Origin of the sequence: Pseudomonas urethralis (genome assembly GCF_021602465.1) — a bacterium.
GTDB lineage: Bacteria > Pseudomonadota > Gammaproteobacteria > Pseudomonadales > Pseudomonadaceae > Aquipseudomonas > Aquipseudomonas vlassakiae.
The window spans coordinates 1-57671 of sequence record NZ_BQIJ01000004.1 but is presented as its reverse complement, the minus strand read 5'-3'; the positions used below and the strand labels follow the sequence as shown (position 1 = coordinate 57671).

Annotated in this window: 45 protein-coding genes and 5 pseudogenes (1 of these 50 running past the window's edge); 24 read left to right on the top strand and 26 right to left on the bottom strand. The window is 55.5% G+C overall.

Going from position 1 to position 57671, the window contains the following annotated elements; genetic code table 11:
- Positions 1 to 347 carry the 3' end of an ATP-binding response regulator gene (locus L6D64_RS07885; RefSeq protein ID WP_176506238.1) on the top strand. Its footprint begins 1315 nt before the window's first position, so only the last 347 of its 1662 coding nucleotides appear in the window; its start codon lies beyond the left edge, outside the window; the stop codon is at positions 345 to 347.
- Here L6D64_RS07885 and L6D64_RS07880 read toward each other — a convergent pair.
- The 3 genes from L6D64_RS07880 to L6D64_RS07870 all read right to left on the bottom strand — a co-directional run bounded on the left by L6D64_RS07880 (position 334) and on the right by L6D64_RS07870 (position 2253).
- Positions 334 to 633, bottom strand: coding sequence for a hypothetical protein (locus L6D64_RS07880; RefSeq protein WP_054884491.1), 300 nt, complete (start codon positions 631 to 633; stop codon positions 334 to 336). The genes L6D64_RS07885 and L6D64_RS07880 overlap by 14 nt on opposite strands.
- Before the next feature lie 133 nt (positions 634 to 766).
- On the bottom strand, positions 767 to 1561 hold the full coding sequence (locus L6D64_RS07875; RefSeq protein ID WP_176506237.1) for an ABC transporter permease: 795 nt from the start codon (positions 1559 to 1561) through the stop codon (positions 767 to 769).
- A complete protein-coding gene (locus L6D64_RS07870; protein ID WP_219824744.1) occupies positions 1558 to 2253 on the bottom strand; it encodes an ABC transporter ATP-binding protein in 696 nt (231 codons plus the stop codon). Before L6D64_RS07870 ends, L6D64_RS07875 begins: the two co-directional genes overlap by 4 nt.
- A 200-nt stretch (positions 2254 to 2453) precedes the next feature.
- Here L6D64_RS07870 and L6D64_RS07865 point away from each other — a divergent pair, with 200 nt between their 5' ends.
- Complete coding sequence (locus tag L6D64_RS07865; protein WP_176506236.1) at positions 2454 to 2708, top strand: hypothetical protein; 255 nt, start codon at positions 2454 to 2456, stop codon at positions 2706 to 2708.
- Between the two features lie 3 nt (positions 2709 to 2711).
- Here the strand turns inward: L6D64_RS07865 and L6D64_RS07860 are convergent.
- The 11 genes and pseudogenes from L6D64_RS07860 to L6D64_RS07810 all read right to left on the bottom strand — a co-directional run bounded on the left by L6D64_RS07860 (position 2712) and on the right by L6D64_RS07810 (position 15813).
- A pseudogene (locus L6D64_RS07860) lies at positions 2712 to 4297 on the bottom strand (ArnT family glycosyltransferase).
- Between the two features lie 5 nt (positions 4298 to 4302).
- Positions 4303 to 5676 carry a UDP-glucose dehydrogenase family protein gene (locus L6D64_RS07855; protein ID WP_176506235.1) on the bottom strand — a complete coding sequence of 458 codons (1374 nt, stop codon included), beginning with the start codon at positions 5674 to 5676 and terminating at the stop codon, positions 4303 to 4305.
- Positions 5673 to 6086 carry a 4-amino-4-deoxy-L-arabinose-phosphoundecaprenol flippase subunit ArnF gene (arnF, locus tag L6D64_RS07850; protein WP_176506234.1) on the bottom strand — a complete coding sequence of 138 codons (414 nt, stop codon included), beginning with the start codon at positions 6084 to 6086 and terminating at the stop codon, positions 5673 to 5675. The genes L6D64_RS07855 and arnF overlap by 4 nt, the downstream gene beginning before the upstream one ends.
- Positions 6083 to 6427 carry a 4-amino-4-deoxy-L-arabinose-phosphoundecaprenol flippase subunit ArnE gene (gene arnE, locus L6D64_RS07845; RefSeq protein WP_176506233.1) on the bottom strand — a complete coding sequence of 115 codons (345 nt, stop codon included), beginning with the start codon at positions 6425 to 6427 and terminating at the stop codon, positions 6083 to 6085. The genes arnF and arnE overlap by 4 nt, the downstream gene beginning before the upstream one ends.
- Entirely contained in the window at positions 6424 to 8073 is a 1650-nt protein-coding gene (gene arnT / locus L6D64_RS07840) for a lipid IV(A) 4-amino-4-deoxy-L-arabinosyltransferase (RefSeq protein WP_176506232.1), read from the bottom strand. The genes arnE and arnT overlap by 4 nt, the downstream gene beginning before the upstream one ends.
- Positions 8070 to 8954, bottom strand: coding sequence for a 4-deoxy-4-formamido-L-arabinose-phosphoundecaprenol deformylase (arnD, locus tag L6D64_RS07835; protein WP_176506231.1), 885 nt, complete (start codon positions 8952 to 8954; stop codon positions 8070 to 8072). Before arnD ends, arnT begins: the two co-directional genes overlap by 4 nt.
- Complete coding sequence (gene arnA, locus L6D64_RS07830) at positions 8954 to 10960, bottom strand: bifunctional UDP-4-amino-4-deoxy-L-arabinose formyltransferase/UDP-glucuronic acid oxidase ArnA (RefSeq protein WP_176506230.1); 2007 nt, start codon at positions 10958 to 10960, stop codon at positions 8954 to 8956. The genes arnD and arnA overlap by 1 nt, the downstream gene beginning before the upstream one ends.
- Complete coding sequence (gene arnC, locus L6D64_RS07825; RefSeq protein ID WP_176506229.1) at positions 10957 to 11979, bottom strand: undecaprenyl-phosphate 4-deoxy-4-formamido-L-arabinose transferase; 1023 nt, start codon at positions 11977 to 11979, stop codon at positions 10957 to 10959. The genes arnA and arnC overlap by 4 nt, the downstream gene beginning before the upstream one ends.
- Positions 11976 to 13124: a UDP-4-amino-4-deoxy-L-arabinose aminotransferase gene (gene arnB, locus L6D64_RS07820; protein ID WP_176506228.1), complete on the bottom strand. Its 1149-nt coding sequence runs from the start codon at positions 13122 to 13124 to the stop codon at positions 11976 to 11978. The genes arnC and arnB overlap by 4 nt, the downstream gene beginning before the upstream one ends.
- A gap of 405 nt (positions 13125 to 13529) precedes the next feature.
- Positions 13530 to 15044: an ArnT family glycosyltransferase gene (locus L6D64_RS07815; protein ID WP_176506227.1), complete on the bottom strand. Its 1515-nt coding sequence runs from the start codon at positions 15042 to 15044 to the stop codon at positions 13530 to 13532.
- Positions 15045 to 15201: 157 nt separating this feature from the next.
- Complete coding sequence (locus tag L6D64_RS07810) at positions 15202 to 15813, bottom strand: class I SAM-dependent DNA methyltransferase (protein ID WP_176506226.1); 612 nt, start codon at positions 15811 to 15813, stop codon at positions 15202 to 15204.
- Between the two features lie 435 nt (positions 15814 to 16248).
- Here L6D64_RS07810 and L6D64_RS07805 point away from each other — a divergent pair, with 435 nt between their 5' ends.
- The 4 genes from L6D64_RS07805 to L6D64_RS07790 all read left to right on the top strand — a co-directional run bounded on the left by L6D64_RS07805 (position 16249) and on the right by L6D64_RS07790 (position 21438).
- Positions 16249 to 16938: a hypothetical protein gene (locus L6D64_RS07805; protein ID WP_176506225.1), complete on the top strand. Its 690-nt coding sequence runs from the start codon at positions 16249 to 16251 to the stop codon at positions 16936 to 16938.
- On the top strand, positions 16935 to 18935 hold the full coding sequence (locus L6D64_RS07800; protein ID WP_176506224.1) for a hypothetical protein: 2001 nt from the start codon (positions 16935 to 16937) through the stop codon (positions 18933 to 18935). Before L6D64_RS07805 ends, L6D64_RS07800 begins: the two co-directional genes overlap by 4 nt.
- Before the next feature lie 8 nt (positions 18936 to 18943).
- Entirely contained in the window at positions 18944 to 19933 is a 990-nt protein-coding gene (locus L6D64_RS07795) for an ATP-binding protein (RefSeq protein WP_176506223.1), read from the top strand.
- Between the two features lie 341 nt (positions 19934 to 20274).
- On the top strand, positions 20275 to 21438 hold the full coding sequence (locus L6D64_RS07790) for a hypothetical protein (RefSeq protein WP_176506222.1): 1164 nt from the start codon (positions 20275 to 20277) through the stop codon (positions 21436 to 21438).
- Here the strand turns inward: L6D64_RS07790 and L6D64_RS07785 are convergent.
- Positions 21410 to 21889, bottom strand: a complete 480-nt coding sequence (locus L6D64_RS07785; protein WP_176506221.1) for a transcriptional regulator — start codon at positions 21887 to 21889, stop codon at positions 21410 to 21412. The two genes, L6D64_RS07790 and L6D64_RS07785, sit on opposite strands and share 29 nt — an antisense overlap.
- Positions 21890 to 22090: 201 nt before the next feature.
- On the opposite strand from L6D64_RS07785, the gene L6D64_RS07780 reads away from it, so the two are divergent.
- On the top strand, positions 22091 to 22822 hold the full coding sequence (locus L6D64_RS07780; protein WP_176506220.1) for a metallophosphoesterase: 732 nt from the start codon (positions 22091 to 22093) through the stop codon (positions 22820 to 22822).
- A 241-nt stretch (positions 22823 to 23063) separates the two neighbouring features.
- Positions 23064 to 23462 (top strand): DUF6957 family protein, encoded by a 399-nt coding sequence (locus L6D64_RS07775; RefSeq protein ID WP_176506219.1) that lies wholly within the window; start codon positions 23064 to 23066, stop codon positions 23460 to 23462.
- 1060 nt (positions 23463 to 24522) lie between these two features.
- Here L6D64_RS07775 and L6D64_RS07770 read toward each other — a convergent pair.
- The gene (locus tag L6D64_RS07770) at positions 24523 to 25311 is read right to left on the bottom strand and encodes a hypothetical protein (protein WP_176506218.1); all 789 of its coding nucleotides are present in this window, start codon (positions 25309 to 25311) and stop codon (positions 24523 to 24525) included.
- Between the two features lie 181 nt (positions 25312 to 25492).
- Between L6D64_RS07770 and L6D64_RS07765 the strand changes: the two genes are divergently transcribed.
- From L6D64_RS07765 to L6D64_RS07750, 4 genes are all read left to right on the top strand, one after another.
- The gene (locus L6D64_RS07765; protein WP_308809880.1) at positions 25493 to 25702 is read left to right on the top strand and encodes a hypothetical protein; all 210 of its coding nucleotides are present in this window, start codon (positions 25493 to 25495) and stop codon (positions 25700 to 25702) included.
- Between the two features lie 98 nt (positions 25703 to 25800).
- The gene (locus L6D64_RS07760) at positions 25801 to 25968 is read left to right on the top strand and encodes a hypothetical protein (RefSeq protein WP_236192383.1); all 168 of its coding nucleotides are present in this window, start codon (positions 25801 to 25803) and stop codon (positions 25966 to 25968) included.
- Between the two features lie 146 nt (positions 25969 to 26114).
- Positions 26115 to 27674, top strand: a complete 1560-nt coding sequence (locus L6D64_RS07755) for an AAA family ATPase (RefSeq protein ID WP_176506216.1) — start codon at positions 26115 to 26117, stop codon at positions 27672 to 27674.
- Between the two features lie 5 nt (positions 27675 to 27679).
- A complete protein-coding gene (locus L6D64_RS07750) occupies positions 27680 to 28528 on the top strand; it encodes an HNH endonuclease (RefSeq protein ID WP_236192381.1) in 849 nt (282 codons plus the stop codon).
- 249 nt (positions 28529 to 28777) lie between these two features.
- Here L6D64_RS07750 and L6D64_RS07745 read toward each other — a convergent pair whose 3' ends face one another.
- Complete coding sequence (locus L6D64_RS07745) at positions 28778 to 29665, bottom strand: helix-turn-helix transcriptional regulator (protein ID WP_443096545.1); 888 nt, start codon at positions 29663 to 29665, stop codon at positions 28778 to 28780.
- Positions 29666 to 29799: 134 nt separating this feature from the next.
- On the opposite strand from L6D64_RS07745, the gene L6D64_RS07740 reads away from it, so the two are divergent.
- The 10 genes and pseudogenes from L6D64_RS07740 to L6D64_RS07690 all read left to right on the top strand — a co-directional run bounded on the left by L6D64_RS07740 (position 29800) and on the right by L6D64_RS07690 (position 41874).
- Positions 29800 to 31278, top strand: a complete 1479-nt coding sequence (locus L6D64_RS07740; RefSeq protein WP_176506213.1) for a hypothetical protein — start codon at positions 29800 to 29802, stop codon at positions 31276 to 31278.
- On the top strand, positions 31265 to 31990 hold the full coding sequence (locus tag L6D64_RS07735) for a hypothetical protein (RefSeq protein ID WP_236192374.1): 726 nt from the start codon (positions 31265 to 31267) through the stop codon (positions 31988 to 31990). The genes L6D64_RS07740 and L6D64_RS07735 overlap by 14 nt, the downstream gene beginning before the upstream one ends.
- Before the next feature lie 63 nt (positions 31991 to 32053).
- Complete coding sequence (locus L6D64_RS07730) at positions 32054 to 36316, top strand: coiled-coil domain-containing protein (protein ID WP_176506212.1); 4263 nt, start codon at positions 32054 to 32056, stop codon at positions 36314 to 36316.
- Positions 36317 to 36318: 2 nt separating this feature from the next.
- Complete coding sequence (locus tag L6D64_RS07725) at positions 36319 to 37302, top strand: Wadjet anti-phage system protein JetD domain-containing protein (RefSeq protein ID WP_236192372.1); 984 nt, start codon at positions 36319 to 36321, stop codon at positions 37300 to 37302.
- A gap of 124 nt (positions 37303 to 37426) precedes the next feature.
- On the top strand, positions 37427 to 37786 hold the full coding sequence (locus tag L6D64_RS07720; protein WP_176506211.1) for a hypothetical protein: 360 nt from the start codon (positions 37427 to 37429) through the stop codon (positions 37784 to 37786).
- Between the two features lie 81 nt (positions 37787 to 37867).
- Positions 37868 to 38457 (top strand): annotated as a pseudogene (locus L6D64_RS28440) (NAD(P)-dependent oxidoreductase).
- Positions 38458 to 38723: 266 nt separating this feature from the next.
- Positions 38724 to 39116, top strand: coding sequence for a carboxymuconolactone decarboxylase family protein (locus L6D64_RS07705; protein ID WP_176506210.1), 393 nt, complete (start codon positions 38724 to 38726; stop codon positions 39114 to 39116).
- Positions 39117 to 39292: 176 nt separating this feature from the next.
- Positions 39293 to 39889 carry an anti-phage protein KwaA gene (gene kwaA, locus L6D64_RS07700; protein ID WP_176506209.1) on the top strand — a complete coding sequence of 199 codons (597 nt, stop codon included), beginning with the start codon at positions 39293 to 39295 and terminating at the stop codon, positions 39887 to 39889.
- A gap of 2 nt (positions 39890 to 39891) precedes the next feature.
- Positions 39892 to 40863, top strand: coding sequence for a Kiwa anti-phage protein KwaB-like domain-containing protein (locus tag L6D64_RS07695; RefSeq protein WP_176506208.1), 972 nt, complete (start codon positions 39892 to 39894; stop codon positions 40861 to 40863).
- Positions 40864 to 40965: 102 nt separating this feature from the next.
- Positions 40966 to 41874, top strand: a complete 909-nt coding sequence (locus L6D64_RS07690; protein WP_176506207.1) for a hypothetical protein — start codon at positions 40966 to 40968, stop codon at positions 41872 to 41874.
- A gap of 343 nt (positions 41875 to 42217) precedes the next feature.
- Here L6D64_RS07690 and L6D64_RS07685 read toward each other — a convergent pair whose 3' ends face one another.
- The 6 genes and pseudogenes from L6D64_RS07685 to L6D64_RS07660 all read right to left on the bottom strand — a co-directional run bounded on the left by L6D64_RS07685 (position 42218) and on the right by L6D64_RS07660 (position 50873).
- Positions 42218 to 43321 (bottom strand): DUF6602 domain-containing protein, encoded by a 1104-nt coding sequence (locus L6D64_RS07685; protein WP_176506206.1) that lies wholly within the window; start codon positions 43319 to 43321, stop codon positions 42218 to 42220.
- A 233-nt stretch (positions 43322 to 43554) separates the two neighbouring features.
- Positions 43555 to 44253: pseudogene (locus tag L6D64_RS07680) on the bottom strand (NAD(P)/FAD-dependent oxidoreductase); the annotation flags it as partial.
- 49 nt (positions 44254 to 44302) lie between these two features.
- Positions 44303 to 45833, bottom strand: a pseudogene (tnpC, locus tag L6D64_RS07675) (IS66 family transposase).
- An 18-nt stretch (positions 45834 to 45851) separates the two neighbouring features.
- On the bottom strand, positions 45852 to 46211 hold the full coding sequence (gene tnpB, locus L6D64_RS07670) for an IS66 family insertion sequence element accessory protein TnpB (RefSeq protein WP_236192366.1): 360 nt from the start codon (positions 46209 to 46211) through the stop codon (positions 45852 to 45854).
- 86 nt (positions 46212 to 46297) lie between these two features.
- Positions 46298 to 46917 (bottom strand): annotated as a pseudogene (locus L6D64_RS07665) (NAD(P)/FAD-dependent oxidoreductase); the annotation flags it as partial.
- 218 nt (positions 46918 to 47135) lie between these two features.
- Positions 47136 to 50873 carry a hypothetical protein gene (locus L6D64_RS07660; RefSeq protein ID WP_176506204.1) on the bottom strand — a complete coding sequence of 1246 codons (3738 nt, stop codon included), beginning with the start codon at positions 50871 to 50873 and terminating at the stop codon, positions 47136 to 47138.
- 326 nt (positions 50874 to 51199) lie between these two features.
- Here L6D64_RS07660 and L6D64_RS07655 point away from each other — a divergent pair, with 326 nt between their 5' ends.
- Positions 51200 to 53776, top strand: coding sequence for an AAA family ATPase (locus L6D64_RS07655; RefSeq protein WP_176506203.1), 2577 nt, complete (start codon positions 51200 to 51202; stop codon positions 53774 to 53776).
- Between the two features lie 53 nt (positions 53777 to 53829).
- Here L6D64_RS07655 and L6D64_RS07650 read toward each other — a convergent pair whose 3' ends face one another.
- On the bottom strand, positions 53830 to 54249 hold the full coding sequence (locus tag L6D64_RS07650) for a helix-turn-helix domain-containing protein (protein WP_176506202.1): 420 nt from the start codon (positions 54247 to 54249) through the stop codon (positions 53830 to 53832).
- 409 nt (positions 54250 to 54658) lie between these two features.
- The gene (locus L6D64_RS07645) at positions 54659 to 55606 is read right to left on the bottom strand and encodes a tyrosine-type recombinase/integrase (protein ID WP_176506201.1); all 948 of its coding nucleotides are present in this window, start codon (positions 55604 to 55606) and stop codon (positions 54659 to 54661) included.
- 179 nt (positions 55607 to 55785) lie between these two features.
- On the opposite strand from L6D64_RS07645, the gene L6D64_RS07640 reads away from it, so the two are divergent.
- The gene (locus tag L6D64_RS07640) at positions 55786 to 56787 is read left to right on the top strand and encodes a DNA-binding protein (RefSeq protein WP_176506200.1); all 1002 of its coding nucleotides are present in this window, start codon (positions 55786 to 55788) and stop codon (positions 56785 to 56787) included.
- Positions 56788 to 56854: 67 nt separating this feature from the next.
- Here L6D64_RS07640 and L6D64_RS07635 read toward each other — a convergent pair whose 3' ends face one another.
- Positions 56855 to 57079, bottom strand: coding sequence for a helix-turn-helix domain-containing protein (locus L6D64_RS07635; RefSeq protein ID WP_176506199.1), 225 nt, complete (start codon positions 57077 to 57079; stop codon positions 56855 to 56857).
- Between the last annotated feature and the right edge of the window lie 592 nt (positions 57080 to 57671).

Below are 57671 nucleotides of genomic sequence, written 5' to 3'. Positions count from 1 at the left end.
TGCTGCAGCGCTGGGGCTGCGAAGTTGAAGCGCATGGTTCCCCCTTGGGGCTGGTCAGCGAATGTGACGTGATCGTTGCCGACTACGACCTGGGCCAGGAGGCCACCGGCGTCGATTGCATCGAGCGTTTGCGCGCTCAGCGGGGCTGGGAGGTGCCGGCGTTGATCATGACCGGGCATGATCTGGAGAAGATCCAGGCAATCGTCCAGGGGCGCAATATCGCGCTGTTGTCCAAGCCGGTGCGCCCGGCGGAGTTGCGTGCAGCCCTGCGGGAACTGCGCGAGGTGCCGGCGGCGCCGGGAACAGAGGGCGGCGCCGAGGGCAGAGGCGGCATCACTGCAGGATGATTGCCTGGCCTTCCTTCAGGCAGGACGGGGTCGGCTCATACAGGCCCATGCTGCCCACGGCGACGATGGCGCCGCTGGGCATCTGGCAGTTGTACTCGCCTTTGGCGGTGGTGGCGGTGTAGTAGGTGATGGTGCTGTCGCTACGGACGTTGGCGACCTTGCTGACCGGGGTATTGAGAGCGAACTCGGCGCGTTCCTTGAGGGTCTGCTCGGAGGGTTTGATGGTCTGGCAACCGGCGACGGTGAACAGGACGGCGGCGCTCAGCAGGAGCTTGGCGGGTTTCATGAGGGTGGGCTTCCTTGGCGTGGGTGTGGCGAATGGCCGGACTATAGCGCCGAGAAGCGGGCAGGGCATTAGGGCGGATGTACGAGGTGGCCATGTGCCTTTATTTGGCACCGGCACTGGCGTCACCGGACGCTCAGTTTCGTCTTGCCAGCCTGTGCGCCATGAACTGGTGCGCAGGCGAAAACAGCCGGTTGAAGGTCATCAGCACGGCGCACACCGTGCCCAGTGCCGACGCGGCGGCAATCAGGAACATGATGACGATCTGGTAACGCACTGCGTCCCCAGGCTGCTGCCCGGCCAGGATCTGCCCGGTCATCATGCCCGGCAGGCTGACGATGCCCACCACCGACATCTGGTTCAGGGTCGGCATCATGCCTGCCTTCAGTGCCTGGCTTGCCGCTGCGCGCGCCGCCTCCCAGCGCGTACCGCCCAGCGACAGAATCATGTCCACCACCGGCCGCTGGGCGCTTAGCTCACGGGTCATGCGGTCGATGCCCAAGGCTACGGCGGTCAGGGTGTTGCCGAGGATCATGCCAAGAATGGGAATGGCGTATTGCGGCTCGTACCAAGGGCGCACGCGCAGCACCACGAACAGGCCGATGGCCGTGACCAGCCAGGCGCTCAGACCGACCGACAACACGCTGTCGGCCAACTGCCCTCGATGGCGAAGCTGGCCTCTGCCCGCTGCCGAAAACCCGGCAATCAGCGTCATGCTGAGCATCAGCGGCAGCACGATGTACCACTGGGCATGCTGGAACACCCAGCCAAGGATGTAACCGATGGCCAACAGCTGGGTGATGGTGCGCAGCGACGCAATGAGCAACTGGCGCTCCAGCTGCAGCTTCAGCAGCAGCGACAGCAGGCCGTTGACCAGGATCAGCGCGGCGGCAATCGCTACGTCGGTGTAGGCAAGGTTGTGGTAGTTCATTTCAACAGGTTGCCCTGGTCCATCGTCAAGGTGCGCGTACTGACGCGTCGGGCTTGAGCATGATCGTGGGTGATCCACAGGAAGGCCCGGGCATCGGGTGACTCGTCGAGCCAGTTCATGACCAGCGTTTCAACGGTGGCCACCGATTGTGGGTCGAGCGCCGAGGTCGGTTCGTCGAGCAACAGCACCTGTGGCGCCAGCAGCAGGGCCCGCACCAGCGCGACCAACTGCGCTTCGCCACCGGACAGGTCGCTGCCAGCCTTGTCGAGAAAGCTGCGCGGCTTGCCAGCGAGTTCCAGCAGGCGCGCCGCCGTGGCGGCGTCGAAGCGGTTGTCACGGTTGTGCCTGAGCGTGAAGGGCAGCCGCAGGTTTTCCATGACACTGCCTTCCACCAGCGCGGCACGTTGCGGCAGGTAACAGGCGCGTGAGCGAAACTGCGGTATCAGTGGCGCTGTCACCGGTTCGCCCAGCCACAGCACTTCACCTGAGCTCGGCGCATCCAGCAGCGCCAGGGCACGCAACAAGACACTTTTGCCCGAACCTGACGCGCCGATGAGCGCTGTGCGCTCGCCAGCGAGCAGTGAAAGATCGGTTGGCGCCAGCAGCGCGGCCTGGGTCTGCAAATCGACACGGCCTAGCTGCCTGGCCTCGAGCAACACGGCTTCGGCGTGGGGGTTCTGCGGGCCTCTCAATGGTGAAGTTCCTTGACGCCGATAGAAAAAGATATTTTAAGCAGTCCCGTCGCAAGGTCATGTTTTTTTGACGGAACTTTCACTTTGAATGGCTTAAATCAGCGCTAACGCAACACGCATATTGAGCAGGGCTGCCCATCATGCATACATCGATGTTTGGTCATCACTTATTGTTTCTGGCGTTGTTCATTGCCTCTGTCGTGAGCTGGCTTTACCTGTGGTTGGTAGGCTTTCTGCATCCTTCGGTGGCCAGCAGCGACTGCCCGGTACTCAAACCTGATGCCTTGACGGTGGTCGGGCTGCTGTTGACCCTGGGCTGCGCGGTGCTGGAATTCTTCAGCCCGTTCGAGGGGTTCACGTTGTTGATCGCGCTGCTGGTGATCGGCCTGATCATGCCCTGGGGCGGCGCATTGGGCGGCCGCTACCACGAGCGCTTGCGCGCACGCAGATCCTGATCTTCAGCGCCCGAGATACACCAGCACATAGTCGTTGTTGTCGAAGCGCCCGCTCAGTTGCGGCCGCAGCGCCTGCAGCGGTGTGCCTTGCAGGGCCTGGAAGTCGTGCCGATCCATCATCAGCCACGCCGGACCCTGCACGGCCTGCAGTTGCGCGGGAGTCTCGGTGAACTGCGGCCGCAGGTCGTAGTCAAGGTTGACCATGAACTTGATGGCCTTGGCATCCTGGCCCAGGCGGTGCAACACCAGCGGTGCAGGTTGCTGCGCGACCTGGGTGACCACGGCCTGGGTAAAGCTGCGGGTGTCATACAGGCGGCGCTCCACCGGCTCGAACACCGCGACATACACCAGCCACAACGCCATCACCGCACAGCCGGCAGTCACCTCGGCACGCCAGCGTGACTGCACCAGGCGCGACAGCGCCCACAACTGCAACGCTGCCAGCACCACCATCAGCACCGTGATGGAGCCGGTTTCCTCGGGAAAACGGCGCTGAGCCATCAGCAAGGCAATCATCATCAGCCCCGGCATCAGCAGCCATAGCCCCTGAATCACACAGCGCAGCCAGGCGAACAGCCGCCCCTGTGCGACCTGGAACGGGTAGGCGGCAATGATCGCCACCATTGGCAGCATCGGCAGCAGGTAACGGGCCTTCTTGGCCAGGGGAATCGACAGCCCGACCATGACCAGCAGTGCGGCAGCCGCGCAATGACCGACCAGGCGCAACGCCGGCCCCTGCAGCTGCGCACGGCCCAGCCAGGCGGCAACCAGGGCCAGCAACGCCAGAGGGTAGGCCAGCGCATAGTTGCCCAGCGCGCTGGTGAAGTAGTACAGCGCGCTGCTGGCACCTTCGCTGCCGTCCATGCGCCCCATGAATTGCATGCGAATCACGTCATCAGAAACGCCTGGCCACCGCTGGCCTTGGCCAGCCACAGCAGCAGGCCGACACTGGCGACCAGCAGCAGGCTGGCCAGCACGCCAAACCGCCACATCCGCCGCCATTGGCCGCTCAGCAGGTAATAGCTGCACAGCATGCCGGTCGGCACCACCAGGCCGATCGGCCCGCGAATGCCGAAGCCCAACAGCAACAGGGCGAACACCAGCGGCCAGCGCCGCCCGGCAGCCCGCTGGTCGTGGGCGTAACCCAGGTAGAACACGCTGAAGGCGACGGCCGCCAGCATGAGGTCCTGCGACACCGCGCGGACTTCGCTGACGAAGGTGGCCGTCAGCAGCAGCAGGGCAATGCTGCTCCACGCCCAGCGCAGCGAGAACGGCGCCAGCAGCCGGTACATCAGGGTCACGATCACCGCGCCAGCGATGGCACTGGGTAACCAGGCGCTGAGGCCGTTGACCGCCCCGAACGGCAGTGACGCCAGCCAGATGAACAGTGTCGAGAGCGACGTGTAGTCGGCGTAGGGCTGCCCGTAGGTGGTCGGGAACACCGTTGGCCCATGGCGCAACATCTCCTGGGCGAACAGCACGAAGCGCGAGTCGAAACCGATCGGCGCTTGCCCGTACACCCCGGCGCAGAACAGCAGCAGTGCCAGCAGCCCCGCAACCAGGGACTGCCGGCGAACGGTGACGGACACTGCCTTCACGCCGCTTTCGAACCCTGGCGGGGCAGTTGCGGGGAGACCGGCAACTGGCACGAGTCGCCACGGCCGATCGGGAAGTACTTGAACCCTTTACGCGACAGGCGCTCGGCATCATAAAGGTTGCGCCCGTCGAAAATCACCGGCGCTTTCAGGCGTTGCTGGATCAGGTCGAAATCCGGTGCCTTGAACTGCTGCCACTCGGTACAGATGATCAATGCATCGGCGCCGGACAGCACCGATTCCGGGGTACCCATCAACATCAGTTTGTCTTCATCCGGATACAGGTGCTGGGTTTCCTGCATGGCTTCGGGGTCAAAAGCACGCACGCTGGCGCCGGCAGCAAACAGCGACTCGAGCAGCACGCGGCTGGGGGCATCGCGCATGTCGTCGGTGTTCGGTTTGAACGCCAGGCCCCACACGGCAAAGGTCTTGCCGGCCAGGTTGCCGTTGTAGAACGCATGGATGCGTTCGAACAGTTTGTGCTTCTGGCGTTCGTTGATCGCCTCGACCGCCTGCAGCAGGTCGCTGGAGCAGTGCACCTGTTCGGCACTGTGGATCAGCGCACGCATGTCCTTGGGGAAGCATGAGCCGCCATAGCCGCAGCCTGGGTAGATGAAGTGGTAGCCGATGCGGGTATCGGCCCCGATGCCCTGGCGCACCGATTCGATATCGGCGCCCAGGTGCTCGGCCAGCTCGGCGATCTGGTTGATGAAGCTGATCTTGGTGGCGAGCATGCAGTTGGCGGCGTACTTGGTCAGCTCGGCGCTGCGCAAGTCCATGAACATGATGCGGTCATGGTTGCGGTTGAATGGGGCGTAGAGGTCGCGCATGACATCGCGCACGTCTTCCCCCTCGCACCCGATGACGATACGGTCCGGCCGGCGGCAGTCGGCAACCGCCGAGCCTTCCTTGAGGAATTCCGGGTTGGAGACGATATCGACGCGCAGTTCACGGCCCGCGAGCGCGGTATTGATATGGGCCCGCAGGGTGTCACCGGTGCCGACCGGCACCGTCGACTTCTCGACCAGGATCAGCGGTTGTTGGCGATGGCGAGCGACCGCATCGCCGACCGACAGCACATACCTGAGGTCTGCCGAACCATCCGGACAGGAGGGGGTGCCAACAGCGATGAAGGCGACCCGGCCATGTTCGACGGCAAGCTTTTCATCGGTGGTGAACTGCAGGCGGCCGCCATCCAGGCCTTCGCGCACCAGGCTGGAAAGGCCCGGTTCGAAGATGCTGACATGGCCTTGGCACAGCAGCTCGACCTTCTTCTCGTCGACATCCATGCACACCACATCATGGCCGACCTCGGCCAGTACCGCGGCTTGCACCAGGCCGACATACCCGCTACCAAACACTGTAATTTTCATGGAGCACTCCTTGATGCGGGCGAACGGGCCGGACGCGTGTTGATGGTAATGACGCCGAGCATGACCAGTGCCACGCCCAGTGATTTGCTCAAACTGAAGGATTCGTCGAACAGCGGCAGGCTGGCCGCCAACAGGTAAACCAGGGCGTAGCTGAGACTCAGCAGCGAGTAGGCGCGGCCCAACGGCAGGTCACGCAGGGCCAGCAGCCAGCAGAGCATCGACAGGCCATAGGCGGCGATCGCAGCCAGCACCACGGCCGCGGCGATGGCATCCACGCCCTGGCCGCTCAGCGCCGTCAGCCACTGGCCGGGCTGCGGCAAGCGGGTCATGCTCCAGCGCATGGCCAGTTGGGCAGTGCTGACCAGCAGCACGCTGCCCAGGGCAAAGCTGATACCCAGGCGCTGGTTCATGCTTGCTGCCCCAGCAGGGCGACACCGGCGATGACCAGGGCCACCCCCAGCCAGTGACGGCGATCGACCGGTTCATGGAAGCCGAAGCGGGCGATCAGGGTGATCACCACGAAGTTCAGGCTGAGCATCGGATAGGCGACGCCCACCTCCATGCGCTGCAGTACCAGCAGCCACACCAGCAAACCACTGCCGAGCGCGAGGAGGGCCAGCCACAGCCAGGGCGAACGCAACGTGTCCGTCCATGGTCCCGCTTGCCCGCGCCAGCCTTCCACGGCGAACTTCTGCGCCACCTGGCCCAGGCAAGTCAGCAGGCAGGCCGCCAACAACAGCAGCCCGCTCATGGCGATACCCGGGGGAGAATGAGGATCACCATCTTGCCTTGGTGATAACGGGTGCCATCGTCGGGCAGCAGCGCCAGTTCACGCTGCTCATCCTCTCCCTTTACCCGCATCACCACGGCGACCGTGCCACTGTGGCGGGCATCATCGACCCATTGGCGAACGTTCTTGTCGTTCAGCCGACGCCCTTGGCCTTCCGGGGTCGCCAGGCCGTACTTCAGTTCGCCAACGGTGTTGTAGAACACCACGTTCGGTTGTTTGAGGCGCCAGGCCAGTGCCGATGCCGCGCCGAGGTCGTTGCTCATCAGGTGCGTGGCACCTGCCAGTTCGTCGAGGTGCTGCAGGATGAACTGGTCGGGCATCTTGTTGCCTTCCACCGACTTGGGCAATGCCGCCGGCAGCAGGGCCATCAGCAACAGGCTGGCCAGCACCGGGGCGGCCCAACGACGCACCGGCGACAGCGCCTGGGCCAGGCTGGCGAGCGTCCACCCGGTCAGTGCCACGCACATCAGCAGCAGGCCGGTCGGTTCGTGGTCGTACACGGGCTTCTTCAATTGCAGCCAGGCCAGTGCGATCAGGGCAAGCGCGCCCATGACCACGTTGAGCCAGCCGTTGACGCGCAGCGCGCGGCCTTGATGCAGGCGCAGGCGCTCTTCCACTGCATGGCCGATCAGCAGGGCCAATGGCAGCAGGCAGGGGAAAATGTAGGTTGGCAACTTGCCCTTGCTCAGGCTGAAGAACAGCAACGGCATCAGCAGCCACAGCAGCAGGAACACGACCTTGGCCTGGGCACGGCGCTGCCAGGCCTGTTTCAGCGCCAGCGGCAGCAAGGCGATCCAGGGCAGGCTGTAAGCCACCAGCAGCGGCAGGTAGTACCAGAACGGCGCGCCGTGCTGGGCATCGTCACCGGCAAACCGGCGAATGTGCTCATGCCAGAAGAAGAACCGCCAGTAGTCCGGTTCCTGCACATGCACTGCCAGCACCCAAGGCAGGCTGACGACGATTGCCACCACCACGGCCACTGGCCCGTACATCAGCAGTTCACGCCAGCGCTTCTGCCAGAGCATCCACGGCAGCGCGACCAGTACCGGCAGCAGCCAGGCGAGAAAGCCCTTGGTCATGAAGCCCATGGCGCAGGCCAGCCCCAGTACCGCCCAGGCTGCAAGGCGCTGGCCCTTGCTGTGGCTGTCGATGGCGAACCAGAGGGCCACCAGGCTGAGGTTGACCCACAAGGTGAACTGCGGGTCGAGGTTGGCATAGACGGCCTGGCCCACCATGACGCAGAAGCTCATGTAGACCAAGGTGCAGACCAGGCTCTTGCGCGGGTCGTTCCACAGCCGGCGTGCCACCAGGTAGCAGAGGATCAGGCTCAGGCCGACGCTCAGCGCCGAGGCAAAGCGTACGCCGAACAGGTTCTGCCCGAACAGCCCCTGGCTGATGGCGATCATCCAGTAGCCGGCGGCGGGTTTTTCGAAGTAGCGCAGCCCCATGAAATGCGGCGAGACCCATTTGCCGGTCAGCAGCATCTCCTGGCTGACCTGGGCGTAGCGGGTTTCGTCGGGGATCCACAAGCCATGCCCGCCCAGTGGCAGCAGGAAGGCCAGCACGAACAGGCCGAGCAGCAGCGGTAGCGTCCAGCGTCTGCTCATGAGCCTTGCACTCCCAGCCAGCCCTCACGGCCTTGCAGGGTGCCGCGCTGCACACGGGCAACGGGCAGGGTGCCGAGCGAGGCGGGGAGCAACTCGCCCAACGGTTTGAACACAATCTCGCGCTGGCGTGCATCGGCCAGCAATTGACGGAAGCCCTGGGCCATCAGAATCCCTTCTACCTCTGCATGGATGGTGTAGACGTTGAGTGCCTGAGGGCGGAACTGCCCCAGGATGAATGCGTTGAACTGCGCGGCAGCCACCTGCGGGCCGACGACCTCGTCGAAGGTCGGCATGTCCACCGGAATCTGCGGCGTCCCTGGCGAGCCGTCAGCCAGCCGGGGGCGGAACAGGTTGCTACCCCGGCAATCGCTGTTGTAGCGGAAACCGAAGGCCTGCTTGGCCTCGACCACCCGTTCGTCGGCACGCCAACCGGCGGCTGCCGAGCAGTCGACCGGGGCACCGAGGATGTCACTGAGGGTGTCGACGCCCCGACGGATCTGCTCGGTCAGTAGCGCCATGCTCCAGCGCCCGGCATTGGCCTGCCAGCCGTGGTGATCCCAGGCATGCAAGCCGACCTCGTGGCCGGCGGCGCGGGCCTGACGCATCAGGTGCCCGAGGTCGCGGCCAATCGGCTTGCCGGGCCAGGCGGTGCCGGCCAGGAGGATTTCCCAGCCGTACAGCCCGGCGGCATTGGAGCGCAGCATCTTCCACAGGAACTGCGGGCGGATCAGGCGCCACAAGTGGCGCCCCATGTTGTCCGGCCCGACACTGAAGAAGAACGTCGCCTTGACCTGTGCCTCGTCGAGCAACTCCAACAGGCGCGGCACACCTTCGCGGGTGCCGCGGTAGGTATCGACATCGATGCGCAACCCTGCCTGCATCAGCGTGCTTCTTCTGCCGGGCGGGCCTCGATCTCGCGCATCGCTTCACGCAGGAAGAAGTCCAGGGTGTTGCCGATGGTTTCGCGCATCTCCACGGTCGGCTCCCAGTTCAGCAGGCGTTTGGCGTTGGCAATGCTTGGCTTGCGGTGTGATACGTCCTGGTAGCCGCCGCCATAGAACGCCTTGCTCTCGACGTCGCGGAAGCCGGCGAACGGCGGGAAGTGGCTGCGCAGCGGGTGAGCTTCGAACTGGCGCAGCAGTTCTTCGCCAAGCTGGCGGATGCTGGCTTCGTTGTCGGGGTTACCGATGTTGATGATCTGGCCGTTGCAGGCATCGTTGTCGTTGTCGATGATCCGTGCCAGGGCCTCGACGCCGTCGGCGATGTCGGTGAAGCAACGCTTCTGCGCGCCGCCGTCGAACAGGCGGATCGGCGTGCCTTCCACCAGGTTCAGGATCAGCTGGGTGATGGCCCGGGAGCTGCCGATGCGCGCCGAGTCCAGGCGGTCCAGGCGTGGGCCCATCCAGTTGAATGGGCGGAACAGGGTGAAGTTCAGGCCTTTCTGGCCATAAGCCCAGATGACTCGGTCGAGCAGCTGCTTGGACACCGAGTAGATCCAGCGCTGCTTGTTGATCGGCCCGACCACCAGGTTGGAGGTGTCTTCGTCGAAGTTGGGGTCCTGGCACATGCCGTAGACTTCCGAAGTCGACGGGAAGATCACCCGCTTGTTGTATTTGACGCAGTAGCGCACCAGCCGCAGGTTTTCTTCGAAGTCCAGCTCGAACACGCGCAACGGGTTGCGGGTGTATTCGATCGGCGTGGCGATGGCCACCAATGGCAGCACCACGTCGCACTTCTTGATGTGGTACTCGATCCACTCGGAGTGAATGCTGATGTCGCCTTCGACGAAGTGGAAGCGCGGGTGGCTGCGCAGGCGCTCGATGGCGTCGGAACCGATGTCCAGGCCGTAGACCTCGTAGCGCTCGTCGCTGAGCAGGCGCTCGGACAGATGGTTACCGATGAAACCGTTGACACCGAGGATCAATACCCGGGTACGGCGAGTGGCGCGGCGGGCATCGGCGCCGCGCAGCAGCGAGCCTTCGACCAGGCCCAGTTCGTTGGCCAGTTGCGGGCCGCTGAGGTACAGGCCGTTGTCGTTGCGCTGGCCGGCGCTGATCAGCAGCGAGTCCTCGCCACAGGCGATGCGCAGTGGGTCGGTGCTGATCACCCGTCCTGGGGCCAGGCCGTCGTTGCCCTTGACCACATCGGCGCTCCAGACGATCAGCTTGTGCTCACCGACCTGGCAGAAGGCGCCAGGGTAGGGCTGGGTCACCGCGCGCACCAGGTTGAACAGGGTTTCGGCAGGCTGTTGCCAGTCCAGGCGGCCGTCGGCTGCGGTGCGGCGGCCGAACACCGTGGCCTTGGCTTCATCCTGCGAGGTTTCACTGATCTTGCCTTGGCGCAGGTCCGGCAGGGTGTCACGCAGCAAGTCGGCGGCGGCAGCGCGCAGCTTGCCATGCAGGCTCAGCGCAGTGTCGCTACGTTCGATGGCCACGCGCAGCTGGGCGACGATGGCGCCGGCATCGGCGCGCTTGACCATGCGATGCAGGGTCACGCCGGTTTCGGTTTCGCCGTTGACCAGCACCCAGTTGGCCGGTGCGCGGCCGCGGTAACGCGGCAGCAGCGAGCCGTGCAGGTTGAACGCGCCTTTGCGGCCGGTGGCCAGCAACGGTTCGCTCAGCAGGTTGCGGTAGTAGAACGAGAACAGGTAGTCGGGGTTGAGCTGGCTGATGCGCTCGACCCACAGCGGGTGGTTGACGTCCTCCGGAGCATGCACCGGGATGCCCTTGCGGGCACACAACTGGGCCACCGAGGCGTAAAAGGTGTTTTCCTTGGGATCGTCGGCATGAGTGAACACCGCTGCGATGTCATAGCCGCTGTCGAGCAGGGCTTCAATGCCGGCGCAGCCGATATCGTGGTACGCGAAGACAACCGTTTTTGCACTCATGAGTGAACCTGACCAGAAGTAGAGGAAGTGAAACCATCAACGGTGACGCTTTGTGCCGGCACAGGAGGCGGACCGCTGCGCAGTACTCTTTCGATGAAGAACCGCGGGCGGGCGCGCACGTCGCTGTACATCCGGCCCAGGTACTCGCCGAGCAAGCCCATGCCGATGAACTGGCCACCGGTGAACACGAACAGCACGGCAAACAGCACGAACAGCCCGTTACCGGCCCAGCCCGGGCCAAACGCCAGGCGCAGCACGACCAGCCCGAAGGCGAACAGCACGCCGAGTGCGGCCATGCTGAAACCGACGATGCTCAGCAGGCGCAATGGCGTGGTGGTCATGCAGGTGATCAGGTCGAACATCAGGCTGATCAGGCGCATCGGGCTGTATTTCGAATCGCCGTGCTCTCGCTCGGCGTGGGTCACCAGGATCTCGGTGGTGTGGCGGGCGAAACTGTTGGCCAGAATCGGGATGAACGTGCTGCGCTCGCGGCAGGCGAGCATCGCGTCGATCACCGTGCGTCGGTAGGCACGCAGCATGCAGCCGTAGTCGCTCATGGCGACACCGGTGGAGCGCTTGACTGCGTAGTTGATCACCTTCGACGGCCAGCGGCGCAGGGCCGAGTCCTGGCGGTTGCTGCGTACCGTGCCGACCACGTCGAAGCCACGTTCGGCTTCGGCGACCAGTCGCGGGATTTCTTCCGGCGGGTTCTGCAGGTCGGCGTCGAGGGTAATGACCACGTCGCCCTTGCACTGCTCGAAACCGGCCATGATCGCCGCGTGCTGGCCGTAGTTGCGGTTGAGGATGACCGCCACGAACGGGCTGTTCTCGGCTTGGGCGGCGGCCTCCAGGATGTGCGCGGAGTCGTCGCGGCTGCCATCGTCGACCAGCACGATTTCATAGGGGTGACGCAGTTGCTCGCAGGCTGCGCCAGTACGACGCAGCAGCTCGGGCAGGCTTTCCTGCTCGTTGTAGACCGGGATGACGATGGACACGCAATGGATCGGGTAAGGTCTCACGAGCGATTTCCCACAAGCTGTTCTATGGCGGTGACGACGCGGTCGAGGTCCTGGTTGGTCATGTCGGGGAACAACGGAATGGAGCACAGCCGCGCTGAGTTCCATTCGGTGTTCGGCAGCGACAGCTGCGGATCACGCTGGCGGTACCAGGTGTGCAGGTGGGTGGCGATGAAGTGGATGCCGGTGCCGATGCCGCGTTCCTGCAGGCCTTTCATGAAGGCTTCGCGGTCCAGGCCGCAGCGTTCGCTGTCGATGCGCAGGATGTACAGGTGCCAGGCGTGCTGCTGTGGGTAGTCCGGCACGGCCAGGGGCTGCACCGGCAGGCCAGACAGGCGCTGCTGGTAGCGCGCGGCCAGCTCGGTGCGACGGGCGTTGATCGCATCCAGGCGTTGCAGTTGCACCAGGGCGATGGCGGCGTTGATGTCGGCGAGGTTGTACTTGAAGCCAGGCTCGATGACCTGGGCCTGAGGCTTGCGACCGTGGGTCATGCGGTCATAGGCATCGACACCCAGGCCATGGAATTTGAGCATGCGCACGCGGCTGGCCAGGGCTTCGTCGTCGCTGACGAACATCGCACCTTCGGCGCAGGTCATGTTCTTGATCGCATGGAACGAGAAAATCGCCGTGCCTCGAGCCCCGACGTGTCGGCCCTTGTAGCGGGTACCGGCGGCATGGGCGGCATCTTCGATGACGGCGATGCCATGCTTGTCGGCCAGTGCGTACAACGGGTCGAGGTCAAAGGCTGCGCCGGCGTAGTGCACCGGAATGATGGCCTTGGTCCGCGGGGTGATGGCGGCTTCGATGCGTGCCGCGTCGGTCATCAGGGTGTCCCGATCGACATCGACAAACACCGGTGTGGCGCCGAGCAGCGAGATCATGTTGGCCGTGGACACCCAGGTCTGCGATGGGGTGATGACCTCATCCCCCGGGCCGATACCCAGTGCCAGCAAGGCGATGTGCATACCGCCAGTGGCCGATGACAAGGCTACCGCATGGCGGCAACCGACGTACTGCGCGAACTGCTCTTCCAGTGCCTGGTTCTGTGGCCCGGTCGTGATCCAGCCCGAACGCAGGACTTTTTCAACAGCCGCTATTTCTTCTTCGCCCATACTCGGACGTGAGAAGGGGAGAAACGCCTCACTCATGAGCACCTCGGTGATACAGGAAAAGTGACAGAACCCATTGATTTCATTGGTTCAATTGCCAGCGTAGACGCAAAGAAGTTTTTTGCATCCCGTGCACAAGCTAAAAGTTGCTGTGTTGCGCTAAGTCAAAGTTTTCTGCGGGGCTCAGTCATCCATGCCGTAGTGTGGTCAAGGGCTTATCCAGCCAAAGGGTATGCTCGATTTTGTGAAAGAAGTATAAAAAAAGGGTCGCGTTATCATTACATCGCACCGGCAGACAGCTGCGGTTCAGGTTGCCGGCCAAGTGTGAAGCTAACAAGAAACTTAACATGCATAAACATCCATTCGGATGGCTGTAAAACTGCGCGTTTAGTTGCCGGTTTAGAAGCTGTTAGTTGACGCTTGGCAGCGTCGCAAGGGGCGTGCCTAGGCCTTGGGGATATAAGCCACGCTTTGATCATCACGGGTGTGTAGCCACTGCTCGCCACGGCTGGGCTGGGTGGTGACCACTTGGTGGTCGTATTCCAGGTAGCCAAGGGGTGGCGTCTCGCCATGGCGGTAATGCGCGACGATGATCGTGCGCTGCGGGTCCCAGTGCTTGCCGCTGGTGCGCTCCAGCCAGGCCATCAACGTCGCGGTGTTGCCACTGCGGGGGTAATGCTCGGTCTGCGCCACATAGTAGAAGGGGGCACCACCCGTTTGGAGGTACATTGGCACCTTGTTGTCCACCTCGACCATGACCAGCTGCCATTGCGCCAAGGGGGCCTGACGGCTCGCCTGTTCGCGTACCGCCTCGCCGAAGCGGATCACGCCGCCGCCACCATTGCTCCACGGCACGAGGATACCCAGCACTGCCAGCAGCAACACGGCAGTCACCGCGAAACCGGCCTGCAGACGACGCCCGATGTCTTCGCGCACGGCCATGCGCCGGGTAATCCACCAGGCACCGAGCAGCTGCGCGAACGGCACCAGCGGCAGCACATAGTAGCTGCGCCGGCTGCCGCTGGCGGTGAAGAACAGCATCAGCAGGCCAAGCCCTTGTACCAGCCAACGGCTATTGGGCTCGATCCGCCGCCAGTGGCGCAGGGCAACCCACACGGCGATGATCCAGCAGGGTGCCCAGGGCAGGGTATAGACCGGCAGGTACACCAGGTAGGTGTAGATTGGCCCGAGGTTGTCGAATGGCTGGAAGAACCGCACCACATTCTCGCGCAGCACCAACCCCAGGCCGCTTTCGCCGTAATCAGGCGCGCCGTACAGGTGCGAGAGCAGAAACGGCAACATGTACAGCATGCCTGCCAGCAGCAGCGCAGCCAGCAGGCGCAGGTTCAGGTGGCGGCGCCAGCGGCCTTCGCCCAGCAGGTGCGGCAGCAATACCAGGCCAGGCAGGATGAAGCCGATCAAGCCCTTGAACAACGACGTCAGCGCCAGTAGCCCGAAGAACCCGACGTAGCGCCAGAAGCGGGTATCGTCCGGCCCGCGGCAATACCACCAGACCGCTGCCAGTACGCCGCACACGGTGAGGATGTCGGCAGTGGCCACCCGTGCCCAGAACACGAAATAGAAGGTCGTGGCCAGCATCCAGCCGGCGACCAGGCCGGTGCCCTTGCGAAACAGGCGCTCGCCCAGCAGGTAGGTCAGCCAGACACTCAACCACGCCGCCACCACCGAGGACAGGCGCAGCGACCAGGGCCCCAGGCCACCGGTCAGCCAGGCGCTGGCCGTGATCAGCCAGTAGGACAGCAGGGGTTTGTCGTAATAGGCGCCGCCTTTCAGGTAGGGGTCAAAATAGTCTCCGCTTTGTAACATCTGCAGGGAAATGTTGGCCCAGCGGGTTTCTGCTCCCCATAACTCGCGACTGCCCAAGCCCAGCGTCAATAACAAGGCGGTGACGGCCAGCAGTAACAGCAAGGCGCGTTGCTCGGATGTTCTGAAATTCATGACTGACCCTGCGGGTGGGCAAATTGTCGGCGAATCCTAGGCGGAGAAAAGTGCGGGAGGAGTGAAGGATTGGTGAAAAAGTTGCTGATTGCGTTGCACAATCATATAACTACACTAAATGGTTATTTAGTGTAGTTATAAAAGAAGTGCATAACGGTTAACAGAAGCGGCGGGCGATCCATACCGTCTGGCCGCCACACTCAGGGTCTTCGACGATATGGTCCAATACCCCGAAGCCGTGTTCACCCAGTTGTGCGGTGTATTCCTCAGGATCCAGGCTCGCGTGATACAAGGTTTCGCCCTGGAAATTACCCAAAGCTTCACCCAGCGAGGTACCGCTGGTGAACATCAGAATGGCACCGGGTGCCGCATGACGCTGGAACACAGGGAACATCCTGCGCTGATCATCGGGCCTGAGATGGAAAAAGCTGTTCCAGGCGAGGACGCCGTCGAACTGGAGATCGAGCGACAGCGTGCGCATGTCTGCATGAATCCATGAATGCTCAGGGAAACGGCTGCGACAAAGAGCAAGCATCTGCGCTGATGAATCCACGCCAGTTACCGCCAGCCCGGCATCGATCAGATAACGTGCCACGGGCTGACCGGAGCCACAGCCCAGATCCAGTACCGTTGCAGAGGGCGTCAGCAAGGCATGGAAACGTTTGATCCATTTATGTTCGGTCAGGCGATTGCCGCGCAATTCATTCCACGCGTGAGCGTGCCGGTCGTAGAGATCGATGATGTTGTCGGCAGAGGGATGGTCAGGCATCTGGCGTCCTTGATGGTGAATCGTCTCGAATGGTGCCGTTTGAACATGGCGCTGAAGATAGAGTACACCGAAGAAACACTGCCCCTATCCCCACCCCACCAAATTTCCAACCCTGTCAGCCACTTAACAAAAACAAATCAAGATGGATCATTGTGAGATGGTCAACGTTACTTCTCAGCTTGAGATGTATATTCGTCCTCAGGGCAACCGCTGGAAGCAAATCTGACCCTACGAATCACCAAAGTACCAAGGACGCCGGTATCTCGTACTTATCTAAGCCTTTGGAGGCTAAAAACGAGGAAATTGGAGAACTTTTATACCGTACCGGACTTTCTCGAAAGATGCTAGTTGCGAAGTATTCCTAGCAGCTACCATCTGTCGTACTAATATTTATGGAAGCGATTTCGTACCTTTGCGCCCAGTGAGACCTTCCCCATGGCCACGATGAAAGGTCACCGCCGCAATCAGCTAGCGGCTAGCCGCAAAACCAGCAGCCATAACCGCAGTCTTTGGATGGTCTACAGCCCCAAGCTGAATGCTGATCTCGTTATCCTGGGCGACCTGGAAATCATTCACTGGGCTACCGAACTGGAGACCAATCCGAGTGTGCAGGCCTACCGCTTCGATGAGGATGTGAACATCAGCCTGACAGTAGGTGAGGGTGAGGATGACAGTAATTTTACGAAAATCAGAGGGATATGGGTTGATCGTAGGTCTGGGGCAGTCGAATTTCATCAAATAGACGCCAATGAGAAACATGACTCCGATCGCAAATCGATCCCTATTCGTTACCGACTCACTGATCAAGTTACTCGACACGCGGAGCTGGTTTCGATTACGTCTGCTCATCTTACGTTGGTCGCCTATCAATTAGGGTTCTGGCTAAAAGTAATCGCATTTGCATCGCAGCTGAGGGGTTACGAGCTTGACCATGAGACTGAGCTCGTGGGTACCCAGGTTCAATTGCTGAGAAAGGGCACGATTCGATCTCTGCTTGAGGACTTGGATATAGCGGATCAAGCCATTGCGCTGGGCGTGATCTGCCGCTTGATCATCTCGGGCTCCGTAATTGTGGAAGCAAGAAAAGACGGGTTTGGCTACAACACAGCTTGGAGCGCGCCATGACTAGGCGTTCTCGATCCGAAATTGTCGACCTCATACGCGCGACAATGCCATGGCCGGACGCCTCCGTTGAGGAGTTGGAACCCAAGGATGCCGGTGTGTACCGCCATAGAAAGCAAGCCCTTGAGATGTATCTTCAAGGGGATACGATTGACGCAATCAAACATGCCACGACCATAGACGGAAGTTTTCTAAGGAAAATGATTAAGCGATGTCTGACGATGGCGCCAGATGGTAACGTCTATGGGTATCGAGCGTTCCTACCTCATCAACCGATAAAAGCGTACATACGAACAAAAGAAGTCGATGCCTCCCACTGGCAGTCGGGGGCGGGCCTCGCTGGCGTGCTCGGCGCAACATTTCGTCGGTATCCGGGACTTGAAAGCCGGCTCACTGCGCTGATCTTAAAGCGCAGGTCGAAAGGCAAAAAGAGCAAAGAGATACATGAGTTTGCTATACGAGCTGTAGATGTGCATGTGGCATTTATAGGAATGCTGAGAGAGAATAATCACCCGGCAATGGAGTGGCCTTACAATACTAAGAGCTTGGGTATAAGGGGGCTGACCACCTACATCAAACAGGTGCGAGAGCAAAATTATGAGCGAACAATTCATATCAGTGGTGATCGAGGTGCTATAGCGCATATACCCGTTGGGACAGGTATTCCATCTTTGACCAAGTCCACAGGACTGATGAGCGCAATCGAGATCGATGCATATACTTACGATGCAATATTTATATTAATTCTCCAGCATGAAAATGGCCTCGAAACCTATCATGTCCTGAAGAAGTTGCATCTCCTTGCCGCCGTTGATTCCCTGACCACTGCTACGCTTTGGTACTACGTCGTTCATGGTGATGATGTGTCTGCGGAAAGTGTTGTCACGCTCATTCGAAAAATGCTTAGCGCCAACCTTCAAAAGCCTGAATTTACCATACAGGATTTGGCCATTGAACCGGGCGCGGGTTTTCCGATGGAGGTTATTCCTGAGATGACGCAGGTACTGCCGTCAATCATTCGGCTCGATAATGCGCTGGCACATCTAGCCAATAAGGTCAGCAGTGATCTCCGAAAGCAAATAGGATGCGTGATTGAGTATGGAGTACCTGGTCGCCCTGAAAGACGACCCAGCGTTGAGCACAAATTCAAGCGATTTGCGGCGGACTTGATTCAACGCTTTCCGAATACTACGGGGGCAGGCCCTCTTAATGGCAGGGCAGTGAATCCTGAAGGAGCTGCTATCGAATTCATGATAACAAGTGATGAACTGGATCAGCTGACCTATGCGTTTTTTGCCAACCTGAATGCAGAGCCGTCAGCAGGGCTGCGCTTCCTGTCACCTCTTGCAACCGTCGAGCAACTGGTCAGAAAGGATCATTACATCCCTAGGCGCCCACCCATTGACATGCAACATTCGTTGGGGCTTGTCAGAGCGAGTTACCCCAGAACAGTGAAGGGTGGTGTTGAAGATGGCCATCGACCTTACATTAACTTCAAGAAAGCCAGGTATACATCTCCAGCACTCGCACGCAGCCCACAACTCGTCGGTGAGCCCATCATTATCAAGGTCAACGAGGTGGATATACGAGTCGTGGATGCTTACTTGAAGACCGGTGCTTCAATAGGCCCTCTCACGGTGCAAGGCGATTGGGCAGAACATCCACACAGTCTCAAAGTTCGTGACATTATCAACTCATTGATATCCCGGCAGATTTTACATCGAGTGACAGGCGAGTGCATCGTAACGACCTATTTCCGCTATCTTGAAGGCAATCTGAAGGCAGCTGCGAAAAAAAATAAGCAAGACCCAAAGTCTGCCACGAAGCTCGACGCACTGAGGGCTGAAAATCACATTGGCATACATGCAGAGGAGTTAAAGTCTCATGCTGCTCCGCAGATAGAGCCAGATGAGCCCAAAAAACATGCGTCCATACCTGAGCGGGAATACATTGTTCCGCCTGGCAGCATAGACCTCATTGAGTTGGTTAAAAAGCTCTGAGTGGCGCCATGGATATTTACGATCCTTACGATATCGAGCAGCAACGGGAAATGATGTGGATACATCCGCTCATGACCAAAGACTACGTTGCCCTCACCCCAAGCATGCCTAAAGTACTTGAAATCGTAATCGAGCACATAATGCTTCATAAAAGATGCCTTGTCTTCAAGGCTTACCCTCGCATGGGTAAGACCACGACTTGTAACTTCGTTATTAGTGCATTGAAAAGGCACCCAGCACTCAAAGATCGGTTTGTGACGCGCGTTTCAGCAGATACGATCAATGAGCTGAAACGCAGGGAGCATATCGTCAAAAGTCTAGCCAACGCACTGCATCTTTTCGTGCCGAAGAGATTAGACACCGCAGCGTTGCGCCAGGATGTGCTTAATGCGATTGAAAGCGCCCTGAAAAACATGGGTGGGAGGCACTGGGTTCTATTTATAGATGAGTTGCAGACTCTAACCATTGAAGATTTCGAACATCTTCAGCATATCCAGAATTTGCTGGCCATCAACGGCATTGACACCACCCTTATTGGTTTCAGTCAAACACAAATCAACTTCGCAATTGAGCTACTAAAAAAACAGAAACGTGTCGAGCTCAATGCGCGATTTTTGAGTGAGGTATTGGATTTGCCATGTTGTGACGATCATACCTGGATGGAAGAAACCGTAAAAGGGTATGATGAGAACTTTACCTACCCACCCGGCAGCAATTGTACTTACACTCAATTTTTCCTTCCAAGGGCCTTTGAAGCTGGCTTCCGCCTAGCCACCTATGCCCCTCAAACGTTTAAGGTGATGTCGGAGGTGGTGACCGGGGCAATCCGAGTAATTCCCACTGAATTCGTGTTTGAAGTTTTCAGGCTTATCCTAATTCGATCTATGAATAGCGACTCAGCGGACTTTGAGATGGTCGACGAAACCATAAAGTCCGCTACTGCTGAGTCTGGACTTCGTGCATACATGGACATCCTGAAAGAAGGTGGAGTGTTGTGAATATCTCGCAGCCAGTACGATTCATATTCCTCCGGCCTCCTCTGAAATATGCTTCTTCTTGGCTGGTATTCCTTAACATCATGAAGTGGAACCGGTTTCGACGGTTTAGCGATATCTGCAGACTTTTAGAGCTGTCAGATGAGGGTTCAAAAGGGACTGATCGTTGGTGGGACGGTAGCCAGGTTCCATATGCATACGTTGAAGAAGCTTGCGGATTGGAATGCAACGAGCTGCAGTATGCATTTTTGGACGGTTGGTTTCCGCGGTTGAGCATCTCAGGCTGTGGGAGCTTAGACATAGGGTCTCAACCTAGAATCCGACATTGCGCTCAATGTATAAAAATGGGCTATCACTCAGCCGTATTCTATTTCGAATACATTACCCATTGCCCATGGCATCAGGAACCACTTCGTTATTGCCAGCAGTGTACGAAAGTACTATCGAAATCATGGCGCGGCAGGCACAGGATCGCTGAGGCCGCAGAAAATTGTGAGCATCTAGCAATAATTCTCGATGCGATCCCGGCAAAAGCGATATCGGTTAATTTACGCTTTGAGGTAAATAATTGGTGTGCCGGTTTCAGGCTTAGTATTAAGTGTGGCTGGCTACTGCTAGGGGAAAACATCCGTGAGATTTTCGCGGGAAAGCCATCCAAGCTGCAAGATAAAAAAGTTCCTACTCAGTTATTGGTGGAGCGATTATCACATGATTTTCTCGCGGTAGCTACAGGAGTACCAGTCACTTTTTTCAAGCTCCCGTTCGCTGAGATAACACGACGACTTAGAAACTTACTAAAGCCTGACGATCTTCTGGTGAGTGAATTATTAAAATCGAAGGATCCGTTAGTTAAATTTGAGGACTATGTGCTTGTTGAGAAATCAATTAGGCGCTACATATTTCGTCGCTACATACGTTTCCATAGAAAATGCTTGGCTCGCTTGGTTAAGCTAGATCCGGATAGTTGGTACCAGCTTAATCTCGAAAATGTATGCCCTTGCGTGATAGCTTACCTCACAACCTTTGCTCGCCGCTGGGCCGTTTCGCCATATGAGTTGTTAAAAGCACGCGAGAGTCTTCTGGATTCGCATTTCATTGATTTCTCCCAAGATGGAGAGATATTGGATTGCGTACGCACATGTGAGCTGTATAAGTTAATTGCTAGGTTTTACAGAACATGGAGCTTGCTGCGTCACTATAGAGAAATTGATGGCGGAAAATTTGTGCTAAATTATAGGCATGATGGTAGTCTGCTTAGCTTTGCTGTACCAATGATCTACGAGACTGCTCATAAGGGCAGCGACGGCGCTTACCGGGATGCGGTCATGTTGATGGAGGAGCCAGGACGTGTGCTCGAAAAAAGCGTTGCATACTGTGCTAGCCGCCTTAACAAACCATTGAAAGTAGAGATAGGTCTATATTCAAAATGGCTGCTTAGCAACAACAAGAATATGATCTGTGCATTGCATAATCGCGCAGTTAGCGATCATCGTCGCTTGGATATTTAGTCGCCATCTGATCCCAGTGCCTTCCCACTGTCTGCTTGGAAACTCCAAGTTCTCGCGCGACCTCCGCCTTGGTCAGTCCTTGAGCTTTCAGACGCTGCACGTCTTCACGCCGCTCCCGTGCCGCCGCCACCCGTGCGTGAATCCGGGTATCGGTTGTGATCACAAGAGGTGCGACTGACCCGCCCAATCCAGCCACTTCTTTGGATACCTGTTTAAGCAGATCTGTAGGTCGGACGACTTGGTCGGCACCGTATGCCAAGGCGAGGAGTGTCAGAGGATGAACATCCAGCTGACGAGCGATCTCATCGAGCTTCTCCACCGACACGCCGCGCTCGCCGCGTTCAACGCGACTGAGGTGTGCGGCAGTAACGCCTTCTTCAACGTCGGTCAGTACCACCCGGCGCTGCTGGCGTACGTAGGTCAGCGCTGCGGCGATAGCTTGCCTGAGCATTCGGGAGCATCCCTAAAATCCGACTGTATGCCCGGTTTGCGTGGTTCCGTACAATGTCGTATAGTCAACTGTGTGGAACACTTTCATTTGGCTCTAGGTGCATCAGGGCGGCGTTCGCTGCCCATTTGCATGCTAAAGACTCATTCAATATATCGCTTAATCGAAGACACGGGACTGGACGTCAGCCCCGCGAGACTCTGCATGAAAATATTGATCTACTCCGATTTGCACACCGAATTCAGGCCTTTCACGCCGTCGTCCACGGATGCTGATCTGGTCATCCTGGCGGGCGACATCGGCACCAAGGCGCGGGGTGTGACATGGGCCAATGAAGCATTCAACTGCCCCGTCGTTTACGTATGCGGTAACCACGAGTTTTACGGTGGCCACATCGATCGTACCTTGGCAAAAATGAAAGCAACTGCCGCACCTCACGTGCATGTTCTTGAGGATGAAGTGCTGGAGTTCGGGCGGGTTCGTTTCCTCTGCGCAACGAGCTGGACGGATTTTTCATCTACCGGCTCGCAGCACGTTGCCGCACACACGGCGTGGACGCGAATGAGTGACTTCAACGCGATCCGAGCGGATTCAACGTACCGCCGGCTGCGACCTCAGGACGTCATTGACCGTAATCGCGCCTCACACGCGTGGCTGAGCCAAGAGCTTGATAAGCCCTACGAAGGTAAGACTGTTGTTATCACGCACCATGCACCAGTCATGAGCGTGGTCAAAGGGGCACGTGAACACCTTACAGCGGCATATGCCAATCACTGGCCCCAGCTCGTGGGGAAAGCTGATTTTTGGATCTACGGACACCTTCACCGCTCGATGGATATGCATCTAGGGCGGTGCCGCTTGCTGTCGAACCCAAGAGGATATCCAGGTGAGCATGAAACGGGTTTCAGACCAGACTTCGAGATCGAACTGCCCTGACGAAATCATGAGCCGGAATAACCCGGGTGTCCGGCTGCACCTTGGCCTTTAGCGACCTTCAATCGCTTGCCGAAGATTTTTCGGGTGGCCAAGCCGCTGATTAGCGACGATTCGATCAAGGCCATTTTGATGAAAATCCAGGTGACTAGGGCAATACGCCTGGATCGTGAATTTGCGACCTCCCAATCCATACGGCAGAGCTCTGCGCGCCAAGCAAAATAAACGTTGGAGACGTGTGACCGTGGAAGCAGCACTGATGGCCAGTTTTATATTCGAGGAAGGAGACCCGATGCACGGGCTTGATCTCACCGATGATGAGCTGATTGAGCAAGCACAACAAAGAGGTCGGGAACGCCCTTTGGTGGTTTTGCGTGAGTGGATGATTCTCGATGTCATGCTGTCAAGCGAATTGGAAGATCAGGTCAAGGTGATGGGGTGTGAACCCGCAGTGGTTTTTGCCAAAAGCATCGTTTATGACAGCAGGTCGGGGGCCTCTCGTACCGGGGCGATCCGGTCAAGCTTCAGGGTTACGTCGGAGCAGTCGATGTTCAGCACGCGTGAAACAGACTATCTCTTGGCGGGTGTGGGCGTACGCAAGTATGTAAGTTTGCCAGCCATCCTTGCCCTGGATGACCTCTAGAACACCTGCCTGAGAGTGCCTCGACGGCGATGAATGTGCGAGCAGGGCAACACCGCGCTGAACAACGAAAATTGCCAGGGGCTTCCCCCTAATGAAGGATGCAGCTATGCCGCGTTACCGCGGCCATGCGATTTTTGTTGCCGGCGCCCAGCTGGCTCGCTATGTTGGTTGCGTGTCATTCACTGAGAATCCCAATGGACGATCACACTTCAACCACTTGCCAGGCAGACCCGCCGACCGAGCATCGGGCCGCAGCCCACTCCTTCGCGCAAGAGCTAAGGGCAGAACGTGCCAGGGTTGAGCGGGAGCGCTTAGCCGAAGAAGGGCGGGCTGCTAGAAGAGCGTGGGCTGCTCTTGATTCCCTGGAGCTAGCCGATCGGTACTGCGATCGACGCATGATCAATTGCCGGATCGATGAGGCCAGCCTTGCGCTCGCTGCCCTTGCTGATTCAGGCATTTTGCCTGGGTTGTCGGCAGAGCACGAACTCCGTCAGAAGTACTGGCGCCAGGTGCTGTCGTTCTATCGTGCCTTGCTTTCTAAGCTCAAATCCCTCCTTGCCCGATCTCTTCGAGCATCCCTCGCCGTTCCTCTGTGCCTGGCCGGCCCAGAGCTCAGTGATTATCGTCACCGCCGTCGTTAACCCTTTCGGAAAAAAAGCTTGTTCGACGCTTCCTTTTTTTGAATGGGATATTTTTCTATGGAATCTGAAAAAGTCTGTGGCTGCCCGCAGTGTAAGCCCGTGGGTGGCAGTTGCATCAACAATCCTAGCGGTGATCTGACGTCCTCCCGCGAACATGACAATGGCCCAACGGCTCATGCACTGCCCAAGCCGCGAGCGACTGCCAAGCCAGAATCTGGAGCGGCGACGAGCGCGGCGATCCGTAGTGAAAAGCGTTGGTTTGACAGGGCTCTGGATCTCGGAAAGATCGCAGTGGGGATCGCACATATCATCACCCTGATCTGGAGATAGAAATCCGGGCCAGGAGGAATAGGGTGCAGTCTTAGCTGTTCTACAGGAAAACGGGTAAGGGGCGGCAGATTCGCGCCCCTGTGTCCCTTTCACTTTTTTGTGAGGTCTCGCGTTTGCGCCTTTGTGAACCAGTCGGGTGCTTCTTCGACTTGGCTGTAGCGCACTTCGTACGGAATCCCGTTCCAAAAGTCGGTGATAGCCTGGGACAGTTCGTCGAGTTGTGTCTCGCTGACGGTCAAGGACGTGAAATCAATCCAGAGCAACTCAGGGTCGATGTCCTGGTAAGCCGACTGGTGAAGGAATTCTGTGTGATCTGCCTTAATTCGCTCGAAAGCCGGGCCATCGCCATGCTTGTAGACATTGACCACGTACCGAAAGGCGCTGAGCCGAGCCACATACGTATTGTCGGCTTTGACAAGGCCAGTCGCTGCAAGCAGTTCTGAAATCTCGTCGAAGGTCGCAGACCATACCTTTTTCTTGACTGTATCTCCGTCGTGCCAATGACGGATTTCCTTCATCAGCCAGCTACGGAGCTGCTTATCCCACATATGGTACATCCCGGCGACCAAGCTGAGTCGGGTCTGATCTCGCATTTCGCTCAATAGGAGGTAGTATCCAACGCCTTCTTGATAGGCATTTTCGTACGCGGTGTTCGGGTCGTCCCGGTCAGAGTCGAAGTAGGGCGCGCGCTCTTCGAGCCAACGTTCTGCTTCTTGCTCGGCTTCCTTTTCCATGTCGTGAAACTGGGAGAGCAATTTTTTCTTCCCCTGGTCGAGGTAGAACCGTTGCTCTTCGATCATTTTTTGCCGGAAGGGCTCCCACATCTGGAAGAGCACGGTATCGTGTTTCTTCGTATCGCTGCTCGGATGATGCGCCATACTGGATTCTCTGGAAGTCGTTAGGGTGCGAATTGGCTCAAGACCTACTCTAGCGGCGAATCCTCCTGCGGTCAGATTTTGCTGGCTAAATGAGATCATCCCAACGGACTGCTGTCGATCAAGAGCGTTTATCAGGCGGGCCGATCTCACCAACGGTTTAGTCCCGGTTAGGAGCAAAATGATGAGACGGAATTTTTTGCAAGTCTTCGAAGACAGCCAGCCGCTCTCCCTTCAAGCAGCAGAAGCGCTGCGCTGCTATCACGAAGGGCTCGCTGCAGGCCTGGCAGCGGAGGAGATCGAGCGTCTAAAGGCAGAAGCCGAAATGCTGTTCCAGGCCGTCTCGGATTACCAACTCAGAGCAATGGGGTTGCCGTCTCCTACACTGCAATGACCGGCAGGAGCGACGCTGGAAGATCATTCCTACCTTCTACGCAGCGCTAAGTCCTGATGGTGATCATGGCCGCTGCCCAGCTACCAGGAGCGGACGGCATGTTGGTGGAGCTTGACCTGAATACAAATGACCTCGAAGCCTTGCTCAGGCACGCACGAGGATTTCACCCCGAAATAGATGATGCCCGGGAGAGGCAGCGTCTCATAGACGCTCTCGACCAGCTGGCCGACGCTTTGGAAATGGCACTGGGGCAGTCACAGTTGTAAAAAGCCATCTACACGGCATCGCAAGACATGGCATTATGCCTTTATCGAGTTGGGCTGGTAGTCATCCAGTCTCCAGATGCGCGTGATGGCGCCTGCTACCACGCACTTTGCATCCAAATTCATGTTGATGGCTTTGAGGAACCTAAATGGACTTTTACGTTGTTGGTCGGGATGATCGAGTTCCCTCGACCGCCAGAAACTGTGCATATTTAAAGTTTGACCGATGGAACGATTATGATTTCGTGACGATGTTTAACGTCATCATCTACGACCAAAGCGGTGCCGAGCATAATTTAGGCGATGTCAAGATTGGTTTTCGCGGGCAGACCAAAGACACCAGTACGATGTCGAAGTTGCAGCGACACTTTCTTGAATTGCCGGATGGGTTCTTTTCTCTTGGTAATAACGTTGAGTACTACGACAAGCTTGCCAACAGCGTACCTGGGCCGCTCGCAACAGAGTACGTAGCGGGCATGAGAGATCTCGCGGCGAACCCTGAATTACTTGAAAGCGTGATCGATGAGGAAGTTCTTTCTATATCACTGCTGCGCGATGTGAGTCTGCCGAGCATCAAGCAGCAGTTCGTGCGCGTCTTGAACGGTGGTGCGGTACGTACGAACTATGACTTCATTTATGAAAAATCAGGAGGGGAGGATACGGCAGGCATCGAGCTGAAATTCAGCGTTCAAGCCGATTCGACACCTTCCAGCAATGTCCATGCACTCATTGGGCGAAATGGCATTGGTAAAACGACGATTCTCAATGGCATCGTAAAGGCCGCTCTTGGCCAGGGGAATGATCAAGACAGCCTATACCATACTGGGCAGTGGCATTTGCAGCGTATTCCCATTACGCGTGAGTATTTCAGTAGCGTCGTCTCTGTGTCCTTCAGTGCTTTCGATCCCTTCAATCCTCCACCTGATCAACCTGACCCTTCGAAAGGGACATGTTTTTATTACGTCGGCTTGAAACGATCCACTGAGCATGGCTACGAACTGAAGGGATCTTCTGAGCTTAAAAGCGAGTATGTGAAGGCACTGCAAGCGTGCTTCAGAGATAGTTATAAAAGGCGCAGGTGGGATAAAGCCGTAAAGAGCCTGCAGTCGGATGACAATTTTGCCCAGATGGAAATGCTGACCCATGTGGAGCTATCCAGTGTCGAGTACATTGAAGCAGCCGATCTGCTTTTTTCCACGCTCAGCTCGGGGCATGCCATCGTCCTTCTGACCATTGCCAAGTTGGTAGAACGGGTAGAGGAGAAAACACTGGTTCTGCTGGACGAGCCTGAAAGCCACCTTCATCCGCCTTTGCTGTCCGCGTTCATCAGGGCCCTGAACGATTTGATGCTCGATCGCAATGGCGTGGCAATCATTGCCACACATTCGCCTGTCGTGCTTCAGGAAATTCCGTCTTCCTGTGCCTGGAAAGTCAATCGAAAGGGGCTCTCTGCCGCCGCCAAACGCCCGCAAATTGAGACATTTGGAGAAAATGTTGGCGTACTGACGCGCGAAGTCTTCGGCTTGGAAGTTCAGCTGTCCGGTTTCCACACCATTCTTCAGGCTGCGGTAGACGGAGGTGAGACGTTTGACGAAATTCTTCGGAAATTTTATGGGAGATTAGGCTTCGAGGCCCAAGCTATCCTGCGAGCGCTTATTGCAGACCGTGACTCCAAGGCGAGCGACAATCATTCGAAGGCGACACCATGAGGAGAATGAACATTCAGGACTACGAGCCTGACTTCTCCTTCCGCCAATGTGTATCGGCAATTAACAAAGTACCTGACAGAGATCGGATGCTGAACGAGATTGAATTTTTCAAGGCCGCAGCACTTTCTTATCAGGAACATGCAAGAGCGGGCTCAGTATGTACGATTCCTCCTTTACGAGCAGCGAGGGGAGAGGATCCATTTGTCGTCGGTGATATTAAAAAGTCCGAGCTTATCAATTTGTATGAATATTACATGCTGAAACGAGAGCCTGGACGCTCCCTTTATGATGCCATTAAAGTATCCGCACATGATGTTTGCCCTCTTTGTGGGCTTTCTACGGAAATTAAGACACTGGATCACTATCTGCCGAAGTCTCACTACCCGCAGCTTTCCGTGCTGCCCTACAATCTCGTGCCTGCTTGCAGAGATTGCAACACTGATAAAGGCAATCCAATCATCACTGATCCTGCGCAACAGCATATTCATCCGTACTATGATCACGCGTGCTTCCACGAGGACATGTGGATCAGAGCCGAGGTGACTCACGAAGTTCCCTGCGCTATTCAGTATAAGGTGTGCCCACCTGATGAGTGGCTAGAGGTGAATAAAAAGCGAGCGTCGAATCACTTCGAATTTTTTAACATCGCGCGTCGCTACCTCGTGCGCGCTGCTGAAGAGCTGGGCACCCTGGTTGATCAGCGAAGAGGTTTCATGAAAAACGTGTCGCCTGAAGTATTTCGTGAACAACTGCGTTCCGTTGCGCAAAGCCAAAGCCTGCCCGCTAATCATTGGAGGAAGGTCATGTATACGGCTTTGGCCGATGATGAGTGGTTCTGCAGCGCTGAGTTGTGAACTGAGCCGCAGTTATCGCAGCAGGGCTGATGGCCCGGGAGCGTGAGCTTTGACCACTAAGGTGATCATGAGCAATTGAATGAGTGGTAGGGCGCCAAGCCCGCGCGCGATGTGTTTGTCCAGTTAGAGTTGAGGCGCCTACCACGTGGTACCGCGCCGCAACTCATGACCGACGCACACGAGTCGCAGGACGAGGGAGCATCGCACCGCCATTTCAAAGCAGGTCTGCATACGAAGCTGCAGGTGATACTAACCCGCAGTCGACTCTGAAAATCCTGGGGCAAGCAGCGCGTTATCCACGCCTATGAGCACCTCATTGTTCCTGAGCCACAGCCGGTACTCCGGGCCTCTGAGGCTGTGATCAGGTGAACAGTCAACACTCCACTGGCGCAGGGTGTAGCCGGCAGTCAGCGCCTGAACAGTCATCCTCAGCACGCCCTCCTGCATGTCGTAGTCCAAATGAGTGACTTCAGGTCGTGGTTGGTCAGGGTGATGCACCATTTCCAGCGTCACCTGATGGTTCCATTGGTTATCGGACTCCCGCGTTTCAAAATCCAGTGGCACATCGTTATCGAGAATCCGCGGCTCGATGATCCGAGTGACAACAAAGTCCCGGAACTCTTGGGTTTTTCGATCAAAGCCACGTACATGCCATCGCAGCCCGTTGTCTACCAGTACATGCGGCACAATTACACGCTCGCTTGCACCGCTTAAAGACTCGTAGCGGATGAGTAGGGGCTGCTGTTGAAAAATGGCCCGCGTCACTACGCCCAGCGTTTCAAGGCTTGGATTGCCCAGGCGTGCGGGCTGTAGAGCCGGCACCCCGGCGGCCCAGACACGAGGAAAGCCGTCCGCAAACCCTTGAGACAGCCAAGTCATCACCCGTTGCGAGCTGAAGCTGTACATAGGCTGGAAGCTTGGGGTAATGAAAAAGGTCTTGGCGCTGACGTCGTACGTCAGGTTGCCGGGATTCAAGCTGGCATAGAGGGCAAGATCCCGGGTTGCTGACGCAGCCTTTATCTGGAAGCGCCTCACCAGCATCTGCCGTCGCACTTCCCCTAGAAACCACAGGTTCAGCTCGATGTAGGCAAGGCGCTCCTGCTGCGCCTGCGAGTGATCTGCAATGTCTTTGGTCATCAAATCGTCTACGTTCTATTTTTTTGGTTGCGATGCTTAGAGGCATAAAGCTAGTATCAGTCACACCACCTCATAATGATTCGGTTGCAGCTTGATTGGCACCGACGGCTCGACAAGGAATTCGTGGGCTGAATATGAACGACCTTTCTAACATGGCAGAGCCTCCTGACACGAGGAATGGTGACCTGGTCGATCTGACAGCCCACCAACGCAACTTGCTGCTCTTGCGCCCGATTTTGCGTCTTGATGTCAATAAGTCGATGCACCGCGGCGACGATGATTCCAAGGTGTTGGAGGGGCTGGATACCAATTACCTCTGTCTTGCCTCGCTTTTCTACATGATGGAAGGCGCGGCAATCAATCAGGGGTACACCCTCACCGAAGTACGTGATCACTTGATGGTCACCGCCGGAAAGATGCGCGCCGAGCTCAGCGAACCCGCCAGAATGCGTGTCGCGGAGGTCGTGCTGGACACGTTGAGCAATGCCACCAACAGATACGCTGCGCACCGAGAGTCGTATTTTCACGCGCCCTCCGGTGAGACCAAAGAGCTGACCTTCAAGCTGGTTCGCCTGGAGCAGGATCACGAAGGTACCGTGCGGTTCACCCCGACTGAGCAGGGCTACGTGGTGCTCATGGGGATGCTTGATCTTGAAATTGAGGATTATCAGGTTCTCATCGAAAAGATGCTGGTTCACCTCATCGAAAACGGACGCTTTGAGCAAGCACTGGAGCTCGCGAATCGAGCACGCTTGCTGTCTATTGAGCACCGGCAAATGATCCGGGAGATGATTCGGCAGGCCAATCGTTCACCGGGCACTGTTAATTGGCGCAAAGACATCAGCCCGCGGTTGAATGAAGCGCGCCATCACGTCTCAGAGCGCCAGTCGGTCGATCATCACATGATGGAGTCGCTTGCCACCAAAATTCGTGGCATGGACAACCCGAACGCCATCGCCCCACTGGTCAAGCTCAACCTTCAACTACAAAGCGCCAACCTGCAGCGTTTGAACCTGCTGAATGAAATTGGAGGGGCGGGTGATCGATTTCTTCAGGGGCAGGCGTTGGGCTTTCGGGCACGGCGCCGCTCTGGCTTGCCCGACATCGACCTTCAGCTGCTGCCAGCGCTCATGGAAAAGCCTCTGAGTGCAATCGCGAGCGTCACAGAAGACCTGCTACTCAGCTTTTACCCTGCAGTCCCCCCCAGGATTTTTGATTTGTCGACCTTACTGGATGCGCTTTTGGAGCGCCGGGACGCATACGTGTACGAGGGCGACGAAGAAGAAGTTGATGGGGAAATTGCGGAGTTCGTGCAAATCCCCAATCCCTTCTCGACCGAGGTTATTGCAACGGCTCTTGCTTGGCTCGACGTGAAGATGCACTCCGGACAGACCTGGCACCTTGGGCAACTGATCGAACTCGCTGAACGTGAAGGCCTGACGTTCGTCGAGCGTAAAGCTGTTGCCTACGAGCTTTATCGCGCCTACGCCGATAGCGAGTCACGTTACCCCCATCTTCATGCCCAAGTGAGCGGTGAGTTCGAAACGTCCGTGGTATCAGGCGACGACCTGAAATATGTCATCAAGCAGGAGAGCAGTAATGAGCAGCATTGATAGCCAGCATGCAGCCAGGCTGCTCTACAAGGCAATGGCGATATCGGCCAATCCTGCAAACGACCCAGACTACCGGCATTTGGTGGCAAGGTTTCGCGGTGAACGCATGTTCGCGGAGGTAGTCAACGGAGTCGCTGCCGGTATGGAGTTGGTCATTCTCGACGTGAGTGAGCGAGGGTTGGTGATTGCTCCTACGGGTAGGAACAGCCGCTTTTCACTGCGCCCGACTGACTTGAGGCGATCCATGTCAGAGCAGGACAAGGTGGCCATGGTATTGATCCATCTCGCGATTGCTGCAGTGTTCTATCCCACCACAGACCACATAGAGGACGAGGGGCGAGCCCCATTTCCGAGCACCTTGGCCGAGATAAGAGACAAGGTTCTCGCTATCGCGAACTCCCTGCGTTCATCCGCTGAAGGCGATAGTTACGCTGCGGAACAGCTTCGCCCGGGCTGGAGCTTCCTACTGGATCTTCCAGTGTTCATACCTGGTGCTGAGCGGGCGTCAATGAAGTCTGTGGAAGGTCTCGTGAGGGTTAGCCTGCGCCGGCTGCAGGACTATGGATTGGTCAGGAACGAGGGCGATGAGGAAATGCTCGATAAGACCGTCTTTACGCCCACACACCAGCTACGCGTGCAGTTGCGCGAATTGACACTACCGAACCTCTTTAAAGCTGTCGCCGCAGCTGCCGCTCCCTCCAATCAAGGATGACCTATGCGCATTTCAAGGATCTACGTAGACCGGTTCGGATCTCCCACTAGCTGGTATGAGGAGATGACGTTCGACTTGTGCGACCCTGCCACAGGTGAGCCGATCGACAGCTGCATGAACCTTGAGAATGCTGGGGGCAAGACCTCGCTGCTCTCATACATTTTCAGCTGCTTTGAACCGAAGCAGGAACGCTGGTTGCAGCATCTGCAGTCCAAATCCCACAGTTTCAGGGATTACTTCTCCCGCGATGTCAGGCCGTCCTTTATCGCCATTGAATGGGTTATGCCTCCACGTAGCGCTAACGGGAAGTCTTACCGAGTTGTCATCGGTCAGGCTGTTCAAGTGAAGGAGGCCGCAGATCGGGCGTCAGAGGTTGATCGCCGTTTTTTTGCTTTTGAATCCAGCTCTGGTCTGGCATGGGAAGACTTGCCGGTACCAGGCCTCTCCCTCGCGCCGGTTCAGTCGATGCAGGCCTTCCTGAATTGGGCACTTCAGAAAGCTCGGCTGGAGAGTCAGGGCGACTTCTACATCACCCACAACCAGGGAGAGTGGGTTTCGCACCTGGAACAGCGCCGACTGATCGACGTTGAGCTGCTGAGCATGCAGCTGTCGTTTAACAGTCGTGAAGGGGGGAGCGAAGAGGGCTTTCTGTCTTTCAGCTCCGAAAGCGACCTCGTTACGAAACTGCTGAATTTGTCGATGAATCAAGAGCACACCAGCGCGCTCAGAGACATGGTCGTCCAGACGATGGATAGGCTTAAGGCAAAGCCAAAGTATGAAGCCCGATTGTACGAACTGCAGCGGCTTCAGCAGGCCATGACACCCTTCGGAGAGAGCGCGGCTGCCTTCCTTGGAGCCAAGGCCGCTCTGTTGGCCGTGGAGCAGGAAGCGGCTGACATCGTATTCACGATGCGTGATCAGATAAGCGCCCTGGATGTCCGGTTGACGAAGGCGAACAATGCAGTCGACCAGCTTGAGCAACTCGCAAGCAAAGCAGATGACGACGCGGCTGTTGCCAAGCGTAATCACTTCTCGCTGCAGGGGCTCAAGCTGTCTCGTGAAGATCAGGCTGCCAAGCAACGTACCGATGAATTACAGCAGACATTCAAAGATGCACTGGTGCGGCTTGACTGCCTCAGCGGCGCGCTGGTCAAGAGAGACATCTTCAATGTGGAGAAGGTCATTGCCGAGCTGGAAAGTCAAACAGCTGCGCTCAAGGAAGAATTGAGGCCTTTTGAGAATGAGGCCTCTCAGAACGGCGCCATGCTTCGCTTCCTGATTCAACAGCACATTGAAAGGCACCAGCAGACACGATCTTCATTGCTTACGCAGGAGGCAGAGCTGAAAGCAGGCCTCTTGCGCATCGCTCAACAACGAAACCAGTGCAGCACCAGGGTGGCTGAGCTCAGTGGCACGAAGGGGAAGATTGAAGAGCGTATTCGGGCAGCGAATCAGATACTGGACGGGTTGATCGACAATGGCTGGCTGCTGCCAACCGATATCGACGTGAGCTCAGCGATTACGCGCCTGAGGACAGTGATCACCGAGCTTGAATCCACGCTCAATGAGTTGCGTGATCTGCGGCTGATGAAAAAAGCATCCTTGGATGATGCGCAAGCGCAAAGCTCTTCGGCCCAGCAAGACATCACGCATGCGCAACATGCCTTGGCTATGTTGAAGCAGCGCCTGAACGACTATGATCGTAACGTTGAGAGCCTGCACAATGACCCTATTCTGACCTTGCTGGTCGAAGGTCAATGTGATCCCCACTCGTCCGCACTGGTTACTCATGTTCAGCAGTTTATCGAGTCGACCCGAAGCGAGATATCTAACTGCGCCATCCGCCTCAAACAGCTGCACGAACAGCAGGAGTCGATTGAACAGACTGGCTTGGCTGGGCGCAGTGATGACGTTGATAGGGTAGTGCGTGCGCTCAACTCGGCAGGCATACGCTCTGCCAGAGCAGCCAACACCTATGTCGCTGATCTGCGAATCGACGCTGAGGAGGCGAGAGCGCTCGTCTTGTCAGATCCGGCACGGTTTCTCGGTGTCAATGTCGCGAAGGAAGAGTGGAACAAAGCGATTCAAGTCGGACAGTCCCTGCAGCTGCCACTCTCCCTGCCTGTGACGCTGGCCGTGGCGAGTCTGGATGCTGAATCTGCTTCTGAAGATCGTTATGTTTTCGGGCCAGAAAAGGATTCGCTTTTCAATAAGGCCGCTGCCGCGCAGTTGTTGGTAGATTGCCAGGCCCTGATCGAGCAAACCCACGTCGAGCATGACGCTTTCTCTGCCCGGGAGAAGCAAGCTCAAGCGGCGCTTGCCGCCCTTCAACGCTTTCAGCGCGATTACACGCACGAGGCTATTCAACAAATCGAATTGGAAGTTGAGCAACGTCAAGAAGAAATCGAGGCTGCGACGGCGAAGCGGGCTGCGTTGCTTGAGCTCACTGAACGCTTGACTCATGAGCTTGAAGCGCTGAGTGCACGTATCGAAGTACTCCCTGCTCAAATTCAGGCCCACGAGAGCGGCCTTAAGCGTTTGTCTGATTACCTGGCCACCTGGGAGCCCCAGGTTGAAGCGGGTCGTCGAGAGCTGCTGGAAATCAACCGAGAGATGAACCAAACCACCGCGTTGCTGGAGCAGCTTCGGGAGGATGAAGGCGTTCACTCACTGAGATTGGAAGAGGTTCGCCTGGATCTGGTTGACGTTGCCGCTAGTGTCTCCGAGCTACAACGTGAGTTTGCGCAAGTAATGCGGTATGACGCCGATTTCGATGCAGAGGGCTGCCTACACGAAACGGGATATGACCTCAGCGTCATTCGAACGCTGTATTCAAACGCCATGAGAATGCTGACCGCAGAGGAAAATCATAAGCTCGGCGTCGTCAGTTACCAACTGGGAGACCAGCGCGAACGATCTATCCAATTGGCAGCGCTGTTCCTCAAGGAGTATGGCCATCTTAACGACGTGTTCATCACGGAGCTCGCCCGGAGTGGCATCGATATCGGAGCAGAAATCGACTCGCAGAAAAAGCTGAACACACGCCTTGATAGCGAGAAGGAGAGAGCGGTTCATGACGCAGCTGTAACGGGCTCAGTGTTGAACAGCTTCATCCGCGAGCACGCCCCTGAAGAGCCTTCAGAAGACATGCACAGACTCGGTGATGAGGAAGTCTCTAATGCCGTGGAGCGTGAGTTGGCTGCTGCGGTCGCGCGAGGCGCTGAGGCCGAAACTCTTCGCCGGCAAATCGCTCAACAACGCATCGACAGCGCCGCTGATGAAAAGCGCAAGGATGGCCTGGTCGTCCAGGTCAATTTTGTAGTGTCGGCATTCCCCGCAACCACTGCCGAACCCAAACTCATTCCGCTGGACGGAGATATCCAACGGCGGGTAACCGCTTTGGTCGAAACGCGAACCGCGCGAGATGCAGCAGTGAAAAACTGCAGTTTGGAGACAAGCAGGGCGCATCGAGACTTGGTCAGGGTCGCAACGCACAGCGATTTCATCGCCGTAGAGCCTGAGGTCTCGATGCACATCAGTCAGGACGATTTTGACAAAGCATGTACTGACCATGATCGCTTGGCTGAAATGATCCATGACCGGATTGCTTCGGTCACGGATCAGCTGAACGAAATGATCCCCGACTTCGAGAGCTGCGTGAACGAGGTCTACAACCAGGCGACGTCGGCGAGCTCGTTGGTCAAATATGCCTCAGGAATCACCATGCCCGCCGGAACGCCCTATGTGGGTGGCAAAGAAATCCTGAAGATGTCGGCCAACCTTTCTGCGAAGAGCTCGGAGCAGCGCAAGCTCGAAATTCGCCACTATCTGAACAGTCAGATCGAGGATGGCGTCGTCCCAAGCAGTGGGGCGGACATCATCACGCAGTGCCTGTTGCGCTTTGCGAACGAGAAGTCGTTTGGGCTGCACATGCTGAAAATGGAGCAGAACATCGATTTTCAGTATCAGCCTGTGAATGCCATGAAGAAGTCAGGTGGCCAAGGGACTGTCATCGCGACATTCCTCTACATGCTGGTCAGTCATATGCGTGTGAGCACACAGACACAAGCAAAACGCGGTGGTGGCGGGCCCTTGCTTCTCGACAACCCCTTCGCAAACGTCCAGACCAGAGCCCTCATCGATGCGCAGAGAAAGCTGGCAACCAGCCTCGGTATCCAGCTGATCTGCTTTACCGCCAATGCGGATGCCAACATCCTCGAAGGGTTCAGGCGGATCATCCGGCTTCGTAAGGCGGGCGTTAATAGCAAGACAAAACGCACTCATATCGAGATGGCCAGGGCAACCTTTGCTGAGGCAGCGGTATAACGATGAGCGCTGCATTTCTGAAAACGCTTGAGCTGGAAGCAGGGAAGCGCGTGACGCTACCGACACTCAGAACCCTCTGGCTTGCAGCTTATCCGGAGCAGGTCGAGACGCCGAACCGGGATGCTCAGCTGCTAGAAGCGTTGCGGCTAGGAGAGGCGGAGGGTTTGTTGAAACTACCCGGCGCGGGTGGCTTCGAAAAGCTTGGGCACCCTCCAATGCCCAAGGCCATTACCTTGGTGCGAGCAGAAAAGTCGAAGCCGACATTCGACTACAACAGCGTTTCGTGGCTGCCAGAGATTGGGTTCTGGCCGAGCCTGTCATTAAGCGAGCAAGCAACAGCTTTCATGATCAACGAGTGGCTGATCAAGCGTCGCGGTCGATTCCTGCAGGTGCCGTTGCGTGAGCGGTCGCTGGATATTTTCGGGGATGAGAAGTTTCTTGATGCCCGGGTGCGCAATGGAGCGCTCTTTGGTGGTCGCATGCCCTTAAGTGTCATCGGAGCAATGCGTGTTGAGCATCCGCTTGCTTACCGACCTTCAGACGCCGTAGGCGCACCTGTGCTCGTGGTCGAGAACCACCACACGTTCTGGAGCCTGGGAGAGTGGAATGAGCATGCCAAGCGCTACAGCGCCGTCGTTTATGGTGGAGGAAATACAATTTGCGCGTCTGGCCTGGCTCTGCTGGAGGTCATGAGAGAGCGAGATGCCCAAAGGGCAGAATACTTCGGTGACATCGACCCTGAAGGCCTTAACATTCCCCTGAAATTCAATCGCCTGCATGAACTTCAATTGACACCGAGCATTGGCTTTTACCGCCTTTTGCTAGAGGTAGGGCGGCGTCGGGATCCTGTTGCACTCCCCACTGACCACCGACATCTAGTGAAGTCCTGGTTGCCGGATTTATTCGAGCAGATCAGTGAGCTCTGGGAGGAGGGGTACTGGTTACCTCAAGAAGGCGTAGGGCTAGAACAATTGATGGCCAGCTGATACTCACCGCTAACGCCTGAGCGCGGAAAATAAGCAATGAAGGCTCTAGGACGGGCAATCCAGGGCTCGACTTTGGCCATTGCTTCGCTATCATCCTGGATCGCGAATGATAGGGAACCTCGCTGTGAATATTGCTGATCTCATTGAGAGCCATCTGGATGCGCCTGAGATGGCCCGTGGCTCGTTACATGCAACACTTCGATTCGGGGAGGATCTTGAGCAAGCTTGTGTAGGCACACCGCTCAACGGGAAAGACATTCGCGAACGCCTGATACCGTTCAGGCACGGAATGAAGCTTGACCACGCGTACAAGCTGAATAGGCTAGCGAAGCTTCTTCGAGCAGACGCTACTTATGCACTTGCAGTCATGTACCTAAATGGCAGCAGCAATAGTGCTATCTGCCAAGCTGCTACCACCATTCCTGGATGCACGATGAGCCATACGTTGCGGGGTGAGCTCTTCACCGAAGACTTAGGTCTGTAAGCTAGGAGAATCTTTCTGGATGCCTTGGTCGGTAAACAACGCATTGCTGCCCAGGTCAAGAAAGGTGCAGTGGTGATCGATATGAGCTCGTCGGAGCCTCTCCAGACCCGTGAGCTGGCTGCCGAGCTAGAGGCTCTGTCGATTGGCCTGCTCGATGCGCCTGTGTCGGGCGGTGTAAAGCGCGCAGTCTCTGGCACGCTCGCCATCATGGTCGGCGGTACTGCTGAACTCGCGGCGCAGTACGATCCACTTTTGACCAAGATGGGTAAAACTACCCATGTGGGCCCCGTTGGCGCTGGTCATGCCATCAAAGCCCTGAACAACTACGTCTCCGCCGCTGGCCTGCTGGCAGCGGTAGAAGCTCTGCATGTGGGCGAGAAATTCGGCCTCGACCCAGCAGTGATGACGGATGTGCTGAACAGCGCGTGGGCTCTAACAATGCCACTCTGAACAAGGTTCACCAGTTCATGCTTAGTGGCACCTATGCCTCCGGTTTTGCGCTCCAGCTCATGGTCAAAGACCTGAAAATCGCCGTCGCGCTGGCAGAGCAGATGGGCGAGGACATGAAGCTTGGGCATGAGTGCGTTGATGTCTGGATGGACGCGGCAGAAGAGTCCACCGCTCGTACTGAACACACCGAGATGTATCGCATTGTGGGCCATCACGGCTGATTTACCCGACGTTGCCGACTGATTTTGGTCGGCAGCGCTTTCACTTACATCTCAGCTTCTCCATGTGATGCCTGGTTAAACGATCTGGGGCAGCGGGGGCCCTTTGCCCCTTGATCAGCCTGCTCACGTTGGACGCGATGAGATTGAAGTTCTACATCATAGGGCTAATGCTCTGCCATCTCCGTCAGATGTCCCGGCAGGGCCACATACGCTCTAACCCCATCGATCCAGGCGCGTCAAAGCGTTGCATTTACAGAGGAAAAACCATGAGTAGCGAACTGTTCGAAAAAGGCTTCAACAACCGTAAAGCTGTATTGGGCGCAGCCCACGTAGATCGTTCCTGGGCTGCCGCCGACGATTTCAACAAGCCGATGCAGGCGCTCGTAACTGAGTATTGCTGGGGCGCGATTTGGGGCGATGACACGCTTCCCTTCAAGACCCGCAGCCTGCTGAACATTGGCATGCTGACCGCGATGAGCCAACACCATGAGCTCAGTGTTCACGTCAAAGGCGCTCTCACCAACGGCGTAACGAAGGACGAAATTCGCGCCGTCCTGATGCAGGCGGGTATCTACGCTGGCGTGCCACTGGCCCTGGCAGCCTTCCGCGTAGCCGGTGATGCGATCAAAGCTTGGGAAGAAGAGCACGGCGCTCTGTAAGCCCGCACTGCCTGGGGTCTAGCGTTGCTGATCCCGGGCATTCCTCTATAGAACCAGTCTATCCCCCCTCTAAACGACTAGCCTGAAAGGTGGCCAACTGCTATCTTCAGGCCGTTGCTGCTTGACTCATTCGATCTGATGATCAGTACATAGGACATCCTTAACGGAGAACAATCATGAAGGATGATTGGCTGATCAAAGTAATGCTTTATGTCCTCTCATTGTGGTTGCTCTTCGTTTCACTGTTGATAATGTCCTATGATGCTACGTTACTGACGAACGTGGCCGAGGCCGTGAAACAACGTGATCTCAACGCATTGTGCGATGATTTCAACGTTAAGAATCTGGTGTTCGTTGTCAGTGCACTCTTCATTTTAGTAGGTGGACTTATCCTCTGGCTGCTCGCAACCAGCTATCGAGGAGGGTGGTCGATCACGTGCCGCGTTTCAGATGTAAGCGACGAAAATCACGAGCACCTCGAATTTTTGGCGACCTATGTCATGCCACTTGTTTTCACGGATGTTGAAAGCAAACGTACGGTATTGAACCTAGCCTTGATGATTGTAGCGATTGGGGCGATCTACGTAAAAACCAATAAATTCTATTCCAACCCCTCGCTTGCGATTTTGGGTTTCAAAATTTTCAAAGCAACGATCCACGACAGAGGCGAAAAGCAGTTTGTAGTCATTTGTCGGGGGCAGCTGACCGATAAGAGTGTAATTCGTTACATTCGTATAGATAACAACACCTGCTTGGCTAAACTGGATAAGTAAATATGTTCACTGGCATTGACGCTATCACCCGCTCTCCTCATGTCTCAGGCGAGGCCTTTTTCCTTACTGAATCTGCGAATGGTCTCGCGGTTAGCTCCGTTCAGCTGGAGCCCGCAGTTGAAACGCAGCTGACGCGTGCATTCGCTTACCGCTTGCAGAAAGCAGTGGTCGAGCCAAATGACGGCAAAGCTGCCGTCCCTCTGGTCTCCACTGCGTTGGAGCGCGACAAACTGGTCATGGAGTATGACGATGTCGCGATCGGGCATCTGCCTGCGGAGTTCAACGAGATCAGCCGTGTTTTAGCGTTTGGCATCAATGCGCCGGCTCCGAGATTCGACTTTAACCAGCAGAGTCTGTCGCAGGTGAAAGGGGTGGTGTATTTGCTTAGCGATGGCCAAGGGAATAGTGTCGTCCTGTACCAGCACAAATACCCCGTGTCACTGCACAAAAAAACCAAAAGCTCATTCTGCAGCTTCAATGGCCGCACGCTTGGTAAGGTCAATTATGATGCAATTGATATCAACGATACGATTGACGTCTTCTACTATGGCGGCAAATTCTACACGCTGAATCTGTCGCTTTTGGAACGGTTCTACGGATTGGAGCAGATCATCAACAACCTTGCTCACTCAGCGACGCCGTTGATTCTGGCGCTGGGGATTCTCAACACTGCAGGTGTGGCTGCTCCAGGTGATATTTTCAAGGATATGTATCGTGATCGTGCTTTCATGCGGCGCCTAGCGATGGTCTCGAAGGGCAACATTGTCCAACAAGGCTTGAACGTCGCTCAAATCCAGGGTGTGATGGCCAACTTCCCTATATTTGCTCGAACGATTGATCTCGCAGGTGGGATGGTCAACCTGTCCACGAAGGAGCAGAAGCGGAATTTCATCAGGCTGCTAAATAACGAGGCATCATTCACCGCGCTAGATCAGACTCCATTCTTGGCGGTAGAGAAAGATTCCGCAGCTTAGATGAAATTACTAATATGTCGGGGTAATACAAAAATTTCAAGCTTCATAGCCTAGATGAATATTAAGCGTTTATCAGGCTATGAGTTCTTAGGGGGGGCAATAATGGAAGCAATCGTCGCAGGGGAAAATGACTTAGAAAGTGAGGGTGGTGTAATCGGGGATTGTGCACTGTGTCTCGATAAAAATGTCATCCTCAAGGAGTCACACAGCATTCCCAAGTTCGCTTATGACTGGCTAAAGAAATCCTCACGCACCCCGTACATTAGACACAGCTCTGATGTTAACGTCCGGCACCAAGACGGGCCGAAGGAATATCTGTTATGCGGCAAATGCGAAGGTAAATTATCTGTTTGGGAGAAAATTCTCGCGGAAAAATTGTTTCGCAAAATAGCAAACTATCGAAAACAACCTGAGAAGGTGGTAGTCACCGAGGAAATAAAGCTAGCAGTCTTGTCTATATTTTGGCGCGCGCTACTAACGACTAAAGATGCCGTTGGCAACTGGACAGATCAAGACAAGGCCAGGGTAGAAATTTTTTTAAAAGAGTGCCGAGGTGACCTTTTAAGAAACCACTGCGAGAAAACCATCTATTTTGCGCCTTTCCATGGACTGCCTCCTTATTATGGACTACCCCAAGCGTTTAGTTACATGCTGGAGCGTGCTGTGGGGGCGCAAGACATTAAATTCACTGATAACCCTCATCGGTACATCGCAGCTTTCAAATTGCCTTTTATGTATTTTTACATGCTCAGTGATGGGTGGGGTCAAGAGGACTGTCATAAGGTTACAGAATTGACCGTGGGCGAAATAGATATCAGTAGGATTGCAGACATTCCTGGTATTCTAAAAGAGTACATAACCATGGAGCATGAAGACTTTGTGATATCGCAATCCGAAATGAACAATTTCAGCAAAGAGCAGATAAGACAGGCACTATCCAAAAAAATGGACACCTTGACTGGAGCGGATAAATCGCTCGCTCGGGCCGGATTGCGTCCCCCCATTGATTGAAGGGAAATTGAGCCTCACAGATCCACTACCATTTGAAGTGGATTTTATTCCTGATTTGTGTACAGGCCATCCGTATCGACTGCATCTGGTCTTAGCGCTTACCTTGGTGATCCCAGGGGGCCTCGGCCTACGCACTCATCGCAGGATTGGCGTTGCCCCAGTATGCGGCTCACCTTGACGGCAGCATGCGAGACTAGACATACACAGGTAACTAGGAAAAAGTATTGCTTAACCTCAGCGTTCAGCTGACTGGAGCATGAGTTACCACATGCTCCATTACAATTCTTAAAAATTGACTGTGCCCGAGAGCTGTTAAGCGAAATAACTTTATGTCGCTTCGTTGTCAGAGGGGATGGACAATCTGCCAGTCATAGCTTTCATCTCCAGCGTGCCGATTCCAGTCTTCTATGAATTCATCCCCCAAAACTGAAATATCCCATTCATAACAGCGAGTCGATACATTTGAATCAAACTGAAAGAACGTCTCAGGATGTTTTGGTGAAATTACTTCCTCTAGATATAGCATTAGCGCAAGTCGATAAATAAAAGCGCCTAGGTGCTGATCTCGGGGTGGTGTCGCAATAGCTTTCGAGAAGTCGCTAGCATCCTCCTTTCCGGCCCCGATCGATAAATTGAATATATAGCCCAGCCCCACATCTGGAAAAACATTCTGAGATGAATTTTTGTATTTTTCCGAAAAGTGTATTGATTTTGATGCTGCCATTGAGAAAGCATCAGCCACCAAGAATAGATCAACAGCCTGGCAGGGGTGCGCAGGGGTACTCAGCTCCCTGAGAGCATTTTCCAGCGCATGTAACTCATCAGTATTATCTTTTAGCGTTTTAAGACGCGGAGGTTTTCGCGGCCCTTGGAAATTGCTTGAGAGCGCTAAGACTCCGTAGATTATTTTGCCGAATAGAACCTCCCTCGGCTTGCCCTGCCGAGCGAATGGTCTCAACCTCGCAGCTGTATCCGCTATCTTTTTAAGATGCCTTTTTTCTAAGGTCAGCTTTACTTCAAATGCAGCCACAACATATTCGTGAGGTATATATTTTCCAGCAAGAGCAGAAGGGATGTCTTCGGTCAGGATCAAATCAATTTGCGGTGAATGACTACCATCTTCCAGAATTATCTGGCCGCCGATAGAAACTTCAATGTTCTTAGGGAGATATTTTCGCAAGAAGTCCGCAAACTCGGCTTCCCCTTCGCCTCCGGCAGTGCCAGGGTCTTGTTTGACGACGCTTTGAAGGTAATCGTAATGCACATGAAAATCACCCAAGGTTTTCTCAAGGGCAAGTTTTATCCGGACTATCTTGCTATAGCTTTTTGATGCTTTGAATTCTGCATCCAGATAGTGTTCCCATAGGTTTGATGATGACTCCTTTGTTGACAATGAACCAGAATCAATCTCTTGATGCTGCCCACGATCTTCGTTTTCATCCGTCATTTGTAGTCCTGGTTAAGCTCAGCGCGCTGTATCGTCACCGGATCATACAATTGACCTGTATATTGATCAAACACCATTATCTAAACGCAGGCGACCGATCAATCGAAACGTTCCAATTGATTGGTTTTCGCCAGGGAATCTATCCATTTGAGTTATGAGTTTTTGCGGCGGCATTACCCATCATGTACACCCTGCAGGTTCGAACTGCAGGGCGCTCTCTAGCCGCAGAAACGTTACTTCCACCAATACTCGATCTGCACACCAAAGTTAGACCCATGCCGATCGGTGCCAAAGGCGCCTGTGTCTGAAAGCGCGGATCCGGCTACCAGCTCCGATGCTGCAGCCTGATGCATGCGGTAGAGTGACATGTAAAACATGCGCGCGAGCAAACCCTCTACGAATGTCGCCCCAGAGAGATTCCCCATCAGCGTTCCAACGGCGCTGAACGAGGCCAGAGACACGAGCGTGCCATAGTCTCGGTATTTGAACGATTTGAGAGGTTTGCCTGACAGTTGTCGCTCCAGATTCTGGGCCAGAAGCTCGGCTTGTTGATGCGCAGCTTGCGCTCGGGGAGGTACGCGCTTGCCGTCACTACCCTCGACAGGGCAGGCTGCACAATCTCCGATGGCAAAAACGCTCTCATCTGAAACGGACTGCAGGGTAGGAAGCACTTCCAGCTGGTTGATTCGATTTGTCGTCAGGCCATCGAGCCGTCCCAGGAATGCAGGAGCCTTGATGCCTGCCGCCCAAATTGTCAGATCGACCTTCACGCGCTCATTGTCTCGGAGTACGACTTCGCACGGGGTGACTTCCTGAACAGCGGTTCTGACCAGCACTTCGACACCCAGCTTGACCAATTCTCTGTGAACCGCCTGACTGATGCGCTCAGGTAATGCAGGAAGGATGCGTTCACTGGCCTCCAGCAGATAAACCTTCGTAAGCGATCCATGAACCCCACCTACCGCAAGGTGAGGCCATCGTTTACTGTGGCGTTTCCGGTGAACAGTTCCACGGCAACAGTGCTTCGTAGTCCGCCGCCGACTGTGCATGCGACAGCCGCTCCAGTACGTGGCGCAGCCACGTATAGGGCTCTTGGCCGTTGATCTTGGCGGTCTCGACCAAGCTGTAGAGCTGAGCACTGGCGGCAGCCCCCTTGGGCGTGTCACTGAATAGCCAGGCTTTGCGGCCGATCACAAACGGCTTTATTGCGCGCTCTGCCGCGTTGTTGTCGATCGGCAAATACCCAGCCTCAACATAACGCTCCAGCCGACTCCAATTGCTCGCCAGGTAACTCACAGCCTTGCCGAGCACACTTTGCGGCGTTACATGCGGCTGCGTTTTGTCCAGCCAACTTTTCAACTGCCCCAGGATCGACAGGCTTTTCTCCTGCCGGCCAGTCAATCGCTGCTCATCACTGGCGTCCTTCAGTTCGCGCTCGATGCCATACAGCTTATTGATCAATGCCAGCGCCATATCCGCGCGTCCAGCTTTGCCCTTGGGCTGCACTTTCTGAGCTTCAACAAACTTGCGACGCGCATGCGCCATGCACGCCAATCGTTCGACACCCGGCTATAACGCCACGGCGTTGTAGCCGGCGTAATCGTCCGTCATCACATAGCCGCGATAACCTTCCAGTAGGCGCAAGGGCACCTCTTGCGCACGGCTGGAGGTGTAGTCGAACAGCACGACTTTTCGATCCGGTGGCCCACTGGCTTGCACCCACATCCAGGATTGGCTGGTCGGGTCTCGATCCGGTTCTTTAAGGACTTGGACGCGCGTTTCATCGCAATGGATGACCGGACTTTCCAGCAACTGGTCGCGCATCAGATTCAGCAGTGGTTGCAGGTGCTCACCGCACTGAATCACCCAGCGCGCCAAGGTTTGACGCGGAATATCGATACCGTGTCGGCTCAGCACCGTTTCGAAACGGTGCAGCGGTAAGCCATCGACATACTTGGTCGTCAGCAGCATCGCCAGCACGCTCGGGCTGGCCATGCTCTTCTCGATCAACTGTGCGGGTTTGTCAGCGGTGACCGGAGCGGTTTCACAACCACGGCAACCATAAAACTTTACGGATGTGTTTGATCACCCGGATCTGCATCGGCACGATATCCAGCTGCTCGCTGGGTTCTTCACCGATCACATGTTTGCGGCAACCGCAGGCACAGGTCTGCTCGTGTTCGGGCAGTTCGTGGATCACTTCGATGCGCGGCAGGTCAACCGACAATGGTTTGTGCTTGCCACGACGCGGTGTTGGCGCGACCACTTCTTCGTCGTCATCGTCCGGAGGTATCGACAGGCTTTCCGGCTCATTGAACAACGCGAGTTGCGGCGTGTTGGGCTCAACGGTTTGCTCGGATTTGCGACTGAACAGGCGGTCGCGCAGCAGCTTGACCTGCTCTTTGAGATCGACGATCTGGCCCTTATCGACCGTGCGCTCCATCAATAGCTGCGTAAGCATCTGCTTGAGCAGTACGGGGTCATCGGGAAGGTCTTCGGGCATGGAAATCATGCCCCGGATTATACCGAATCAGGCGACGAATCGCGGCGTCAAAACCTGATGGGGGCGATTGCGCCAGAGGTCGAAACCGTCGAGTAACCAGTTCAGTTCCTGGACGGTGAGGACAATCGCTTCGTCGGTGACGTCAGGTGATGTTTTGAATCGCTCGGATTCCAGGCGCTTGAGCCAAAGGCAGAAGCCGTTGCGCTCCCAGTACAAGATTTTCACACGGTTGCGCGGCTTGTTGAGAAATACGAAGAGCACCGGGTCGAACACGGCCACCTTGATATCCAACTCGACCAGCGCCGCCAAGCCATCAATGGATTTTCGGAAGTCGACGGGCTTGGGGTAGAGATAGACTTTTTCGACTTTGGCGTCGGGTCGCAGCATGGTCGGCGAGCTCCAGAAAGAAATCGGGAGCACAGCATCGGGGATCAGGTAAGCGCTTTGAATGTGGGGTTCATGGAGCGCTTACAAACCTTCAAAGTATCTGACGACGCTTTTCGAACGCCATAACCTTGGAGGAGGCGGGCTGCATGTTGAAGCTCAGCGCACAGTTCCACGCCTGTTGCCCCTGCACCAACCACTGCAATGTTCAATGGTGCGTCGCTGTTCGTAGCATGTGCATTCAGGTGATGATTGAGCAATGTCTGATGCAGCTTTTCGGCCTGGCGGCGACTGTCCAAGAACGCGCAGTGCTCGTAAACGCCAGGAGTACCGAAGTCATTGCTTTGGCTGCCAACGGACATCACCAGCGTGTCATAAGCAATCGTACGCTCGGGCTGATCTCCTTGCCGTTGGCATCGAGCATCCGCTCCAGGGTGATCATTTTGTTCTGACGATTCAGGGCCGACATCCGACCATACTGAAAACTGAAATGGTTCCAGCGGGCCTGTGCCACGTAGTTAAGCTCGTCGAGCCCCGTGTTGAGTGAGCCCGCTGCAACCTCATGAAAGAGCGGCTTCCAGATGTGGGTGAGGTTAGCGTCCACCAGCGTGATGTGCGCCCGCCCCGAACGCCCCAGCCGGTTGCCGAGGCGCGTTGCCAGCTCCAGGCCGCCTGCGCCGCCCCCTACGATGACTATATGCTGTTTCATGTTCGTTGCCATTGAGTGTTTGCGGCTAAGCATGCCGGCACATATGGCTAGCCGGAAATTGAGCATTCATTGAGGGTGGCTTCGAAAAATACGAAGGGTCGTAAGGATTGAAAAAAACGCTCAACAATTCAGAACCTGTAGATCCGCATGCGCAACGGTACGTGGATCGGTCGGCTCGCACTTGAGAAATGCGAGCCGAATTTTCAATCTGGGTAACCTTACTGAGGAGCCATCCTGAGATTCAGGAGCTGATGATAAATAGTGATTTTGCTACCATTTATAAATCGTGCTTCTTCGTAGTAGCGAGCTTGAGCTCTTGATGCTTTCAAATTCTTCACGCGCAGCCGCCCAGGGGGCACGTCATCAAAACCTTTATATCGCAGACCTTCTACATATGAAACGTAATCGGAACAAAGGCCTGCAAAATCATCACTGGACGTATAGGCGACAATGAAGACCGGGCTGACGCCTGGAGAATTATAATTAAAAATTTTATCCAGGTGATCCTTGATTACTGTTCTATCAATTCTCTGGCCGAGACGAAAAGCTTCAATGATCGAAATCAAATTTCCTTTACTGTCCTGAATCCACCCATCAGTTTCACCCACCCCATCTCCGGAAGCCGACCACCCCATACGAGACTGCTCATGGACAGTCCAACCGATGAATCTCATTTTCTGCCTTAGCAATGACACCATCCAGTCATTGATCATGTCTTCAATGTCTAGAAGAATGACTTTTTTAGACTCGGGTGAAGGCTTCTTCCGTAGCAGATTGGCATTTCTGATGAGCAATTCGGTGCCAACCTGTTCAATGATCTCTAGTAAATAGTCATCAATCGAATTGGTCGGCCCCATGAGGATCTGGCTTTGATCGAGCGCGCTCAGAGCTACAATTTCTAACCAACTGGATCTCAAATCTACGTACATTGACTCAATAGCCCGCATTGGCAATTGTACGATCTGGGGTTGTTGCTGCGGAACTGGCTCAAGCAAGGTGGACTGAATTCTGGCCAATTCACTGCGCGCAGTTTCAGAGCTGTCACCAAGCTTGGAAAGATGGCCCTGGATATAATCTATTGCTTCCTGCTGGCGACCAGATTTGCTCAGGTATTCTGATCGGACATCCGCAAACTGATAACTTCCGCGCTGGCGTTTAGTCGCCATGCTCCAGAATTGACTGAACTCTGACAAACGTGCTGTCATTAAGCATGCTTGAAGAACACTGTGGAGGTTTTCATCTGCAAATTCAACACGCCCCTTTAGCATGTGTGCTTCAAATGCGCCCATCCAAGCGTCTGAATACTGATCAAGCAGGGCGACTACCTCAGCTGGAGTAGGAGCGGAGAGCGCGCTTCTGAGCAAACCGGTAGCATTATGTAGAGACGGCGAACTCTTTACCAGTCGAGCAAATTGATCAATCGCTTTGCTTTTGTCTAGGGAGATATTGAGCGTAGCTATAAGATATTGCTTGTACTCATGAACCGATTTATTTACCTCTCGCTCATCAGCATCGGCTCGATACCGCAGGAGTAGCTCAAGCTTCTCAGGCGAAGAATAACTCTCATTCTCGAAAATTTCTTTTAAATCAATCTTTGCGAGCAGGTCGAGAGAGTGATTAGTATGAGTCTTATGGGCATCATTTCTTATGCTGGTCAAGAAAAATTTGGCAATGGAAATATGCCCATTGTTTGCAGCTCTAAGGGATAAGTCAAAGAACTCCGGAATCCAATATAGTTCTTCGGAGCTCAAATCTCTTGAGCTGATCAGCGTCGATACCTTGTCTTTGCGTTCTTGAAGGATGATCCTATCAAGAAGTATTAGCAGCGCACTCAACGGCACTAGTTGAATGGCAAGTAATTCGAGGAGACTGCCGTAAACCTCGTCAGAAAAATCGTTTGCCAGGTCGCAGATGGCTGGCCAAAGGTGGAGAGGGCTGTAGTCCGAATTGTCATTCACATAGTCTAACGCCCCAGAATATTTGTCGGGAGCGAATCCAAATCGCTCTATAACCGAACAGAGCTCCTCTGAAATTTCGCGCCTTATGGACTCATCCACAGAATCACTGTAAATATTTAAAAGCACTCTGAGATGCAGTCTTACGCCAGAATTAAATTTGCTCGCTTCTTTAGCTGGCGCATCTGCGTCACGGTCTTCCCATGCACTCAAAGCATTCAGCCATCGTCTGCGCTGAGGCTTTGACATGTGCGGCAGTAGTTTGCTCCAGTTCATCTCATCAAACGCAAGCGGATCATCGCCACTGTTTGCGTCGCCTAATCGTCGTCTCCGCAGCTCTTGCGAATAACTGTCGATCAAAATCTTGGTCAATTGAATAGGCAGTTGATTGTCAGTATTTTTGGGAATTTCTGCTATTTCAATCACCCAGAACAACAGAAGCCAATTACCCAGCGGTGCAGGCTTAGAGGGATTTTTATCGCGACCGAGCCGGTCGCGAACGAGTTCGCCAATAAGTGCAAGATGATCCTCAAATACATTATTTTTGTAACCATCATGAGTTAGATACCTTAGCTCGGTAACTGCGATCTTGATGCTTGGCAATCTTGTATCCGCAATGGATTGAGTGCGCGCATTCCGAGTGACCTCATACTCGACAAACCATGCAACCATCTCACAGATGGATTCAAGTGCGCTGGGCACATGGGAGTATTCAAATCCGTTTTCAAATCCATTGCAATACACTTCCAGGCCTTGTGTCCACACGAGATCCTGCCAGATCTGTTCGTAGTTGACTTTGCTTGAAATCCTGCGTGACGTTTTTGCGATAGTTCGATACAGGCTTATTAAGCCAATGTGACTTGTAGGCCTGAATGACAACAAAAAACACAGATAGCTCGGGTCAGACACGTACGAGAAGAAAGTTTTCAGAAGTTTTGGTGCGGTACGCGAGTATTCAATCAGCGCCTGGGTAAGCGGGAAGCTGTTTTCTATTGAGTAAGTATTGTGCTCGTTCTTAATGATAAGCTCGGCAAGATGATCTGTAGTGCGATCGCGATTATCATACCCGCCCCGTGCATTCTCTTTGAACCACTCTATGCGCTCAAGCAGCGTTGTCTTAGGTTTGCGAAGCATGTTGCTGATGATGCTTTGTAGAGGCTGCAATGTGAGCGTTTTGACGTAGACAGCTTCATTCGAGCTACTTGCATTATATTGCTGAGTCAGCGAATCTGCACTGTTGATGTTAAGAGCCATATCGGCTGCATAGCCCGGCCAGTCTTCAAGCAAGGTGAGGTCAGATTTAATGTATGAGAAAGCGCAACCAAGAAATTCATCAGCATCTACTCCGTGATCAAAGTCTATCTCAAACACATAAGGCCGTTCTGCCGCAAGGCGCATCCTGACTGCATATTCAGAAAAGGCTTCATCGAGATCCTGGCAGCTTTCTCGCAATAACTTCCAAAGACACGCTCCTACTCCAAAAATGTCATAATCTTCAATATTTAGCCGAAAGTAATCACCTTCTGGCGTAAGTCGGTCACCCAGCAAGATATGAAGAGTATCGTCGACAAGAGACTTAGGCAGCCGCAGGTGCGGTGACGATAGCTCCCCGCCGCGATGGCAGATCTCATAAAGGAATTGATGGGCATTTAACTCGCTGAGTAATTGCGTCGGCATGTCTTCAGAAATGCGCGCTGTTCTTTGCACATAAAGAGTGTCGTTTGGAAAACAAATCAGTCGAGCGTTTTCGAGAACATCAACCTTTACAGACTGTGAAAGATAGTATTCCTGTTCATCGCAGGTAGGCCAAGGCGCCCTATCTTCCATTAGCGCCTTTACGACATCTCTGGTCAGACGGGACGGATAGAGCTCCGACTTGTGAATCAGTGACGCAATGATTTCGTGCGTCTGCCCAGACGGAAGTGATGGTTTGTCAGGGTAATGATCCTGATAAAGGGAAAGTTTTTTCTCTAGATCTTTGATTAGCTCGTAGGCACTCATATCATTTCCATATTTTACAGGGCGCACCATCAAGCCGACGGCTGTGCCAAGCTTACTCAGACGCCGTTCTTAAGAGAACTGGCAGTACTCAAATTCGGTGCGTCAGCCTATGAAGTCGCGACGAGCCTTTCGCATGGGCTTCACATGGACAACGAACAGATGCCGCCGATCGACACTGTGCCCTTGACTCTGCGTGGCGCATAACGTGCGTCAGCATCGCTGTATCTGCTATGGGGAGGGGGGTTTGAGGTGCCGCTGTTCGGCTGGCGCGGGCCACAGGGCTCTGCTAGCTTTTTGCCACACCCATAAGCCCGGGAGCGGCCAAGATGCAGGTGCAGGTAGATATTCGTACGTGGCTTCTGAGACAAAGCGATTGGCTTCAGGAGGCCGCTGAGAGGTTGCTGAAAAAAACAGAGCTTGATGCAACGGATCTCGCAGCCCTGTGCGCCCTAATCAAGACCCCTGTGGGCCGCAAGCCTTCGGCGCATCGAACCTTTGAAGAGCTTAACCATCGCCACACCGTCCGGGATGAGTTAAGGCTTCTCAAGATCGGCGAGATCGCTGGCATCGAGAATCTTGAGCCTCGGAGGCCCCTGGAATTTGGCTCGCACAATCTCTCCGTCATCTATGGGCACAATGGCTCGGGCAAATCCAGCTACACCCGCATTCTGAAAAAGCTTTCAGGCAAGCCCCGTGCCGTCGACCTTAAAACAAACGTTTTCAAGGCTCCGCCCCCCGCCAGCAAGTGCCATGTCACCTCCCAGCTCAACGGACATGAAAGTGCCCATGAGTGGCATGTCGGCCAGCCTGTGATCGATGCACTTCGCAACATTGATATTTTTGACAGCGATGAAGCGAATCACTACCTCACCGCTGAAAGCGCAGCTACCTATATCCCTCCCGTGGTTGGGTTGTTCGAAAAACTCGCTGTAGTTGTCGAGCAGATCAGGGAATCGCTAGCAGCCGAGCAATCCAAACTGGTTACAGCCTTGCCTCAGATACCTGCCATTTACGACGGCACTCCCGCCAAGCGACTCTACGAAAGCTTGGCTACAGCAACTGCTGCCGTGTTGGATGAGGCTTTGACTTGGAAACCCGAGGATGAAAAGCAGTACCTTGCACTCACAGAGCGCCTGAAAGCTGAAGACCCGGCAGCCCTGGCGGTACAGAAGCGACGCACCAGAGCCGAGCTGCAAAAGCTCATCGGCGCCCTCGCTGAAGGGGGCAGGGCTTACTCGGATGAAAATCTTAAGGTGATCCGAGGGCTGCGGCAGTCCGCCCAGGAGAAGCGCCGAGCGGCACTTGAAGGCGCCAAGGTCAAGAACTCGGAACTGGACGGGGTAGGGCTTCCCACATGGAGCGCCATGTGGGAGGCGGCGCGCGCATTCTCAGCTACTCCTTATCCGCAGCATGCTTTTCCGGTCACACATGACGATGCCCGCTGCCCGCTGTGCCATCAGACACTCGATGAGAAGGCCCAAATTCGCCTTCAGGAGTTCGAAACTTTCGTACAGGGCAAGCTTGAGTCAGACGCCAAGGGCGCTGAGTTGCTCTATAGCCAAGCCTTGGAGCGACTTGCGAAGATCCCCGCGGATCATGAAATTACAACCCAGTGCGAGGCGGCTGGTGTGAGCACTTTCGGATGGCCGGAACATCTCAAGGCGTTTTGGCAGCAGGCGACTCTAACCCGGACAGCCCTTTACGCTCACGAGACTGAGCAACAAGCTCAACCTGTCCTTGCGCAGACTGAAAACATCGCTGCGCTTACTGAGTACCAAGGGCAGCTGGGCGATGAAGCTGCGCAATACGAAGCGGATGCCGTTCAGTTCGATAGGGCGCTGGCCGGTAGGGAAAAGCTGGCGCTGGAGGCGCGCAAGTGGATTGCCCAGCAGGCACAAGCCGTGCGTGTGGAGGTCGAGCGGCTTAAGAAACACATGGAGTATGACGAGTGGAAGGCGCTGACCAGCTCACGCGCCATTTCAACCAAAGCAGCCGAGGTCACTCAGACCGTCGTGACAGAAGCCTATGTCGAGCGCTTCAACAGAGAGCTTCGAGCACTGGGCGCTCATCGAATCCAAGTTGAGCTGATCAAAACCAGGACGCGAAACGGCGTAGTGCTGCACCAGGTTCGTCTGCGCGGAGCTCAAGATGTGCGCACCCAGCCGCAAGGCGTGCTGAGTGAAGGAGAGCGCCGCATTATTGCTCTTGCGGCATTCCTGGCTGACGTGAGCGAGAAGCCTGGCGCAGCGCCCTTTATTTTCGATGACCCCATCTCATCGCTCGATCACGACTTCGAGTGGGCAGTTGCATGTCGGCTCGTGGCGCTGGCTCAGACGAGGCAGGTGATCGTCCTGACTCATCGGTTGTCGTTGTACGGCATACTCGAAGACCTGGCGCGCAAAGCCGGTGACGATTGGAAAGCAACGCATTACCGGGCTATGCGAATCGAGTCATACGCGGGAGCAGCTGGTCATCCGGCTGATCAGGATGTATGGAGCGCGCCCACCAAGAAGGCCAACAACATTTTACTCACCCGTCTGACTGAGGCGAGGAAAGCGGGAGAGGCTGGAGGCGCCGATGCCTACCGTGCGCTGGCTCAGGGTATCTGCAGTGAGTTCCGTAAGCTTGTGGAGCGATCGGTCGAGGAAGATCTGCTCAACAAGATAGTGCTCAGGCATCGACGCGGCATCCAGACGGATGGCCGGCTACGAGCGATTCAGGACATCAGTATGGAGGACTGCCGGTTGATCGATGAGATGATGACGAAATACAGCTGCTATGAGCACAGCCAGTCAACTGAAATACCCATGCTCATCCCTGAGGAACCTGAGCTTCGCAAGGATCTTGAAGCCCTCATCGCCTGGCGAGAGCAACTAACGAAGCGGCGCAACGCTGTGGCGTAGGACTTATTACTAGAGCGCCTTCTCTGATGAGAGCGCTAGTCGGCACCAGGGTGCTAGAAGGGCAGCTCGCACTGTCCTACCATCCTTGCTAGAGCGGGGCGCGACGCGGGGTTCGCAGCCGCGCGAGGTGATTTGGGTAAAGCGGGAGACAAGCTCGCGGCAGGCTCTAGCGTGCTCAAACCTGGAAGGCCGCCCTCACGCTCCAGGGTGAGAATTTCTTCGCCCAGCTTTGCAACCAGTAGTGATGCCGGCTCGCCCGTGTCCTCACTCACCGTCAAAGCAAGCAACGCTAGCGCTGTTAACTCAAGCCGCTCGCTCAGTTGCTCCAGTTTGTCCAAGGTTACACTGGATTTCCCGCCTTCAAGCTTCGAGAGGTATGTCCTGCTGGTCGTATCGGAAAAGTCACGTTGAGATATGTTTCGTTTGCTTCGTAGCGCTCGCAATACCACTGCAAATGACGACTTCAGTGTCATGAGGATTTCCTCTTATCGAACCTGTCACAGCGCACACCGCAGGGCGTTTCTTCAATCTGCGCTCCAGCGATGCTTTGGATTCCTTGAGGCTACACATCTTCGGCAAGGAAGGCGGGCATCGAACCGTCTTCGACGCTGACAGCAGCTCGGCAACTAACTGTTTAAACATACAGTTATTGTTTTTGACCTTCAAGGAAAACATGTGTACTCATCTCGCATCTGAGGCTCCCTACCTCTGACAAATCGTCTAAGCCGATTGTTAAGCACAAGCCCTCCTTGGGCTGCGCCGTGAAGCGCGTAAAAGCGGGTTTCAGGGGCTGATAGACGAAGTGGCCATGTGGTCTCATGTCACCACTGAGTTGCGGGAAAAAGAGGCTGAGATCACCAACATGAAGTCACAACCCCTAATCTAAACATCACGCTCTATTTCGCCAGCGTTGTAGGCCGCTAGGCCCCCGAAGGAGTTATTCGCCTCCACATACCTCAGCGCAGACTTCATGTCTTTCCAGCCGACGTAGCTCATGAGGCCTTTGATACCCCAGCCATTGGCAGATGCCCAACTAGCAAAGCCGCGGCGCATCGAGTGGCTGCTGTAGGCCCGGGCTGGAACGCCAGCCGCCTCCAGAATTCGCCTCAGCAGGGGGATGAGGCTGCTGGCTTTGAAGTCTTTCTCCGACAGGTTGCCCCACCGATCAAGCTTTCGAAAGACAGGGCCCTTGGTAATACCGGCAACTGTAATCCAGTTGATGTATGCCTCAACGGGGCACAGCTTCTTGAGGGCAGGGGTATGAAAGGTGGTGCCTTTGTGGGCGCGATCCGCCTTGGTGAACGGAAGATAGAAGGTGATTCCGATACCCGCTTCCGCCTGGGTATCTTCAACCTGCAGACGCACTAGCTCATCACTCCGAAAACCACGCCAGAATCCGACGAGCAGCAACGCGGTATCGCGCCGGCACCTCATCAATACCTGGTAGTCACCCGACTCGATGGCTTCTCCTGCTTTGCACTCTAGCCAGTCGATCGCTTTTTCCAGATGGCGAAGCTGAAGAGGAGCCGCTTGCTTCTGTTGCACGGGGTGCAGAACCCGGATGCCTTTGAGCATCTGGCGCACATGAGGCGTCTTGGTCGGATCGGGGAAGCCCTGGCTGACATGCCATTGTGCAAGTGCCGCGAGACGCTGGCGCAGGGTGCTGAGCGCCAGTGAGTCAGCAAACTCCGCAAGATACCGAACGATTCCCTCACCCGTTGCCGGCAGAAACCCTCCCCACGTCACCTCGAAGTGCTCGATGGCAGCTCGATAGCTCTTGCGGGTGTTTTCACGCGTGCCTGCCGTCAGATACCGCTGCGCCTTGTCCATCTGCCTTTGCCTGCCATTCGTACCGGTTCTGGAAGCGATTTTGGCTCATTTTCGAATCTAAGAACACATAATGCTCGATTATTTACTCTTAAAAATAGCGATTACAAAGACAGCAATTTGAAGTAACATGCTACGTAGATACATGACATGTACATCGGTACGAAATCGTTGGAGAAATCATGGCTCGCGGCGGCATCAATAAGGCACTCGTACAAAAGGCGCGCGCTGCACTCCTTGCTCGCGGTGTAAACCCAAGCATCGATGCCGTACGGATTGAGCTAGGGAATACTGGCTCCAAAACCACAATCTCCCGGTACCTGCAGGAGCTGGAAAAGACCGATGTCCGCCCCCTGGCCGACCCGAAGCGTTTGAGTGATGAGCTCACCGGGATGGTCGAACAACTCTTGAAACGCGTGCTTGAGGAGGGCAATGCTGCTTTGGCTCAGGAGAGGGCCTCCCATGAGCAAAGTGTGAAGGGGTTTAACCAGCACATTGAGGGGCTTGACGATGAGCTCAAGAAAGCCAAGCAAGAGGTCGCTAGCCGAGACACCGTTCTGACCAGCCAAGCAGAGGAGCTGCGAACGTCGCAGTCTTCACTGCAGACAGAGCTGACCCGCAACGCACGCATAAGCCAAAGTTGCTCCGACCTCGAATTGCGGGTGCAGGAAAAAGATGAGTTGGTGCGGTCGCTGGAAGAGAAACACGCCCATGCTCGTGACGCTATGGAGCACTATCGCGATGCGATCAAGGAGCAACGCGAGCAAGACCAACGTCGCCATGAGTCCCAGCTTCAACAGCTGCAACACGAGATGCTGCAGCTTCAGCAAACCCTCATGGTGCGCCAGGATGAGCTTACCCGACTCAATCGGGACAACGAGCGTCTACTCGCAGAGGCTCGTCAGCAGAATAAGGCTGCTCGCCACAATGAGGATGCGTTGAAACGCTTGGAGGGGGATCTGAGCCTGGCGAACCTGGCTGCTGCCCGGGCGGAGGGCGCCAAGGAAATGCTTCAGGAGCAGTTGGTACTGGCCAGGCAAGGGGCCGAGATTGCCAATGCTGAAACCGCCGAGCTAGCAGCAACCACTACTGAGCTCAGCAAACAGCTGAGCCAGGCGTTAGAAGACCTCAAGCTTTGCAAACAGGCTGAATCTGACAGAGGTAGCTCAGTAGCAGAGCCGTAATGGCCTGCCGATTTGTAGCAGTGGGTGGTTGCTGCAGCCCGCCCACAAGGGGCAGGTCGAGGAGTTGTTACTCGGGCAGCTCAGCATATAGCCGTATCCCAAGCTCGTTCAGCACCTGCAGGACGCTGGCGATTGCAACCGTACCTTTGCCCGTCTCGATGTCCCTGAGCAGCACATGACTCTTACCGAGCATATCTGCGAGATCGGTCTGGATGATTGCTTGCTGCTTTCGAACTTGTCGAACTGCAACACCCAGCTCTGTAGCGGAGCGCAGCTGCATCAAAGTGGTCATAGGGGCACACCTGTGCGAAAAACGAAATTATAGCTTCGTTTTTTCGCGACCAGGCATAGAAACTATGAAAATCTAAGCTATAGCTTAGTTTTCAGCCAGGTAACTTGTGAGGGCATGTCGACCGCTCGCTCCTCGTAGCAATGAAACAGATATTCGTTACGAGGCACTTACTTTCAGTCGCTCAGTTGGCTGGCGCTGCCCCGCCTTTATTGCCAAACCCGGGACGCACCTTCCCCATCAAAAAAAGCGCCCAGATCGATTTGTATTTGAAGCCAAAGTCAAAAGCAGCGGTAGCTGAAGCTACCGAAACCCCCGATTTCCCCCGATGCCTGAGCCGCTGAGAGGCGGCGATAGCCTGGCAGATTTCGTTCAGACTGAAGAAAACGCAGGGAAGAGAAGGTGCATTGCCATCCAATTCGAGCAGGGAAAAATGGGGGAGCGGAGATCCCGCTTTTTTTTGGCTCTCTGTATGGACCGGACACATCACTGACACGTGTGCGGAGACATGGTTGACACATTATCGTCCCCTAGCGACATCGTTGAAATTGTATTTCCCAATTCTATGGTGGCCGAAGTAGACCTCGAATTGATC

Bases quoted from the DNA above. Each gene is read 5' to 3' on its own strand.
- L6D64_RS07855 (WP_176506235.1), bottom strand. From the start codon at position 5,676: ATGAAAATTACAGTGTTTGGTAGCGGGTATGTCGGCCTGGTGCAAGCC.
- arnF (WP_176506234.1), bottom strand. From the start codon at position 6,086: ATGAACCAGCGCCTGGGTATCAGCTTTGCCCTGGGCAGCGTGCTGCTG.
- L6D64_RS07805 (WP_176506225.1), top strand. From the start codon at position 16,249: ATGGCCACGATGAAAGGTCACCGCCGCAATCAGCTAGCGGCTAGCCGC.
- L6D64_RS07765 (WP_308809880.1), top strand. From the start codon at position 25,493: ATGAGACGGAATTTTTTGCAAGTCTTCGAAGACAGCCAGCCGCTCTCC.
- L6D64_RS07660 (WP_176506204.1), bottom strand. From the start codon at position 50,873: ATGAGTGCCTACGAGCTAATCAAAGATCTAGAGAAAAAACTTTCCCTT.
- L6D64_RS07770 (WP_176506218.1), bottom strand. From the start codon at position 25,311: ATGGCGCATCATCCGAGCAGCGATACGAAGAAACACGATACCGTGCTC.
- L6D64_RS07745 (WP_443096545.1), bottom strand. From the start codon at position 29,665: ATGACCAAAGACATTGCAGATCACTCGCAGGCGCAGCAGGAGCGCCTT.
- L6D64_RS07795 (WP_176506223.1), top strand. From the start codon at position 18,944: ATGGATATTTACGATCCTTACGATATCGAGCAGCAACGGGAAATGATG.
- L6D64_RS07735 (WP_236192374.1), top strand. From the start codon at position 31,265: ATGAGCAGCATTGATAGCCAGCATGCAGCCAGGCTGCTCTACAAGGCA.
- arnT (WP_176506232.1), bottom strand. From the start codon at position 8,073: ATGAGCAGACGCTGGACGCTACCGCTGCTGCTCGGCCTGTTCGTGCTG.
- arnA (WP_176506230.1), bottom strand. From the start codon at position 10,960: ATGAGTGCAAAAACGGTTGTCTTCGCGTACCACGATATCGGCTGCGCC.
- L6D64_RS07640 (WP_176506200.1), top strand. From the start codon at position 55,786: ATGGCTCGCGGCGGCATCAATAAGGCACTCGTACAAAAGGCGCGCGCT.
- L6D64_RS07815 (WP_176506227.1), bottom strand. From the start codon at position 15,044: ATGAATTTCAGAACATCCGAGCAACGCGCCTTGCTGTTACTGCTGGCC.
- L6D64_RS07655 (WP_176506203.1), top strand. From the start codon at position 51,200: ATGCAGGTGCAGGTAGATATTCGTACGTGGCTTCTGAGACAAAGCGAT.
- L6D64_RS07880 (WP_054884491.1), bottom strand. From the start codon at position 633: ATGAAACCCGCCAAGCTCCTGCTGAGCGCCGCCGTCCTGTTCACCGTC.
- arnE (WP_176506233.1), bottom strand. From the start codon at position 6,427: ATGAGCGGGCTGCTGTTGTTGGCGGCCTGCCTGCTGACTTGCCTGGGC.
- L6D64_RS07645 (WP_176506201.1), bottom strand. From the start codon at position 55,606: ATGGACAAGGCGCAGCGGTATCTGACGGCAGGCACGCGTGAAAACACC.
- L6D64_RS07730 (WP_176506212.1), top strand. From the start codon at position 32,054: ATGACGTTCGACTTGTGCGACCCTGCCACAGGTGAGCCGATCGACAGC.
- L6D64_RS07635 (WP_176506199.1), bottom strand. From the start codon at position 57,079: ATGACCACTTTGATGCAGCTGCGCTCCGCTACAGAGCTGGGTGTTGCA.
- L6D64_RS07650 (WP_176506202.1), bottom strand. From the start codon at position 54,249: ATGACACTGAAGTCGTCATTTGCAGTGGTATTGCGAGCGCTACGAAGC.
- tnpB (WP_236192366.1), bottom strand. From the start codon at position 46,211: ATGCTGCGACCCGACGCCAAAGTCGAAAAAGTCTATCTCTACCCCAAG.
- L6D64_RS07785 (WP_176506221.1), bottom strand. From the start codon at position 21,889: ATGCTCAGGCAAGCTATCGCCGCAGCGCTGACCTACGTACGCCAGCAG.
- L6D64_RS07790 (WP_176506222.1), top strand. From the start codon at position 20,275: ATGGGCTATCACTCAGCCGTATTCTATTTCGAATACATTACCCATTGC.
- L6D64_RS07755 (WP_176506216.1), top strand. From the start codon at position 26,115: ATGGACTTTTACGTTGTTGGTCGGGATGATCGAGTTCCCTCGACCGCC.
- L6D64_RS07740 (WP_176506213.1), top strand. From the start codon at position 29,800: ATGAACGACCTTTCTAACATGGCAGAGCCTCCTGACACGAGGAATGGT.
- L6D64_RS07875 (WP_176506237.1), bottom strand. From the start codon at position 1,561: ATGAACTACCACAACCTTGCCTACACCGACGTAGCGATTGCCGCCGCG.
- L6D64_RS07800 (WP_176506224.1), top strand. From the start codon at position 16,935: ATGACTAGGCGTTCTCGATCCGAAATTGTCGACCTCATACGCGCGACA.
- L6D64_RS07705 (WP_176506210.1), top strand. From the start codon at position 38,724: ATGAGTAGCGAACTGTTCGAAAAAGGCTTCAACAACCGTAAAGCTGTA.
- L6D64_RS07685 (WP_176506206.1), bottom strand. From the start codon at position 43,321: ATGACGGATGAAAACGAAGATCGTGGGCAGCATCAAGAGATTGATTCT.
- kwaA (WP_176506209.1), top strand. From the start codon at position 39,293: ATGAAGGATGATTGGCTGATCAAAGTAATGCTTTATGTCCTCTCATTG.
- arnD (WP_176506231.1), bottom strand. From the start codon at position 8,954: ATGCAGGCAGGGTTGCGCATCGATGTCGATACCTACCGCGGCACCCGC.
- L6D64_RS07750 (WP_236192381.1), top strand. From the start codon at position 27,680: ATGAACATTCAGGACTACGAGCCTGACTTCTCCTTCCGCCAATGTGTA.
- L6D64_RS07725 (WP_236192372.1), top strand. From the start codon at position 36,319: ATGAGCGCTGCATTTCTGAAAACGCTTGAGCTGGAAGCAGGGAAGCGC.
- L6D64_RS07780 (WP_176506220.1), top strand. From the start codon at position 22,091: ATGAAAATATTGATCTACTCCGATTTGCACACCGAATTCAGGCCTTTC.
- L6D64_RS07695 (WP_176506208.1), top strand. From the start codon at position 39,892: ATGTTCACTGGCATTGACGCTATCACCCGCTCTCCTCATGTCTCAGGC.
- L6D64_RS07810 (WP_176506226.1), bottom strand. From the start codon at position 15,813: ATGCCTGACCATCCCTCTGCCGACAACATCATCGATCTCTACGACCGG.
- arnB (WP_176506228.1), bottom strand. From the start codon at position 13,124: ATGAGTGAGGCGTTTCTCCCCTTCTCACGTCCGAGTATGGGCGAAGAA.
- L6D64_RS07690 (WP_176506207.1), top strand. From the start codon at position 40,966: ATGGAAGCAATCGTCGCAGGGGAAAATGACTTAGAAAGTGAGGGTGGT.
- L6D64_RS07760 (WP_236192383.1), top strand. From the start codon at position 25,801: ATGTTGGTGGAGCTTGACCTGAATACAAATGACCTCGAAGCCTTGCTC.